The sequence below is a fragment of the Streptomyces sp. NPDC059957 genome, from assembly GCF_042730015.1.
In the GTDB taxonomy this organism is placed as follows: domain Bacteria; phylum Actinomycetota; class Actinomycetes; order Streptomycetales; family Streptomycetaceae; genus Streptomyces.
Genome location: NZ_JBHWMB010000054.1, coordinates 1 through 56670, shown reverse-complemented (window position 1 = coordinate 56670; position 56670 = coordinate 1). Strand labels below are relative to the sequence as shown.

The window sequence follows — 56670 nt, the reverse complement described above, 5'->3', positions numbered from 1 at the left end:
TCGGGCGTGTCGTTTTACTTTTTCGCTAACCCGCCTGGCCCCCTCGCGATGTCTGATGATGCTCTTCTTCCTTCTCCTCCCCCCCCCCCCCGGAACGGTGGAAGGGCGGGTAGGGGACAGAGCCCCCCCGCTCCCGGCACCAGCCGGGACCGGCCGGGACCGGCCGGACCTCCGCCCGGTCCGGGCCGGCCCGGATACCCGGGTGGGGGTGGGGCACCCCGACGGAGGTACCGCCCCCGGCCCCGGCCGATCGGTCGGCCCGACAGGGCCCCGCGGGCTGCGAGAATGGCAGCGTGATCGACCCCCGGAGGCTGCGCATCCTGCGGGCCGTCGCGGACCACCGTACGGTGACCGCCGCGGCCGCAGCGCTGTACCTCACCCCCTCCGCCGTGTCCCAGCAGCTCGCGGCGCTGGAGCAGGAGACGGGGCACTCCCTGCTGACCCGCAGCGGCCGGGGCGTACGCCTCACCGCGGCCGGCGAGATCCTCCTCGGGCACGCCCACGAGGTCCTGGCGCAGCTCGAGCGGGCCGAGGCCGAACTCGCCGCCTACGCGGGCGGTTCGGCGGGCGCCGTCACGGTGGCGGCCTTCGCCACCGGCATCGCCGAGGTGCTGGCCCCGGCCATCGCCCGGCTCGCCGTCGACCACCCTGGGATCCGGCTGCGCGTACGCGACGCGGAGGGCGACCAGAGCCTGCCGCTGCTGCTCGATGGCGAGGCGGACCTGGCCCTGGCCGTGGAGTACCGGGGCGCCCCCGGCGCCGACGACGGCCGGCTGTCGGTGCTCCCGCTGTACGCGGAACCCTTCGACGCGGTGCTGCCCGCCGGCCACCCCCTCGGCGATCTGCCCGAGGTGCCGCTGGACGGCCTCTCGGACGCCGACTGGGTGGGCCAGTACCCCGGCAACCCCTGCCACGACGTCATGCAGCTCGCCTGCGAACTCGCCGGCTTCCAGCCCCGGCTGGTGCACTCCTCCGACGACTTCCGCGCCGTGGTCGCGCTGGTCGGCGCGGGCGCCGGGGTGGCCCTGGTGCCCCGTTCGGCGCTGCGCGGCATGGAGCTCAAGGAGGTCCAGGTCCGCCCGGTGTCCGGCCCGGCGGCCACCCGGAGGGTCTTCGCGGCCACCCGGCGCGGCGCCGAGACGCATCCGCTGATCGCCCCGGTCCTGGCCGCCCTCGCCCGGGAGGCGGGCCGGCTCCCGGCGCACTGAACCTAAGCCGGGAACACCGCGCCCGGCGCGGCGTGATCGACCGGTCCGGGGTAGCGGGCGGCCGCGCGGGACACGGCCTCGGCGGGCTCCATGTCCCGGCCGACGTGCGTGAGGACCAGCCGCCCGGCGCGGGCCGCGCGGGCGGTGTCGCCGGCCTCCTCGGGGGTGTGGTGCACCGGCTCGGCGCCGGCCGCGTGCGCCGTGCTGTCGGCCTCGCACAGCAGAAGCGAGCAGTCCTCGGCGAACCGGGTCAGGGCCGAACAGGGCGCCGTATCCCCGGAGTACACGAGGGACCGGCCTCCCGACACGGCGCGCAGCGCGAAGGCGGGCATGCCGTGGGACACCGCCCGGCTGGTGAGGTCGAGCGCCCCGGCCCGCGCGCGGTGGCCGTCGTACAGCTCGTGGACCTCGAAGGCGGCCTCGACCGGGCTGCGGTCCGGTCCGTTGGTGAGGAACCCCGCCAGCCGGTCGGCGATGCCGGGAGGCCCGTAGAGGGGGAGCGGCGCGGGCCGCCGTACGTCGGCGTACAGCAGGCCGTAGTACGCGGTCAGCAGGTCGGCCGTGTGGTCGGCGTGCAGGTGCGAGATCCATATCGCGTCGAGCTCGCCGAGTCCCACGTGGCGTTGCAGCGGTCCCAGGGTTCCGCTGCCCGCGTCGACCCAGACCCGGGCGCCGCCGCCTTCGAGCAGGTAGCCGGAGCAGGGGTTGTCGGCGCGGGGGTAGGGCGTCGCGCTGCCCAGGACGGTGAGCCGGAGAAGATCGTCTGCCATCCGGGGAGTCTAGTGCTGTGGCCGGAAAGGTTCACCGGGTCGCGGCGCCCGGCACGGCACCTCGCCGCGTTGTCGGACCGCGCCGGTACGTCCAGTACGAGGCGCGGTCCTCCGCCTTGCGATGCACCGCACCGGACGCCGCGACCCGGCAAACCTTTCCGGCCACAGCACTAGGGATCAGGTGCTCTCCACGCTCGCGCGGGGATCGGTGGCGGTGATCCGCTCGACGAAGCGCCGCACCTGCTCCTCGACAGGTTCCCGATCGGAAACGGTCAGCACGTGAAGGCCGTCCGGCCGCGTTCGCCGGACTGGTGGGTCATGAAGGACAGGTACACCGTGGTCTCCTCGTCCCGCTCCATGACCCTGATGCTGTTGGGGTACGGACGGCGGCCCCCCCCGCTCGAGCCAGCCGGAGCGGGCGATCTGGTGGGCGAGCAGGCGGGCGGCGGTGTCCACGGGCTCCTCCCAGCTGTGGTCCGCCACGACCCGGGCCAGTTCGGCGTCGTAGCGGGCGGCGTCGAACCGGAACTCGGGCGGGACCGGGACCCGTGTGTCATCGGTGTTCTCCCACCCCGTCCACTCGACGTAGTCTGTTAACTGTCGCAAATTCTTCCATGTCCTCATCGTGCCAGGCCACCGGCCTCGGCCCGGTGGGCCCGGAGCCGCTCAGGCCCGGATGACCTCTACCCCCGCCGCCTCGAAGGCCTCGGCCACCGACGGGGCGAGGCCGGTGTCGGTCACCAGTACGTCCACCGCGTCGGTCGAGACGATGCGGGCGAAGGCGCGGACGCCCAGCTTGCTGGAGTCGGCCGCGATCACCACGCGGCGGGCGCGTTCGCAGAGCAGCCGGTTCATGGCGGCCTCGTCCTCGTGCCGGGTGGCGGCCCCGTCGGCCGGGTCGAAGGCGTCCACGCCGACGACGGCGGTGTCCACGGAGAGCTGCCCGAGCACCTCCATGGCCAGGGGGCCCGTGAGCTCGTACGACTGGGGCCGGGCCACGCCGCCGGTGAGCACGATCTTGAACTGCGGTCTGATGACCAGCTCGCCCGCGATGTTCAGCGCGTTGGTGACCACGGTGAGGGCGGGGGAGCCGGTGGCGAGGTCGGGGCGGGCGGCCAGCGCCCGCGCGACCTCGGTGGTCGTGGTGCCGCCGGTCAGGCCGATCACCTCGCCCGGGACGATCAGCGCCGCGACGGTTTCGCTGATGCGGCTCTTCTCGGCGGCCCGGCGCGAGGTGCGGTAGCGCAGGGGGAGTTCGTACGAGACCCCGTGCAGGACCGCTCCGCCGCGCGTGCGCACGAGCAGCTGCTGCTCGGCGAGCTGGTCGAGGTCGCGCCGGATGGTGGCGGCGGACACGCCGAGGGCTTCGGCGGCGGGCTCCACTTCCAGCTCGCCCCGCTCCACCAGCAGGTCCAGCAGTGTCTGCCAGCGTTCCTTGCGGGTCATCGGCCGCCCTCTCGGTCTCGTCTTCGGTCTCGCCTGCGATCGCTGCTTCGACCGCTGCTTCGGCCGCGTCTTCGATCGCGCCTTCGGTGATCGCTTAGCCGTTCGCTTCGGCGCCCACTCTTGGCCTACGCGTCGAGGTTAACGCAGGAGATCATCACTGGGATGCTTGAAGTTGCGTGAAAGAGCCCACTATCTTGCAGGAACACGCAATCAGGGATGCACGCACCGCGCTAGGGAGCCGCCATGAGCCATGTCGCGTACGAGTTGGGCACGCAGCCCGCATGCTGGGAGCGGGCCGCCGAACTGGCCCCGGAACACGGGGCGGTGCTGCCGCGGCCGGGGGAGCGTACCGCGATCGTCGGATGCGGGACCTCGTACTACATGGCCCAGGCCGCCGCCGTGTTGCGCGAGGAGGCCGGGCAGGGCGAGACCGACGCCTTCCCCGCCTCGGAGTTCCCCCGCCACCGGCGTTACGACCGGGTCGTCGCGCTGACCCGGTCCGGGACCACCACCGAGGTCCTCGACCTGCTGGCCGGGCTGCGGGACGCGGGCGTGCCCACCACCGCCGTCATCGGGGACCCCGCCACCCCCGTCATGACCCTCGCCGACGAGCTCGTCGTCCTGGACTTCGCCGACGAGCAGTCCGTCGTCCAGACCCGCTTCGCCACCACCGCGCTCACCCTGCTGCGCGCCCACGTCGGCCTGCACAGCCCGTCCGTGGTCGCCGACGGGCGCGCCGCACTCGCCGACCCGCTCCCCGCGGAGCTGGAGACCCGGGGCCAGTTCACCTTCCTCGGGCGCGGCTGGAGCGTCGGACTCGCCAACGAGGCCGCGCTGAAGATGCGCGAAGCCGCCCTGGCCTGGGCCGAGTCCTACCCGGCCATGGAGTACCGGCACGGCCCCATCAGCGTCTCGGCGCCCGGCACCGCCACCTGGTCGCTCGGCGACGCGCCCGAGGGACTCGCCGAACAGGTTCGGGGGACCGGAGCCCAGTGGGTGGCCGGGCACCTCGACCCGCTCGCCGAGCTGGTCCGCGTCCACCGCCTGGCCGTCGCCGTCGCCGCCCACCAGGGGCTGGACCCGGACGCGCCGCGCAATCTGACCCGGTCCGTCATCCTCACCACGGGCGAGGAGGCCGTCCGATGAGCCTGGTCCCCGCCGGCAGGCTCGTCCTGGAGGCCGCCGCCCAGGGCCGCGCCGTCGCCGCCTTCAACATCATCACGCTGGAGCACGCCGAAGCGGTCGTCGCGGGCGCCGAATCGGCCGGACTGCCCGTGGTCCTCCAGCTCAGCGAGAACGCCGTCAAGTTCCGGGGCGGAGCGCTGCTGCCGATCAGCCGCGCGGCCGTGGCCGTCGCCGAGGCGGCCGGGGTCCCGGTCGGGCTGCACCTGGACCACGTCAAGAGCTCCGAACTGCTGCGGCAGGCCGTGGACGCCGGCTTCAGCTCGGTCATGTACGACGCCGCGCACCTCTCCTACGCCGAGAACCTGGAGGCCACCCGCTCCGCCGCCGACTGGGCCCATGTCAACGGGCTCTGGATCGAGGCCGAACTGGGCGAGGTCGGCGGGAAGAACGGGGCCGCGCCGCTGGACCCGCACGCACCCGGCGCCCGTACCGACCCGGACGAGGCGCGGCGGTTCGTCGCCGACTCCGGGGTGGACGCGCTCGCCGTCGCCATCGGCAGCAGCCACGCCATGACCAGCCGGACCGCGGCCCTGGACCACGTGCTGCTCGGCCGCCTCGCCAAGACGGTCGACGTGCCCCTCGTGCTGCACGGATCCTCCGGTCTGCCGGACGCGGAACTCGCCGCGGCCGTCGCCGGCGGCATCCGGAAGGTCAACATCGGCACCGCGCTCAACGTGGCGATGACCGAAGCCATCCGCACCCATCTGACCCCCGCGGATCCCCGTCCGTATCTGACCGCCGCACGGGAGGCGATGACGGCGACGGCCGCCGCTATGATCAGCGCCCTGAACTGACGGGAACGGGTACTGGGGGGATCTTGATGAGCGCACAGCGGGGCCTCAGCAGCAGACGGCGGCTCCTTCTCGGACTGGGGGCCCCGCTGCTGCTCGGCGCGGCGGGGCTCGGCTACGCGATGTGGCCCGAGGAGGAGAAGGCGGAGAAGGTCCGCACAGATCTGGCCCCGCTCAACCGGCGGTTCTGGACCGCACTGGGCGACGTTTCCGACGCGCACTGGATCGGCTACGACATCGACGAGTCCGGCAGCGACCGGTCGGTCCCGGGCCCGGATTCCCGGATGCGGCTGGTCGGGGTCGCCCGCCTCAAGCAGGGCACGGCGAACCGCATCATGAGCGATCCCGCCCACCGCTTCGAGGTCGGGCCGCTGGTCGGGCCGCCGGCCGCGCTGAAGCCGTACATCCCCTCCAGTGCGGGCTGGAAGCAGAGCGTGACGTACGACAAGGTCGCCCTGGAGGAAGGCCTCGACGTGGTCCCGTCGGGCACCTTCCGCTTCGACGGCATCCGCGACCTCGTGTACTTCGACTACGTCTTCCTCTACAGCTGAGCGGCGACCCGCGGGAGTCCTCCCACTCAGTGGGAGGACTCCCGCGGCGGCATTGAAGCTGCGGCCCGGGCGGTGTTTCGTCGGATGCCGGAGCAGAGCAGGCGCCGCCGAGGGAAGGCCACCGCACATGCCACCGCACATGCCAGCGCACATGCCACCGCACATTCCGGCGCACTCGCCGCAGCACATGCCGCCGAGCACGACACCGCACCTGCCGCAGCAGAGGCCGCAGCCGTACCTCCCGCACCGGTTCGGGGTGTTCCTCGCTCCCTACCACCGGCCCGACGGCGACCCCGCGCTCCAGCTGCGCCGGGACCTCGACCTCGCGGCCGACCTCGACCGGCTCGGCTACGAGGAACTGTGGGCCGGCGAACACCACTCCGCCGGGTACGAGATCATCGCCTCGCCCGAGGTCTTCCTCGCCGCGGCCGCCGAACGCACCGGCCGGATCATGCTCGGTACCGGGGTCAACTCCCTCCCCTACCACCAGCCGTTGATCCTCGCCGACCGGATCTGCCAGCTCGACCAGCAGTCCCGGGGCCGCGCCATGCTCGGCGTCGGACCGGGCCAACTGCCCTCCGACGCCTACATGATGGGCGTCGACCCGCTCGACACCCGCGCCATGATGGCCGACTCGCTCGACGCCATCGTGCGGCTCCTGCGCGGAGAGACGGTCACGGCCGCCACCGACTGGTTCGCCCTGGAGGAGGCCCGGCTCCAGCTGGGGCCCTACCGGGGCCGGGAGCTGGACGTGGCCGTCGCCTCCGCGGTGTCGCCGACCGGGGCGGTGCTCGCGGGACGCCACGGGGTCGGAATGCTCTCGCTCGCCGCCGCCGACCCCAACGGGTATGCGGTGCTCGACGCCAACTGGGCCGCCCACGAACGGGCCTGTGGCGAGGCCGGCCGCCCCGCCGACCGCTCCGCCTGGCGGCTGGTCACCCCGGTGCACCTGGCCGAGACCCGCGAACAGGCCCTGCGCGACGCCGAGTACGGCACGCCCCACATCGTGGACTACATCGAGCAGCTGAGCGGGACCCGCCTCGACGGCTGTGCCACCCCGGCCGACGCCGTCGAGCGCTGGACCACCGAAGGCCTGCCCACCTTCGGCCGGGCCGTCATCGGCTCACCGGAGGACGCCGTTCGGCGCATCGAGCAACTCGCCGACAAGACCGGCGGGTTCGGGACCTTCCTCATCCTCCGGCTGGACCTCGCCGAGCCCGCGGCCGCCCTGCGCAGCCTGGAGCTCTTCGCCGAGCGGGTCGTCCCCCGCCTCACCGGCCACACCGAGGCCCGCCGCGCCAGCCTGGAGTGGGCCGGGCGCAACAGCGAGCGGTTCGTCGGGGCCGTGCGCCGGTCCACGATGGAGGCCATCGCCCGCAAGGGGGAAGTCCGTTGAGGGCCGCGGTGCTCGAGGACGGGGTGTTCCGGGTACGGGAGCATCCGGATCCGGTACCCGGCCCCGGGCAGGCGCTGGTGGAGACCGCCGCCTGCGGGATCTGCGGCTCCGACCTGAGCGCGGTGGCGCACACCGAGGAGTTCCTGCGGGCCTCCCGGGACAGCGGCACCACCAGCTTCCTCTTCGACCCGGACCGGCCGCTGGTGATGGGCCACGAGTTCTCCGGCCGGGTCCTGTCCTACGGGCCCGGCGCGACCGGCCCCGAACCGGGCACCGGGGTCGTCGGCCTGCCCTGGGCGGTCGACCCGGGCGGGGTCGTGCGGACCGTGGGTTACAGCAATGCCTTCCCCGGCGGATTCGGCGAACGGATCGTCGTACAGGCCCAGGCGCTGCTGCCCGTCCCGCCGTCCCTGGACCTCGCCCTCGCCGCCCTCACCGAGCCGCTGGCCGTCGGCTTCGGCAACATCGCCCGGAGCGGGGCGGGAAAGGACACCCCGGCCGTGGTCGTCGGCTGCGGCCCGGTCGGCCTCGGCGCCGTCGCCGCGCTGCTGGAGCGGGGCGCCGCACCCGTGGTGGCCTCCGACCCCTCGGCGCTGAGGCGGGCGGCCGCCCTGCGGCTCGGCGCGCACGCGGTGGTGGACCCGGCCGTGCACGACCCCGTACGGCTCTGCGCGGAACTCGCGGGAGCCCGCCCGCGCCCCACCGTGGTCGTGAACTGCGTCGGCGTACCCGGCATGCTGAACCGGCTCCTGCACACCGTCCCGCGCGGCACCGAGATCCTGCAGATCGGCGGGGTGATGACCGAGGACGTGATCCGCCCGGTGGTCGGCATCTACAAGGACGTCACGATCCGCATGTGCCTGACGTACCCGCCCGAGGAGTTCGGCGCCACCCTCGCCCGCCTTGCCGACGGCCGCATCGACCCCGCGTCCCTGGTCACGGGAGAAGCGGGCTTCGGCGGGCTCGACGCGGCCTTCGCCTCCCTGCGGCGGCCGGAGGAGCACATCAAGGTCCTGATCCGGCCGGGGCGGGACGGGCCGGGAGTGGCGGCCCACTGACTGCCGGCCGTCTGCCCGCCGACTTCCCGCTGACCCTTCCGGATTCTTGGAACAGGTTCTAGTCTGCCCCCGCGGCGGTGGCGGACGGCCGCGCGACCTTGAGCCACGAGAGACCCGGAGGGGCCGTGCACCTCGAATACACGCCTGAGCAGCAGCAGTTGCGCACCGAGCTGCGCGCCTACTTCGCCGAACTGATCCCGGACGACGTCTACGCCCGGTACGAGGACCCGGCCGAGCAGAAGCGCTTCTACCGGGAGACCATCCGCCGGCTCGGCGCCGACGGCTGGCTCGGCGTCGGCTGGCCCAAGGAGTACGGCGGGCGCGGGATGTCGCCCATGGACCAGTTCATCTTCTTCGACGAGGCCGCGCAGGCCGTCGTACCGCTGCCGCTGATGGCCCTCAACACGGTCGGGCCGACCATCATGCAGTTCGGCACCGACGAGCAGAGGGCGTACTTCCTGCCCAAGATCCTCGCGGGCGAGATCGACTTCGCCATCGGCTACAGCGAGCCCGACGCCGGCACCGACCTCGCCGCCCTCAAGTGCAAGGCCGTCCGCGAGGGCGACGAGGAGACCGGCACCTACGTGGTCGACGGGCAGAAGATCTGGACCACCAACGGCGACACCGCCGACTGGGTCTGGCTCGCCGTCCGCACCGACCCGGATGCCCCCGCGCACAAGGGCATCACCATGCTCCTGGTGCCGACCTCCGACCCCGGATACTCCTGCACCCTCATCAACACCCTGGCCTCGCACGACACCACGGCCAGCTACTACGAGAACATCCGCGTCCCCGCGAGCCGCCGCGTCGGCCAGGAGAACAAGGGCTGGCGCCTGATCACCAACCAGCTCAACCACGAGCGCGTCACCCTCGCCGCCCACGGCACCATGGCCATCCGCGCCCTGCACGACGTCCAGCGCTGGGCCGCCGAGACCAAGCTCGCCGATGGCCGCCGCGTCATCGACCTCTCCTGGGTCCGCGGCCGCCTCGCCCGCACCCACGCCCGCCTCGACGCGATGAAGCTGCTGAACTGGCAGATGGTCAACGCCGTCCAGGACGGCAACCTCACCCCGCAGGACGCCTCCGCCGTCAAGGTCTACGGCTCCGAGGCGCGCAGGGACGCGTACGCCTGGCTGATGGAGGTGGTCGGCGCGGCCGGCTCCCTGAAGGACGGCTCCGCGGGCGCGGTCCTGCACGGCGAACTGGAACGCGGCTACCGCAGCGCCGTCATCTTCACCTTCGGAGGCGGCAACAACGAGATCCAGCGGGAGATCATCTCGTGGATCGGCCTCGGCATGCCGAGGGTGCGCCGCTGACCGGAACGGGAGGCGGCCTTCGCCCTGTTCGACAGGGCCGGGGAGGCCGACCCGTGTCATCTTGATCGTCCGCGTCTTCGGGCCGGTGTGAGGTCGTTTCCGACCTTCGCACCGGCCCTTCCTCGTCTCCGCTTCCTGCGGCGGGAAAATTTCAGGGCGGCCGCGTGATCCTCTGCGATGCCCCGCTCCGGCGCTTGGACCAGAGTGAATCCCGTGCCGCACAGAGGGTGTGGCGCAGGAGGTGAACATGTCTTTGAGGAACGATCTCTACGGAGATATCACGGCATTCCTTCTGGCTCAATGCGATGCCGACCCGGACGCGCTCTCCGCCGAATCCGATCTGTACCAGGACATCGGCATCGACTCGCTCGACCTCGTCGCCATGGCGCAGAACCTTCAGAACGCCTACGGGATCCCGATGGACGACGAGCGCATCGGTTCGCTCCGCACCGTCGGCGACGTCCTGGACTTCGCAGTCTCCAAGATCGAAACCAAAGCAGCCGTTTAGACCACGGGGGGACCCAGCAATGCCTGCCTACATCACCGCCATGGGACGCTTCCTGCCAGGCGAACCGGTGCCCAATGAGGAGATCGAGGACTACATAGGCAGCGTGGGCCAGGCGAGTTCGGGGTTGCGCGAGCAGATCCTCGAGAACTGCGGGATCAAGTCACGGCACTACGCCATCGACAAGCAGCAGAAGACCCTGTTCTCCAGCACCAACATGGCGGTCGCGGCCATCCGCCAGGCGGTGGACCGCTCGGACATCACCCTCGACGACATCGACCTCATCGCAGCGGCCACCGCCGTCCCGGATCTCATCGCGCCCGGCATCGCCAGCGGCATCCACGGCGAACTGGGCAGCCCGCCCTGCGAGATCGTCACCACTCACGGCATCTGCAGTTCCGGGATGATGGCGCTCAAGAACGCCTACCTCCAGGTGGCGGCCGGGGAGAAGAAGAACGCGATCGCCTCCGCGTCCGAACTGGCCTCGCGCTTCATCAAGAGCGGACGGTTCGCCGACGTCCTGCCGGTCTCGGGCGACGGTGCCATCGCCATGGAGATGGCCTTCCTGCGCTACATGCTCTCGGACGGCGCCGGCGCCGCGCTGGTACAGGACCGCCCCGCCGCCGACGGGGTGAGCCTGCGGATCGACTGGATCTCGCTCACCTCCTACGCCAACACCGAGCAGACCTGCATGTACATGGGCTCGGCCGACAGCTCGGCGGAGCAGACCTGGTGGGACTACCCCTCCGCGGCCGAGGCCGCCGCCGCCGGCACGCTGGCGCTGCGCCAGAACCTGGGGCTGCTGCCGCAGCTCGTACGGGTCGGGGTCAAGGAGTACCAGCGGCTGCTCGACGAGGGCCGCTTCGACCCGGACGAGCTCACCTGGTTCCCCGCGCACTACTCCAGCGAGCGCATGAAGTCCATGGTGCTCAAGGAGATCGAGCGGAAGAAGGTCAGGGGCCCCTCCATCGAGAAGTGGTACAGCAACCTGCCCCGGGTCGGGAACATGGGCTCCGCCAGCATCTACGTGATCCTGGAGGAGATGCTGAGCGAGGGCCTGGTGTCCCCCGGCGACAAGCTCCTGGTGATGGTCCCCGAGTCCGGCCGGTTCGCGGTGTCCTTCGCGCACCTGACCGCCGTCTCCGCCGGGGAGGCCTGAGACCGTGAGTGCGCAGCCCCGAGTGACGGTCTACTGGTACTCGCAGACCGGTCAGCTCCTGGAATCCGTCTCCGCCGTCACCGACCCCCTGGAAAAGGCGGGTTGGGACGTACGCAAGGTCGAGGTCACCCCGCGGGAGCCCTTTCCCTTCCCCTGGCCCGTGCGCCGCTTCTTCGGTGTCTTCGCCGCCTCCGTGGACCCCGACGGGGCGCCCGGGATCACCGTCCGGCCGCCGGTGGCCGCGGACGACGACGCGGACCTGGTCGTCTTCGCCTTCCCCGTCTGGTACTTGGCCCCGGCGCTGCCCATGCGGGCGCTGATCGGCACCGAGCCGAAGGCGTTCGACGGGCGCGCCGTCATCGGCCTCGTCGCCTGCCGGAACATGTGGTACTCGGCCGCCATCGAGGTCCAGCGGCTGCTCCAGGCCGCGGGTGGACGCTACTTGGGCACCATCGCCGCGGTGGACACCGCCTCCGCCGGGATCACCTTCGTCACCACGATGCGCTGGCTGCTCGCCGGCAAGCGGGAGGCGTCCTGGGGGTTCCCGCGCGCCGGTGTCGGCACGGACGAGCTGGACCGGCTCGCGCTCCTCGGCGAGCGCATCGCCGAACTCGCCCCGACACAAGCCGAACTCGTTCCGGCGCAAACCGAACTCGTCTCGACCCAGGCCGAACTCGCTCCGACACAAGCCGAACTCACCCCGACACAAGCCGAACTTGCCACGGAACAAGGCGAACCCCCGTCCCGCACCGCTTCCGAGGAAGCCTTGGCCGACCGGGTCCGTGACGTTCTCGCCGCCCATGGCGCGGCCCCCGTGAACGCGCCGCTGGCCGCGGCCGACCTCCTCGCCGGGAGGGTCTTCCGCGTCTGGGGCCGGGCCATCCGTGCCGCCGGCCGGCGCGGCGAGGTCCAGCGCACCGCACTCACCGGGGTGTTCGTGCTCTGGCTGACCGGCGCCATCCTGGCCGGTCTGCCCGCGGTCGTCATCGCCCGCGTCCTGTTCAAAGCCGGCTTCGACGCCGCGGTGGCCCGGCGCCTGGCGCCGGTCATCGCCAGTCTTTCGGAGGTTCGACGATGACCGCACCCGTACCGGACGCGCCGCAGGCCGCCGAGCAGCTGGAGGCCGACGTCGTGGTGGTCGGTGGCGGGCCCACCGGCCTCGCCGCGGCCCACTTCCTCGCCGGACTCGGCGTGCGCACGATCGTTCTGGAGCAGCGCACCTCACCGTCCGGCCACCCCCGCGCCACGGTGATCAACACGCGCACCATGGAGCTGCTCAGACACCTGGGCATCGATGCCGAGGTGCGCCGGGCCGGCGTGCCCCTGGAGAACACGGCGCGCATCACGTGGTGCACCGAGCTCGCCGGCACCGAGCTCGCCGGCCTCGACATCATCGCTTCGGCGGGCGCCCTGATGCAGCGAGCCGCCATCAGCCCGGTCCTTCCCGTCATCTGCTCGCAGAACCGGGTGGAAGCGCTGCTCGTCGAGCGGCTTCCCGAGAACGCGCGCATGGTCCGCGGTGTCAGGGCCGAGGAGCTGATCCGGACTCCGTCCGGTGTCAGGGTGAGGGCCGAGGGCGAGCGCCCCGTCGTCGTCGACGCCCGCTACGCCATCCTGGCAGAGGGCCTGCACGGCCCGCTGCGCGAGACGGTGGGCCTGCGGCAGACCGCGGCCACGCCGCTCGGCAGGCTCCTCGACATCCATTTCAGCGCCGATCTCTCGCCCTGGACGGCCGGCCGGGAGAGCGCCCTGTACTGGGTGCTCAACAACACCGTGCGGGGTGTGCTCATCACCGTCGATCCCAAGCGCGGCGAATGGCTCCTGGAGATCCCCGCCCTCACCCCCGACGAGGAACACACCTACTTCGAGCAGGAAGTCGATCACCACAAGCTGATCGAGGCCGCCATCGGCGAGTCGGGAGACGCGATCAAGGGGCTGCGCATCCACTCCGTGCGGAACTGGGTGATGGGCTCCACCGGGCTCGAATCCTGGCGCAGCGCCGACGGCCGGGTACTCGCCGCGGGGGACGCCGCCCACACCTTCCCGCCCACCGGGGGCTTCGGCATGAACACCGGCATCCAGGACGCCCACAACCTCGCCTGGAAGCTGGCCGCGGTACTGCGCGGCGGCGCCCCCGACACGCTGCTCGACTCGTACGAGCGCGAGCGGCGCCCGGTCGCGGAGTTCAACGCCCGGCACAGCGAGCGCAACGCCCTCCAGAAGCGGGCGCTGCTCCAATCCGACGCAGATCCGGCGGAGTTCGCCCGGAACATCGAAGAGCACCGGCCGCACTTCGACTTCGAGGGGCAGGTGCTGGGCTTCAACTACGCACCAGGCCCCGGCGAGCCGGTGGTCCAGGACGTGGTGTCCTACCTGCCGACCGCCCGGGCCGGCCACCGAGCCCCGCACGCCTGGCTCGACCGGGCCGGGGACCGGATCTCCACGACCGACCTGTCCCGCACCGGCTTCGCCCTGCTCACCGGGGCCGAGGGAGCCGAATGGCGGCAAGTGGCGCAGGAGACCCCGACCGTCGTGGGCCTGCCCCTCACAGCAGCCGTGATCACCGCGGACGGGCCCCAGCTGCGCGATGCCAAGGGAGCCTTCGCCGACAGCTATGCCCTACAGGGGCCGGAAGCGGTTCTCGTACGACCCGACGGCCACGTCGTCGCCCGGCTGCCCGGCCTCGCACCGCGGCAGGAACTCCGGCAGGCCGTCGACCGAATAGTCAACAGCGGGCCGGTGCCCGCACGAGCGGGAGAGCCCTCATGACCGTCGGACCCACCATCTCCTCGGAGCGACTCGCGGGTCTGCGCTCCGGCACGCTCGAAGAAGTCCGCGCCGCCCTCGCCGGGCTGCCGCGCGGGGACCTGGCGGCCTGGCTGGCCACCTCCGAAGGCGAGGACGTGCTGCGCACGGTCTTCGAGCAGATGCCCGGGCGCTACACCGGAGGCCCCATGGACGGTCCGCAGACCGCCCGTTGGGTGGTCGAAAGGCCGCCGGGCACCACCGTCGCCTACGACCTCGTACTGACCGAGGACACCTGCGAGGTCCGCGAGACGGGGATCTCGGGCGCCCCCGCGGTCACCCTCGTGCTCGACGCGGTCGGCTTCGTGGAGATGGCCTCCGCCGCGGCCCGGGGCATGGATCTGCTGCTGGGCGGCCGCCTGGACATCCAGGGCGACGTACACCTCGCGATGCGGATGGAGTCGCTCTTCGGGCTGGCCGAGCCGGGTGAGTCCGGATGAGCACCACCCCCGTGCGCCACCGGGTGGTGGTGACGGGCATCGGCATGGTCAACCCGCTCGGCATCGGCACCGAGACGGTCTGGGCGCGGCTGCTCGCCGGAACCTCCGGCGTGGGGCCGATCCGGAGCTTCGACGCCGACCGGCTGCCGGTGCGCATCGCCGCCGAGGTGACGGACTTCGACCCGACCGACTGGCTGACCCGCAAGGAGGCCAGACGCCTCGACCGGTTCTGCCACTTCGCGATCGCCGCGGCCGAACTCGCCGTGGAACGCGCGGGGCTCGACGGCATCGACCGGGACGGGGCAGCCACCGTGATCGGCAGCGCCATCGGCGGCGCCGGCACCATGATGGCGGGGGTGCTGAAGGACGTGGCGGCGCCCCAGGCGGTCTCCCCGTTCTTCGTGCCCAGCTCCATCATCAACATGGGGGCGGGCACGGTCTCCCAGCGCTTCGGCTTCCGCGGCCCCAGCGCCGCACCGGTCACCGCCTGCGCCTCCTCGGCCGACGCGATCGGGCAGGCCTACCGCATGGTCCGCGACGGCTATGCCGGGGCCGCACTGGCGGGCGGCTCCGAAGCCTGCATCATCTCGCCGCTGATCGCGGGCTTCGCCAACATGCGCGCACTGTCGCGCCGCAACGACGAACCCAGCCGGGCCTCCCGCCCGTTCACCGCGGACCGGGACGGTTTCGTCATGGGGGAGGGCGCCACCATGCTGCTCCTGGAGACCGCGGAGTCGGCCGAGGCGCGGGGCGCGCACGTCTACGCCGAGATCTGCGGCTACGGCCAGACCAGCGATTCCCACCACGTCACCGCCCCCGATCCCACCGGGCAGGGCGCCGCCCGCGCGATGCTCGCCGCGCTGCGCGAGGCCGGCCTCAAGCCCGATGAGATCGACCATGTCAACGCCCACGGCACCTCGACCCTGTTCTCCGACTCCGCCGAGACGAAGGCGATCAGATCCGCCTTCGGCACGCACAGCGGGAACCTGGCCGTCAGCGCCACCAAGTCGATGACCGGGCATCTGCTGGGCGCGGCCGGCGCGACCGAGACGGCGTTCTGCGCCCTGGCCATAGACCGGGGGGTGATCCCGCCCACCATCAACCAGGACGCGGCGGACCCCGAGTGCGACCTCGACTACGTGCCGAACACGGCCCGTCCGTACGAGGTCCAGGCGGCCCTCTCCAATTCCTTCGCCTTCGGCGGGCAGAACGTCGCGCTCGCCCTCCAACGCTTCGTCAGGGAGTGAGCCGGGCGCCCCGCACCGCATCGCCAACCGTCACCAGGACGCCGCGGCAGGCATGTCCGGCCCTCGACCAACCACCAAGGCACCCAGACCCGTCGGACCGCCGGCCGAGGCCGCGGCGCCACTCGTGACCACACCTCAGGAAGGCACGTCGATGACACTGGTCTCCACCGCCCCATTGGCCATTGCCGCCCCCGGTCCCACCGGCCGCCTGCGCGCCCTGCTCGCGATGTCCGGCAATCCGATGGACTACTTCACCGGGCTGCGCGACCAGTACGGCCCCGTCGTGCGCGTCCCGCTCGGCTTCCGCGATCTGTACCTGATCAGCGATCCGGAGGCGGTCCACGAGGTCCTGGTCACGTCGCACCGCGAGTTCACGAAGGCCACCATGAGCGTCGGAGGCGGCAAGTGGGAAGCCCCGCTCTCGGTGATCTTCGGCAACAGCCTGACCAACAGCGACGGCGCGTACCACCGCAAGCAGCGCAGACTGATACAGCCGATGTTCCATCACGAGCGCATCGCCGGCTACGGCCGTGCCTTCGCCGAGCTCTCCGACGACATCCAGTCCGGCTGGCGGGACGGCGACCGGCTCGACATGTCGGTCGAGATGACCGAGCTGACCCTCGCCGTCGTGGCCCGCACGATCTTCGACGTCTCGCTCGACAGTGATGTGGCCCGCACCGTCCGCACCGCCATCCCGCGCGACGAGGGTCCGCTGCGCTGGGATTCCCTGCCCTTCGCCCGCTATCTGGCGAAGCTGCCGCTCCCCGGCAACAAGCGCTTCTTCGAGGGCCGGGACAAGCTCGATGCCATCGTCTACCGGCTCATGGCCGAGCGCAGGCAGGGCGACGGCGAGGGCGCCGACCTGCTCTCCATGCTGCTCGCGGCGCGCGACGCCGACACCGGGGAGCCGATGACGGACCAGGAGGTGCGGGACGAGGCGATCACCATGCTCATGGTCGGCCACGAGACCACGGCCAACGCCCTCACCTGGTCCTACCATCTGCTCGGCAGCCACCCCGAGGTACGGGACCGGATGCACCAGGAGATCGACGAGGTGCTCGGAGACCGGCTGCCCACGGTCAAGGACCTGCCCCGCCTCCCATGGACCGACGCGGTCCTCTCCGAGGCGATGCGCCTCTATCCGCCGATCATGGGCATGGGCCGCCGCCCCCTGGTCGACTTCGAGCTCTGTGGCCACCGCATCCCCAAGGACAGCTTCGTCGGGATCGTTCCGTGGGTGAACCACCGCGACCCCAAGTGGTGGCCGCAGCCGGAGCGCTTCGCCCCGCAGCGCTGGCTCAAGAACCCCGACCCCGTCGATGCGGCGGACGAGCTCACCGGTCACGCCGTACAGCCCGGACGCCCGCGTCTCGCCTATCTGCCCTTCGGCGGCGGTCCGCGCCAGTGCATCGGCAACACCTTCTCCTGGATGGAGAGCGTCATGGCGCTGGCCACCGTGGGGCGGAACTGGGAGTTCGAGCCCGTTCCCGGGTACGCGGTCGACCCGCTGGCAAGGATCACCGTCCGCCCGAAGCACGGTGTGCCGATGACCGCCAGGCGCCGCCGAGCGTGACGCGCCTTGACCACCCGTCGGCATCACCGACACACATACGAAGGGAACAGCCCCACATGTCCGACAACACCCGGATCGCACTCGACAAAGAAGAGCTGCGCTTCCTCATCGCCGACATCCTCGCGCTCGACGTGGAAGAGGTCACGGACGACGCCGATTTCGTGCAGGACCTGGAGGTCGACTCCCTGATGGCGCTGTCCATCGTCTTCCGGCTGGAGAGGCAGTACGGGGTCAAGCTGGAGGAGCGCGACCTCAAGCAGGTCTCCTCGCTCGTCCAGGTCCTTCAGCTGATCACGGACAAGCGCTCCGTGCCGGCCGCGTCCTGACCTGCCCGCGGCGCGTTGCGGCCGGCCGTGCGCCTGCGAGAGCGGAGGCGCAGCGCACGGCCGGCCGCACCCCCACAGACCTCGCTCGACACGGCCCTCCAGGAGAAGGACATGCCAGACACCCAGCGACCGGTGGCGCTCGTCTCGGGCGGCTCCCGCGGCATCGGCCGCGCCGTCGTGTCCCGGCTGGCCCACGACGGATTCGACGTCGCGTTCTGCTACCGCACGGACGCGGACGCGGCCGCCGAGGTCGTCGGATCGGCTGCCGGCACCGGGGCCCGCGTCGTCTCCCACCGCGTGGACGTCGCATCCGCGGAGCAGGTCCGGGCCTTCACCGACGCCGCGGAGCGCGAGCTCGGCCCGATCGACGCCCTGGTGACCTGTGCGGGAGTGGTGCGCGACAACCCCCTGGTCAGGATGACCGGCGAGGACTGGCGCGATGTCATGTCGACCAACCTCGACGGCACCTACAACATGTGCCGCTCGGCGATCTTCTCGTTCATGAAGCGCCGCGCCGGCTGTGTGGTGACGCTGTCGTCCATAGCCGGGATCCACGGCAACGCGACGCAGAGCAACTACGCGGCCTCCAAGGCCGGGATCATCGGCTTCACCAAGTCCCTGGCCAAGGAGTGCGGAAAGTACGGCGTACGCGCCAATGTCGTGGCGCCCGGCCTCATCGAGACCGACATGACCGCCGGCCTGACCGAGGCGGTCAGGAAGGACATCCTCGACGGCGTTCCGCTCGGCCGCTTCGGCACCCCCGACGAGGTCGCCGACCTGGTCTCCTTCCTCGTCTCCGACCGCGCCCGCTACATCTCCGGCCAGGTCCTGGGCGTGGACGGCGGCCTGGTGATCTGAGCACGCCCGCGACGCCGTCCAGGAACGGCCCGACCACTCGTCGACCACGCAGGAAGGACACCCGGACCGATGAGGCTCGGACTCAATCTCCGCTACCTCGGCAGCCTGGGCGCCGGAGCCCGGCCGCGGGAATCCGCCCAGTACGTGCGCGAGGCCGAGCGCCTGGGCTTCTCGGTGGCCTGGACCGCCGAAGCGTTCAGCTCGGACACGGTCTCGCTGCTCGGCTGGCTCGCCGCGCAGACCTCGCGCATCGACCTGGGCACGGCGGCGATGCAGATCCCCGCCCGCACCCCCGCGATGACGGCGATGACCGCCGCCACCCTCGACCTGCTCTCCGAAGGCCGTTTCCGCCTCGGACTCGGAGTGTCCGGACCACAGGTCGCCGAGGGCTGGCACGGCGCCCGGTTCGAGAAGCCGCTGGCACGCACCCGCGAGTACGTCGACATCGTCAGGATGGTCCTGCAGCGCAAGACCGTCGCCTACGACGGGGAGCACTACCGCCTGCCGCTCCCGGACGGACCCGGCAAGGCCGTCCAGCTGGGCATGCGCCCCCGCCGCGGGCACGTACCGATCTACCTCGCGGCCGTCGGCCCGGCCAACACGCGTCTGGCGGGCGAGATCGCGGACGGCTGGCTCTCCGTCTTCTTCCAGCCCGAGTTCGGGCAGGAATCCCTGGCGGAACTGCGCACCGGACGGGAGCGCAAGGGAGCGGACCTGCGGGGATTCGACGTGGTGGCGGCGGTGCCGGTCGTGACCGGCGGCGATCTCGCCGACTGCGCCGACCGGGTGCGCGCGTTCACCACCCACTACGTGGGCGGGATGGGCTCACGCCGGCACAACTTCTACAACCGGCTCATGGCCCGCACCGGCTTCCCCGACGAGGCGGAAAAGGTGCAAAAACTCTACCTGGACGGCGAGTTGCGTGCGGCCACCGAGGTCATGCCGCAGGAATTCCTCGACCGCACCGCCCTGCTGGGTCACCCCGACCGCATCGCGGACCGGCTGCAGGCGTACGCCGAAGCCGGAGTCACCACCCTCTCGGCCATGATCTTCCCGGAACACGTCGAAGAGGGCATCGCGACCCTGCGCACCCTGGCGCAGGCCCTGGACAGGGCCGGAGTGGGAGACTGAGCAATCCCCGGGGCTCCCGTACTCGTAACTCGTACCCGTCAGACCTGGCCCGCTCCGCCGTCCACGAACAGCTCGATGCCGGTGATGAAGCTGCTCTCCCGCGAGGCCAGGAACAGGGCCGCCGCGGCCACCTCCTCGGGGCGTCCGGCCCGGCCGAGCGGGACCCCGGCGGTCGCCCGTTCGCGTACGTGCGCCGGGGCGCCGGCCAGGGCCGGGGTGTCGATCGGGCCCGGGCTGAGTGTGTTGACCCGGATGGAACGCCCCGCGAGCTCCAGTGCCAGGCTGCGCGCGAGGGACCGTACGGCCGCCTTCGTGGCGGCGTAGACCCCGTACCGCGTGGACGCCGAGGAGCCGGCGGCCGAGCCCAGCAGGATGACCGAGGCCCCGTCGCGCAGCAGCGGCAGGGCCCGCTGGACGGTGAAGAAGGCGCCCCGGAAGTTGAGGTCCGAGGTGGCGTCGAACTGCTCCTCGGTGAACTCGGCGAAGCCGCCGGCCGGGCCGCCGCCCGCGTTCACGACCAGCACGTCGATCGCGTCGCAGCCCGCGGCCGCGACCGCCGCGTAGAGCCGGTCCAGGTCCGCGACGCGCGACGCGTCGCCCGGGACGGCCACCGCGTCCGGGCCCAGGGTGCGGACCGCCGCGGCCAGTTCCTCCGGCCGCCTGCCGGTGACGAAGACCCGGGCGCCCTCCTCCACGAACCGCCGGGCCGTCGCCAGGCCGATGCCGGACGAGCCGCCCGTGACGACGGCGACCTGCCCTTCGAGCCGTCCCGTACGCATGACCGTCCTCCGCGTCGCGAGGGGAGGCGGGTGCGGTCCGCCGGCGGGAAAGCCTAGTGGCGCACACGGGCGTGCGTACGGCCGTTCGGTGGAACGGGGCTCCCAGAGCGGGTCACGGGAGCCCCACGGGAGCCCCGGGGTCCGCAAGGCCGCACGCCCCGCGCGGTGTACCGGGGCGGGCGACGGGGGAGGAGCCGGACATGGACGAGAACGCGGGCCCCGATCCGGGGCTCTACGGCCCCGCCTCCGTGACCTGGCAGTGCCACGGCGACCCGGTCATGTGGATCGCCGGGGTCCGTGCGCTCTACCTCCAGGCCCTGCACCCGCGCGCGGTCCGCGGGGTCATGGAGAACAGCTCGGCCTTCAGCGGGGAGAACGGCGGGGGCGACGCCTGGGGACGCCTGCTGCGCACGGCCGACTTCGTCGGCACCGTCACCTACGGCACCACCGAGGCCGCCGAGCGGGCCGGCGCCCGCGTCCGCAAGATCCACACCATGCTGTCGGCGACGGATCCGGCCACCGGCGCGCGATTCCGGGTGGACGAGCCCGAGCTGCTGCTCTGGATCCACTGCGCGCAGATCGACAGCTTCCTGCACGTCCTGCGCCGCTCCGGGGTCCCGCTCACCCCCGCGCAGGCGGACCGCTACGTGGCGGAGAACCGTGTCAACGCCCGGCTCGTCGGCCTCGACCCGTCCGGGGTACCGGGGGACACCGCGGCCCTGGCCGCCTACTTCGAGCGGATCCGCCCCGAGCTCGCCGCCGGACCCGACGCCCGCGCCGTCGACGCCTTCCTGTGCGCCCCGCCCATCCACCCCCTCCTCGTCCCTGGCCGAAACCTGGTGTGGCGCCCGCTCGCCGGCCTCGCCTACGGATCCCTCCCCGGCTGGGCGCACCAGCTGTACGGCCGTCCCGCACCGGCCCCGCGCAGCGTCACCCGTCGCCTGCGTCTCACCGGTAGCCTGCTGCGCAGCATTCCCGCAGGTCTGCGCTGGAAGCTGCCTCCAGGTCACATCTTGAAAGCGATGCGCCGCATGGGCCCCGGGAGCCGCCCCGCGCCGTACACACTGCGTACATCAGCGGCCATACTGGACCGGCCGGGGAGGGCGTAGGACGCAGGGCGACACACGGGGGCGACTTCAAAACATGGCGGAGTCCAGACTGATCCACGGCCGGTACCGGTCGCTCGACCTGATCGGCCGCGGCGGCATGGGCGAGGTGTGGCGGGCCCGCGACGAGTCGCTGGGCCGGCAGGTCGCCGTCAAATGCCTCAAGCCCATCGGACCCGAGCAGGACACCCACTTCACCCAGGTGCTGCGCGAGCGCTTCCGCCGCGAGGCGCGCGTCGCCGCCTCCCTCCAGCACCGAGGCGTCACCGTCGTCCACGACTTCGGCGACGACAGCGCGGCCGGCGGTCCCCTCTACCTCGTCATGGAACTCCTCGAAGGCCGCAACCTCAGCCAGCTCCTGGAGGACAACGACGCGCGCCCGCTCCCCGTGGACGTGGTCGTCGACATCGCCGAGCAGATGGCCGCGGCCCTCGGCTACACCCACGAGCAGGGCGTCGTCCACCGCGACCTGAAGCCCGCCAACATCATGAGGCTCACCGACGGCACGGTGAAGATCTGCGACTTCGGCATCGCCCGGCTGGCCGCCGACATCGGATTCACCGCGAAACTGACCGGCGGCGGCATGGCCATGGGCACCCCGCACTACATGTCGCCCGAGCAGATCGCGGGCGGCGAGGTGGACCACCGCAGCGACCTCTACTCCCTCGGCTGCGTCCTGTACGAGATCGCCACCGGAGCCCCGCCCTTCGACCTCGGCGACTCCTGGTCCGTGCTGGTCGGCCACCGCGACACCGCGCCCGTGCCGCCGCGCGAGCACCGCCCCGAACTGCCGGCCTCCTTCGAGCGGCTGGTGCTCGACCTGCTCGCCAAATGCCCCGAGGACCGGCCGGGCGACGCCCGCCACCTGCACCGGCAGCTCGTCGAAGCCCGGCTCGGCCCCGGCGCGGCGACCGGAGCGCACCCGCCGCTGCCCGCGTGGGCCGACGGGATGACCGCCGGACGCAAGGCCGGCCTCGAGGCCCGCCCCGCGAGCGGGGAGTGGGCCGTCCTCACCGGCTCCTGGACCGCCGCCCGCCCGAGCGGGCAGCACCCGGCGGCCGCCGGAGCCGCCCCTGCCGGCTCCGGCCCCGTCCCCCCGCTCGCGCAGACCCTCGTACGCCCGCTTCCGGCCGAGGACCCCCGGCTCACCGCCGCCTACGGATCCCCGCACGGCTCCGGCACCGCCGCCTCCGGCCAGGCCGCGCTCGACGCCGGCCACACGCGGGCCTTCGCCCTCAGCCGGGCCGGCCGTACCGAGGAGGCCCTCGCCGGGTACGCGGCCGTCGCCGAAGGACGCGCCCGGGTGCTCGGAGCCGACCACCCGGACACCCTCGCCGCGCGGCAGGAGGCGGCGTACGAGACGGGCCTGCTCGGCCGCCACCAGGAGGCGTACGAGGGCTACCGCGCGGTGCTCGCCGCCCGGGAGCGCACCGTGGGCCGGATCCACCCCGACACCCTGCGCTGCCGCCACAACCTGGCCTGCGCGCTGGGCGCCCTCGGCCGCTTCTCCGAGGCCCACACCGCCGCCGCCGAGGTGGCCGCCGACCGGGCGGCCGTCCTGGGGGCGGAGCACGCGGACACCCTGCTGACCCGGTACGAGGTGGCGTACGCGCTCGGCCGCCTGCAACGCTGGGAGGAGGCCCTCGAGGCCTTCCGGCACATCGCCGCCGTACGGGAGCGGGTGCTCGGCCGCGACCACCCCGACACGCTCGCCGCGCGCTACGAGGCCGGGATCGCCCTCGGCCGGACCGGACGCTCGGCCCAGGCCCTGGAGCTGTTCCGGGACCTGGTCCGCGACCGCACCCGCGCCTACGGGGCCGCCGACCCGGAGACGCTGCGGGCCCGGCACGTCCTCGGGGTGAACCTCGGGCGCCTGGAGCGCTGGGAGGAAGCGGTGGCCGAAGCCCGGGAGGTGGGCGAGGCACGGGCCCGCACGCTCGGCGCCGAACACCCCGACACCCTGGTCAGCCGGCGCGAACTCGCCGTGGGACTGGGCCGGCTGGGGCGCTGGGACCAGGCGCTGCCGGTCTACCGGGAACTGTCCGGCATCCGCGAGCGATCGCTGGGCGACGGCCATCCGGACACGGTCGCGGCCCACGCCGACGAAGCGCACTGTCTGGAGCGGCTGGGGCAGGTGTGTTACCAAGAGCCATGACGACCTCGCGGGGCTTCGGGCACGACGTGTACGACGCGGTGATCGTGGGCGGGGGCCACAACGGCCTCGTCGCCGCCGCCTACCTGGCCAGGGCGGGCCGTTCGGTCCTCGTCCTGGAGCGGCTCGGCCGCACCGGCGGGGCCGCCGTGTCCACCCGGCCCTTCCCGGGCGTCGACGCCCGGCTGTCCCGCTACTCCTACCTGGTCTCGCTGCTCCCCGCGAAGATCGTGCGCGAGCTCGGCCTGGACTTCGAGGTGCGCAGGCGCACGGTCTCCTCGTACACCCCCGTCGAGCGCGCCGGACGCCCCGGCGGACTGCTGGTCGGCGGCGGCGAGGCGCGCACCCGGGAGTCCTTCGCGCGGCTGACCGGCTCGGAGCGGGAGTACGAGAACTGGCGCGCCTTCTACGGAACCACCGGGCGGGCCGCCGAGCGCCTCTTCCCGACGCTGACCGAGCCGCTGCCCACGCGCGGCGAGCTGCGCGCGCGGCTCGACGACGAGGCGGCCTGGCGCATGCTGTTCGAGGAGCCGATCGGACGGGCCGTCGAGCGGGAGTTCGCCGACGACCTGGTGCGCGGCGTCGTCCTCACCGACGCGCTGATCGGCACCTTCGCCGATGCCCACGACCCGGGCCTGGCCCAGAACCGCTGCTTCCTCTACCACGTCATCGGCGGCGGCACCGGCGACTGGGACGTCCCCGTCGGCGGCATGGGCGCGCTCACCGACGCCCTCGCCGCGTCCGCGCTGGCCGCCGGGGCGGAGATCGTCACCGGGCACGAGGCGCTGCGCATCGACACCGACGGCACGACCGCCCCGGCCGAGGTGACCTTCCGTACGGCGACGGGCGAGGGGCGGGTCGCCGGCCGGGTGGTGCTCGTCAACGCCTCGCCGCAGGCGCTCGCCGAACTCCTCGGGGAGGAACCGGCGCAGCCGGCCCCCGAGGGGGCTCAGCTCAAGGTCAACATGCTGCTGCGCCGGCTACCCCGGCTGCGGGACACCTCCGTGGACCCGCGCGAGGCCTTCGGCGGCACCTTCCACATCGCGGAGGGCTACGAACAGCTCGCCCGGGCCCACGCGGAGGCCGCCGCCGGTGAACTGCCCTCCGTACCGCCCTCGGAGATCTACTGCCACTCGCTGACGGACCCGACGATCCTGGGACCCGAGCTGGCGGAGCAGGGCTACCAGACCCTGACCCTCTTCGGGCTGCACACCCCGGCAAGGCTGTTCGGTCACGACAACCAGGGGGCGCGGGAGGTGCTGCTCGCCGCCACCCTCGCCCAGCTCGACGCCCACCTGGCCGAACCGATCACCGACTGCCTGGCCTTCGACACCGACGGCCGCCCGTGCATCGAGGCCAAGACCCCGCTCGACCTGGAGCGGGATCTGCGCCTGCCCGGCGGGCACATCTTCCACCGGGACCTGTCCTGGCCCTACGCAGAGGAGGGCGGCGGCCGTTGGGGCGTGGAGACCGCCCACCGCAACGTACTGCTGTGCGGCGCGGGGGCGGTCCGCGGCGGCGGCGTCAGCGGGGTCCCCGGCCACAACGCGGCGATGGCGGTCCTGGGGCACTGACGCGCCCGGGCGCCCTGTCAGCCGACGGGGTCGATCACGACGATCGGGATTTCCCGGCTGGTCTTGGTCTGGTACTCGTCGTACGAGGGCCAGTGCTTCACCATCAGCGGCCAGAACCCGGCACGCTCCTCGGAGGTCGCGGTCCGCGCGATGCCCTGGACCACCTTCGGGCCGACCTGCACCCGGACCTCGGGGTGCTCGCTGAGGTTCCGGTACCAGAGCGGGTCCTCGGGGTCGCCGCCCTTGGAGGCGACGATGAGGTAACGGCCGTCGTCCTCGCCGTAGATGAGCGGGGTCCGCACGGGCTTCCCGGACTTGCGGCCGATGGTGGTGAGCAGCAGGGTCTGGGTGTTGTTCCAGTACTGCCCCTCGGTCCCGCCGGACCCCACGTACAGCTTGACGTGATCCAGGGTCCAGCCCGGCTTGGGGTCGATCGGGTTGTCCCAGTCGATGTCGGTCATATGGGTTCGCCTGCCTTCGTGTTGAACGGTCAACGAACCACAACAACGAGTGCCGGCGCCACAGGGCACGGCCCGTTCCGGCCTAGTTCGGAAGCGCGAATCCGTCGAAAAGGTCGTCCATGGCGCGCCGCGCGGCGCGGGCCGGGGTGGCGCGGACGGCGAGGTCGCGGGCGGCCACCGCAAGGGGGTGCGTGAGGGCGGCGACCCGGCCCGCGCGCCGGGAGCGGATGCGCAGGGCGTCGGTGCGGGTGCAGCGGGCCGCGCTGTAGGCGGCCAGGGCGGCCGGTACGTCGGCCCCGTCCAGCAGGTGTGCGAGGACGGCGGCGTCCTCGACGGCCTGGCACCCGCCCTGGCCGAGGTTGGGGGTCATGGCGTGCGCCGCGTCACCGAGCCACGCCAGCCGGCCGCGGTGGAAGCGGGGGAGCGGGGCGGCGAGGTCGTACAGGTCGTGCTGGAGCACGGCCGCCGGGTCGATCCGCTCCAGCAGGGCGGGGATCGGGTCGTGCCAGGTGCCGTAGCGGCCCAGGAGTTCGGTGCGTACGTCGGCGGGCCGGTGGCCCTCGGGCACGACCGCGGTGGCGTAGACGTACACGCGGCCGTCGGCGAGCGGGACGACGCCGAAGCGCTCCCCGCGGCCCCAGGTTTCGGCGGCGGCGGGCACGGGCGGTCCGCCGGCGGGAAGGACGGTCCGCCAGGCGGTCTCCCCGCTGTAGTGCAGGCCGGGGTGGGCCGGGAAGTGCCGGCGGCGGATCGGGCTGTGGATGCCGTCGGCGGCGATGACCACGTCGGCGGTGAGAGCTCCGGCCGAGGTGTGGACGACGGGCCGGCCGTCCGCACCGTCGACGGCGGTCACCGCCGTGCCGTACACGAGGGCGGCTGCGGGGAGCTCGGCGGCCAGGGCGGCGGTGAGGGCCGCGCGGTGCACGGCGAGCGGGGGCCGGCCGTACCTGGCGGTCAGCGCGGCACCGTCGGCGCGGCTCAGCCGGCGGCCGCCGGGGCGGCGCAGGTCCATCGCGGCGGGGGTGGCGCGACCCGCCGCGCGGGCGGCGTCGAAGCCGATGGCGTCGAAGGCGCGCAGGGCGTTGGGGGCGAGGACGATTCCCGCGCCGATCGCGGACGGCCCGGGCGTGCGTTCGCAGACGGTGACGTCCCAACCGCGCCGGTGCAGGGCCACCGCCGCGGCGAGCCCGCCGATCCCCGCGCCCGCCACCACCGCTTGACGTCGAGTCATGGCCGCACCTTCCCCGCTCCCCACGTCCTCTACGGATGTAGAGGACGTGGCCGTCACTCTACACTTGTAGAGTGACGGTATGCACACCCCCGAGCGCGGAAGCGACCGCCGAACACTGATCGCCGACAGCGCGATCGACCTCGTGGCCGCCGCCGGGCTGCGAGGCCTGACCCACCGGGCCGTCGACGGAGCGGCCGGGCTTCCGGCGGGCAGCACCTCGTACTACTTCCGTACGAGGACGGCGCTGATCGGCGCCTGCTACGCGCGGCTGGCCGAGCTGGACCTCGGCGACTTCGACGGGGGCGCCACTGCTTCGCAGTCGCCTGCGCCTCCGCCTTCACCGATGGACCGGGACTCCGTCGTCGCCGTGCTCGCCGCGCTGCTGTACCGATGGCTGACCACGGGGCGCTCGCGCCAGCTGGCGCGCTTCGAGCTGAGCCTGGAGGCCGCCCGGAACCCGGAGCTCGCGACGGAACTCCACCGGGCCGGCCAGGGCTCGCGGGACCGGGCCGCCGGGATCCTCGCGGCGCTCGGCGCCGCACGGCCGGCCGAGTCCGCCGAACTCCTGGTCGCCTGGGCCGACGGACTCCTCTACGACCGCCTCGCGGGCGCGCTCGCCCGCTCCCGCCCGGCACCCGACCTGGCCGAACTCACCGCCGTGACCCGCAGGATGATCGATGCGGCCCTCGCCTAGGCCGTGACCGGGTGTGCTCGCGGCAGGGACTTCGGGTCAGGCTCGGGCCCGGGCGGGCACCTCGCGGACGAGGAGAAGTGCCACGGCGCCCAGGAGGGTGCCGGTGATGCGGCGTTGCACGGCGGCCCAGCTCGGGCGCCGGCCGAGGAAGGTGGCGATGGCCCCGGCGGCGACGACGATCAGGGCGTTGACGGTCAGGCTCACCGCGATCTGAACCGACCCGAGGGCCAGGCCCTGTGCGGCCGGATTCCCGCGCTGCGGGTCGATGAACTGCGGGATCAAGGTCAGGTACATGATCGCGGCCTTGGGGTTGAGCAGGTTCGTCACCAGCCCCATGCGGAAGAGCCGTGCCGGGCTGTCGCGGGGTATTTCGCGGACCTCGAACATGCCCCGCCCGCCGGGGCGCAGGGCCTGCCAGGCGAGATGGGCCAGGTAGAGGACGCCCGCGGCTTTGAAGCCGATGAACAGCCAGGGCACGGCGACGAACACGACCGCGAGGCCGAGGTTGCCCATCAGCATGTAGACGACGAAGCCGACGCCGGTGCCGGCCAGGGAGACGAGACCCGCTGCGCGGCCCTGGCCGATGCTGCGCGAAACGAGGTAGATCATGTTGGGCCCGGGGGTCAGCACCATGACCAGCGCGGTGAGTGCCATGCCGAGGACGGACGCACCGGACACGGGTGAGGACAACGAGGTGAGGGACATGCCCCCACCTTGATGTAATGGGCTTATGCATCTCAACCCTTACGGTGAGTACGCCGTGCTCCTCGCCCGTTCCCTGGCCGACGACTGGCCCGACACCCGGGCGGGGATCGTCGAGCGGACCCGCGAGTTCGGCATGACGATGCCCTTCCCCGAGCGGCCCGACGACCACGTCCGCTGCCGGGCGGTGCTCGACGACTGGATCCGGGTCGTCGACGCCCGCGACCCGGGTGAGCGGGCGGCGATCCTCAACGGGCAGATGGCCGCCGCGACGGCCTATCCGCGCATGACCGACCACAACGGCGAGGGCTGGCACCTGCACTACCGCGACGTCGACGACGACCTGGCGCGGGTCCTGCACGCCGTGTTCAGCGTCGGCACCGCACTGCACCTGACGACCCGTGGCATGAGCCGCCTCGGCCGGTGCGCGGCTCACCCCTGCGCGAAGGTCGTCGTCGACACCTCGCGGAACGGCACCCAGCGGTACTGCTCACCGCGCTGCGGCGGCCGGGACGCCGTCCGCCGGCACCGGGCCCGTCGGCGCGAGCGGTGACGAGCCCGCACGGCGACCTATCGCCGTGCGGGCCTCAGTCCGCCGAGCGGGACCAGCCCGTCGCCTCGATGCGGGAGGCGTCCGCGGGGCGGTCTTCGGCGAAGAGGAGCTGGGCGGGTTCCGAGACGCGCAGGATGTCCACGTAGGCTCCGCGGCCCACGTAGCGCCCCTGGGCGGCGTGGCGGAAGCGGATGCGGACCTCGCGGCCGGCCCAGGTCGTGAGCGGGGCTTCGAGCCGGTGCCAGATGCGGCCCGACCAGCCGGAGACGGAGCCCTGCGCCCAGTGTTCGGCGGCTCCGCCGGTGGTGCGGACGGTGGTGAAGGGGAGCGGCTCCCAGGTCTGCCCGTCGGCGGAGGCCTCCACGTGCAGCGCTCCCGCGCCGGGCACGGTGTCCCACCACACCGCGCAGCGCAGCCGGGCCGAGCCGGTGGCCGGGGTGAGGGGCGGGAGGGTCAGGGTGCCCGAGCCGCCGGTCTCCATCCCGGAGTACCAGGCCGGGCCGCCGTGCTTCGTGCGGACGGGGACGGCGCGGGCGAAGCGGTTGCCGACCGCGACGCGGGGGGCGCTGCCGGCGCGCCAGGTGCGCACGGGGTGGACGGAGTTGCCCAGGAGGATCAGGAAGGAGTCCGTGGAGGGGTCCAGGACCAGGGAGGTGCCGGTGAAACCGGTGTGGCCGGCGGAGTGCGGGGTGGCCATGGCGCCCATGTACCAGTGCTGGTAGAGCTCGAAGCCCAGGCCGTGATCGTCGCCGGGGAAGGCTGTGTTGTAGTCGGTGAAGAGCAGCTCGACGGAAGCGGGGCGCAGGATGCGCTTGCCGGCGTAGACCCCGCCGTCGAGGAGGGTGCGGGCGAGGATCGCCAGGTCCCAGGCGGTGCCGAAGACCCCGGCGTGGCCGGCGACGCCGCCCAGCGCGTGCGCGTTCTCGTCGTGGACCTCGCCCCAGACGAGCCCGCGGTCCAGCCCGGACCAGGGCGGGCGCTGCACCTCGGTGGCGGCCGTGACCCGGCGCCAGGAGAGCGGCGGGTTGTAGCGCGTGCGGTGCATCCCGAGCGGAGCGGTGATCTCGTCTTGGAGCAGGAGGTCCAATGTGTGACCGGTGATCCGTTCCAGGAGCAGTTGGAGGGCGATGAGGTTGAGGTCGGAGTAGCGGTAGACCGTCCCCGGGGTCTCCTGCGGCCTCACGGACCACAGCAGCCTCAACTGACCCGCCCGGGTGGGCTCCTGGTAGAAGGGGGCCCAGGACCGCAGCCCCGAGGTGTGTGTGAGGAGCTGCCGTACGGTGATCGACTCCTTGCCCCCGCCCGTGAACTCGGGCAGGTACCGGTGCACCGGTGCCTCCAGCTCCAGGCGCCCGCGCTCCATCTGCTGCACGGCCAGCAGCGAGGTGAACAGCTTCGAGAGGGAGGCCAGGTCGAAGACCGTGTCCTCGGCCATGGCGATCCGCTGGGCGGCCGGGAACTCCCGGACCCGGTCGGTGCGGCCGTCGTAGTCGGCGTACCGGACGGCGTCGCCCATCGCCCGGTGCAGCGCCACGGTGCGGCCCCGCCCCGCGAGGACCACGGCCCCGGCGTAGTAAGGGTGTTCGGGGGAGGGGGCGAGGAAGCGCCGCGCCTCGTCCGCCACCCCTTCGAGATGCTTCTCCAAGAGCCCCGCCTGGCGGGCGGACCCGTACCGCAGCCGTAGTCCCTGGAGCGCGCGCCGCTCGGCCGGCCCCCCGGCAGCCCCCGCGGACCCGGGCAGCGCGGCCTGGAGTACGAGCACACCGCCCAGCGCCAGCAGCCGCGCCCCGAGCCGCCGCCGACTGAGCCCGCGCATGCTTCCGGCGGTGCCGTCCGCCGCGGTGCCGTCCGGCCCGGGCGCGGTGCCGTCCGCAGTGGGCGCGGTGCCGTCCGGCCCGGGTGCGGTGCCGCCCGCCGCGGACCAGCCGCCGTCCGCCGCGGGCGCGCTGCCGCCGTGGTCGGGTGCCTTCGGGCCGGTCGTGCCGGAGCCCTGCGTCCCACCGTCGTTCCCGGCTGCCCCTGGTGCCTTCATGACCGGTCCTCCCGTCCGCCGCCGTGTCCTGCGCCGTGTCCTCCTGAGTATCTGCCCGCTCACGGCGCGGGCCCCGCGGTGACCGGCCGGCAAAGAATCTGACGCTGCATCAGAAAACCTCTTCCCTCGACGGCCGGGCTGCGGCATCCTGCCGCCCATGGAGACGGAGCTGAGCAGGAAACTGGGAATAGAGCACGCCATCTTCGGCTTCACGCCCTTCCCGGCGGTGGCCGCTGCCATCACCCGCGCGGGCGGGTTCGGGGTGCTCGGGGCGGTCCGCTACACCGCCCCCGACGACCTGAAGCGCGACCTCGACTGGATGCAGGAGCACACCGACGGCAAGCCCTACGGGCTCGACGTGGTCATGCCCGCGAAGAAGGCCGTCGACGGCGTCAGCGAGGCCGACATCGAGGCGATGATCCCGGCCGCGCACCGGGAGTACGTCCGGGACACCCTCGCCAAACACCACGTGCCCGAGCTCGCCGAGGGCGAGGCCTCCGGCTGGCGCATCACCGGCTGGATGGAACAGGTCGCCCGCAACCAGCTCGACGTGGCCTTCGACTACCCCATCAAACTCCTGGCGAACGCGCTGGGTTCCCCGCCCGCCGACGTCATCGCGCGCGCTCACGAGCACGGCGTCCTCGTCGCCGCCCTCGCCGGCAGCGCCAAGCACGCCCGCCGGCACGCCGAGGCCGGCATCGACATCGTCGTCGCCCAGGGCTACGAGGCCGGCGGACACACCGGCGACATCGCCACCATGGTCCTGGTGCCCGAGGTGGTCGAGGCCGTCGCCCCGCTCCCGGTCCTCGCCGCCGGCGGCATCGGCAGCGGCGAACAGATCGCCGCCGGACTGGCCCTCGGCGCCCAGGGCGCCTGGCTCGGCTCACTCTGGCTGACCACCACCGAGGCGGACATGCACTCCCGCGCCCTCACCGAGAAGCTGCTCGCCGCCGGCTCCGGGGACACCGTCCGCTCCCGCGCCCTCACCGGCAAGCCCGCCCGCCAGCTGCGCACCGAGTGGACCGACGCCTGGGACGACCCGGAGGGCCCCGGCGCCCTGCCGATGCCCCTGCAGGGACTCCTCGTCGCGGAGGCCGTGTCCCGCATCCAGAAGTACGAGATCCAGCCGCTGCTCGGCACCCCCGTCGGGCAGATCGTCGGCCGGATGAACAGCGAACGCAGCGTCCAGGCCGTCTTCGACGACCTCACCAGCGGCTTCGAGCGCGCCATCGACCGCATCACCCGCATAGCCGGCCGGGCCTGAAGATCCGAGGAGTGGACAAGATGACCGACACGCCCCCCAACGGCTTCTGGGCCCAGGCCGCCGCCGACCCCGAGCGCACCGTCCTCGTCACCCCGGAGGGCGAGACCTGGTCCGCCGCCCGGCTGCACGCCGACGTCAACCGCCTCGTGCACGGCCTGCGGGCCGCCGGGCTGGAGCGGGGCGACGTCTTCGCCGTCGTCCTCCCCAACAGCGTCGAGTTCCTCACCGCCTACCTGGCCGCCTCCCAGGCCGGGTTCTACCTCGTCCCGGTCAACCACCACCTCGTCGGCCCCGAGATCGCCTGGATCGTCTCCGACTCCGGAGCCAAGGTCCTGATCGCCCACGAGCGGTTCGCCGACGCGGCCACCGCCGCCGCCGACGAGGCGGGCCTGCCCGCGAGCCACCGGTACGCGGTCGGAGCGGTCGCGGGCTTCCGCTCGTACGGCGAACTGCTCGACGGGCAGCCGGACACGGCCCCCGCCGACCGCACGCTCGGCTGGGTCATGAACTACACCTCCGGCACCACCGGCCGGCCGCGCGGCATCCGCCGTCCGCTGCCCGGCAAGCTCCCGGAGGAGACGTACCTCGGCGGCTTCCTCGGCATCTTCGGCATCCGCGCCTTCGACGACAACGTCCACCTCGTGTGCTCGCCGCTCTACCACACGGCCGTCCTGCAGTTCGCCGCCGCGGCCCTGCACATCGGACACCCGCTGGTCCTGATGGACAAGTGGACCGCCGAGGAGATGCTGCGCCTGATCGACGCGCACGCCTGCACGCACACCCACATGGTGCCGACCCAGTTCCACCGGCTCCTCGCGCTCCCGCAGGAGACCAAGGACGCGTACGACGTCTCCTCCATGCGGCACGCCATCCACGGCGCCGCGCCCTGCCCCGACCACGTCAAGCGGGCGATGATCGACTGGTGGGGCGGGTGCGTGGAGGAGTACTACGCGGCGAGCGAGGGCGGCGGCGCCTTCGCCACGGCCGAGGACTGGCTGAAGAAGCCGGGAACCGTCGGCAAGGCCTGGCCGATCAGCGAGCTCGCCATCTTCGACGACGACGGCGAGCGGCTGCCCGCCGGCGAACTCGGCACCGTCTACATCAAGATGAACACCGGCGGCTTCAGCTACCACAAGGACGAGGGCAAGACGAAGAAGAACCGCATCGGCGACTTCTTCACCGTCGGAGACCTCGGCCTGATGGACGAGGAGGGCTACCTCTTCCTCCGCGACCGGAAGATCGACATGATCATCTCGGGCGGGGTGAACATCTACCCGGCCGAGATCGAATCGGCACTGCTCACCCATCCGGCGGTCGCGGACGCCGCCGCCTTCGGCATCCCGCACCCCTCCTGGGGCGAGGAGGTCAAGGCGGTCATCGAACCGGCCGAGGGCTTCGCGGCGAGCGACGCCCTCGCGGCGGAGATCCTGAACCACTGCGAGCGCCAACTGGCCGGGTACAAGCGGCCCAAGACCGTGGACTTCATCGAGACGATGCCGCGCGACCCCAACGGCAAGCTGTACAAGCGCCGCCTGCGCGAGCCGTACTGGGAGGGCCACGAGCGCGCGATGTGACGTGATGTGACGTGATGTGACGTACGGAGGCCTCCCCGGCCATGGGTCGGGGAGGCCTCGGAGTTCAGCCGCTCAGGCCTTGCGCGCCGTGCAATGTCCGGCATGATGCGGGGACATGAGACAGCGGGCGGCGGACATGGCGGGCGGACGCCACGAGGCCCGGCACGGGATCGTGCCGGGCCTCGGGCCGCGAACAGCCGGTGACGTGGGGTACCGACCCTCACTTACCGCGCGGACGCGCCCGCCACGACCACGACGGCGGCCACGGGCACTGCGACGACGGCCACTTCGGCGATGTGCATGGGATTCCCTCTCATCGGTGCGGCCTTCGTGTCCGGCCGCGGCACGAGACAGTGCAGCGCCCGTACGCGGCACGGCCGAAGCGGTTCCGGAGCGGCCGGATCGAGCGGGCGAAGGCCCAGGTCGCGGCGGTATCCGGAACCCGCTTCACCGGACCCGCCGGACCCGCCGGACCCGGGGCAAGCGAGCGGGGACGGGTGTGAGGCCGGGCAGGGAGCTAGGAGCCGCACGGCAGGCCCTGCGCGACGAACTGCGCGCGCTGGAGGGCCGGGCGCTCAGGGGGCGGCAGCGGTTGGAGGCGATCGCCGAGGCGAACGACAGACGCGCGATCGTCGGTCTTGCGGAGCTCGTGCCCACCACGGTCGGTGGCTGGTTCGAAACGGGAACACCGGCACGGGACTTCCCCTCCTTGTGGGCGCTGGTAGAGGTACTCCTCGAATGGTCCGAAGAGCCACACGGGCACGGCCCGCGGCGCCCGCCGGACGCGGCAGGCAGACGCCTGGCGCTGGGAGCGAAGTGGAAGACGCTGTGGCAGCAGGCCAAGGAGGCCGTCAAGCCCGCCACCGCACCGCCGGGCCGCGCACCGCTGCTCAGGGCCTATCTGACGGCTGCTCGACAGGCCGCACGGGAGCATCCCTACCCGGGGGGGGCGTGGGCGAGGAGGAGCGCCTGCCCCCGCTCGCGCGTGTCCACGTACATCAGCTGGTGCGTCGCCAGGCCCCGGACGGCCCGGCCGATCCGCGTGCGGGCGGGCCCGGCGGTGCCGCGCCGAGCGGGAGCGCCACCGGCCCCGCCGTGCCCGCCGACGAGGTCCTCGGGACGGACCGGGGTGTCTGCCTGCTCCTCGCCGGACCGGGAGGAGGCAAGTCCACGCTGCTGCGCACCCTGGTGGCCGACGCGGCCGACGCGGCCGACGCGGCCGACCGCCGGCAGGACACGACGACCGGGAACACCGTCCCGGTCATCGTGGACGCGCGCTCCCTGACCGGTGAGGACCCGCTGCCCGGCGCACTGGCCCGGGCGACCACCTGCCGACTGAAGGGCTTCGGGCTTCTCGACGAGCTGACGGCGGAGTTCTTCCGCCACCAGCCGCGCTCCGGGGCGGCCTGGCTCGTGCTCGTCGACGGTCTCGACGAGATCGCCGACGCGGACGCGCGCGGCGCCGTCCTGCGGATGGTGGCCGGTGCCGCAGCGGCCGAGCCGGAGCTGTACCGGTTCGTGGTCGCGACCCGTCCCCTGCCCGCCGGGGAACTCGGCGCACCAGGCCCGGAGACGCGATGCTTCGAGCTGCTGTCCTTCTCCGAGGGCGACCTGCGCTCCTACGCCGTGCAATGGTTCCGCGGCCTGGAGGACCCCGAACGCCAGGCCACGACGTTCCTGGCCAGGCTGAAGCGCTCCCGCCTGGACGTCCTGGCCCGTACGCCGCTCATGGCCTCCATGCTGTGCCGGCTCCACGCGGCCGATCCCGCCCGGTCCCTGCCCGCCGGCCGGACCGGCGTCTACCGGGCGTTCGTGGAACTGCTCCACGAGCAGAACGCCCATAAGCACGTCGCGGCCACCCACGCCGCCGCGATCCACCGCCTGAAGGACCGCCATCAGGTCCCGAAGGACCGCAGAGCCACCGAAGAGGCCGCGCAACGCGTGGTCGACCACCTGCCGCAGCTGATCGACCACCTGGCCTACGAGAGGATCAACGGGAACACCGCGCACGCCGTAGCGGTGCTGGCCTCACACCCGTGGGCCGGGCGCCCCCCGAAAGTGGCAGCGGAACACTGGAGTCGCCTTCTCGCAGACCTCCTGCGGCCCACCGGCGTACTGGCCCAGGAGGCGGACGACTTCGAATTCCTCCACCGGACCCTCCTCGAGTACCACGCCGCCCGGCACGCAGCCCGTGACGACCTTCAGGTCCGCACCCGACTGCTCCACGACCTGTTCGGCAACCACTCGACTCCGCGCGGTGGTCGCCGGGAGCCGCTGGACCTGGACCCGTCCTACCTCGGCTTCCTCCTCGACGGACTCCTCGCCCACGGGGACGCCCTCGCGGCCGAGACCGTCCAGTGCGTGGAAGACCTCACCTCGAACGGCGGAGAGAACGCCTGCGCGTTCCTCATCAGACAGGTGCACCTGGCGACCTGCCTTCCCCCGGACCGAACGGCCGCGCAGCTCACCCGTTTCGTCCGTGACCCCTCCATCGACGGCAGGGCCATCGTGCCGGCGGCCAGGGCGGTGGCCGAGGTGGAAGGGCACCGGGCCGCGGGGGCCGCCCTGCTCACCCACCTCTGCGAGGACGTCACCATGCCCCCGTCCGTCCGCCTCTGGGCGGCCGAAGCCCTGGTCGGGTGGACGGGCAGCAGGACGTCGCTGCCGCCCTGCTGGTCCGCCTCGCCGAGGACCCCGGTCTCCCACACATCCGCCTGTGGGCTGCCATTGACCTCAGCAGGGTGCGGGGCCATGAGGACAGTGCCGCCGCCCTGCTCGTCTCCATCGCCGAGGACGCCGGCAGCTACTCCCGTACGGCGGCGGCCGAGACCCTGGCCGGGCTGGAGGGGTACCGGGCGGCAGGCATCGCCCTGCTCGCCGAGCTGGCCGGGAACCCCGGCGGGCGCACCATCCCGCGGATCGGGGCAGCCGGCGCGCTGGCAAGGCTGGGAGGGCCGGGAGAGCACCGGACCGCGGGCATCACCCTGCTCGCCCGCTTCGCCGACGACGCCGAACTCGACGGAGTGGACCGGGTATGGGCAGCCGCGGAACTGGCCGGCGTGGAAGGGCACCGGGCCACCGCCCTCACCTTGCTCACGCATTTCGCCGAGGAGTTCAAGGGCATCGCCAGGCGGAACGCGGTCGACGCCCTGGACGACATCCGAGGCGGCACCCCCGCAGCGGGGTACGCAGAGGGCACCTGAGGGATCCGCGACGAGGACGGCCACGCCCGGGCTTCGTGAGGAGTGCCACGTCAGAGCCCTGGAAGCGCACTTTCCGCTGCATTCGGGGAACACTTCTGGCAAGTTGGCTGATATGAGTACGGCACTGCACAGATCCCCCCTGACCGACTGGACCGTCGTGGTCCCCGTGGTGGCGCTCGTCGCGCTCGTCTTCAGCTGGGGACGCGACCTGCCCTCGCTCGCCGTGGCGCTGGTGGCGCTCTGCCTGGCCGGCGCGGTGCTGGCGGCGGTGCACCACGCCGAGGTCGTCGCGCACCGGGTGGGTGAACCCTTCGGCTCACTGGTCCTCGCCGTCGCGGTCACCGTCATCGAAGTGGCCCTCATCGTCACCCTGCTGGCCGACGGCGGGGACAAGACCTCCTCCCTCGCCCGGGACACCGTCTTCGCCGCCGTCATGATCACGTGCAACGGCATCGTCGGCCTGTCCCTGCTCGTCGGGGCCCTGCGCAACCGCGTCGCCGTCTTCAACGCCGAGGGCTCGGGCGCGGCCCTGGCCACCGTCGCCACGCTCGCCGTACTCAGCCTCGTGCTGCCCACCTTCACCACCACCAAGCCGGGCCCCGAGTTCTCCACGGCCCAGCTCGCCTTCGCCGCCACCGCCTCGCTCGCCCTCTACGGGCTGTTCGTCGCCGTCCAGACGGTCCGCCACCGCGACTACTTCCTGCCCGTCGACACCAAGCGGATCCGCAAGGAGGCCGCGCAGGCCGCTGCCGCCGCGGCCGCCGGCGAAGAGGACGAGCACGCCGAGCCGCCCACCGCCCGGGCCGCCCTGATCAGCCTCGGACTGCTGCTCGTCGCACTCGTCGCCGTCGTCGGAAACGCCAAGGCCGTCTCCCCGACCATCGAACGCGGAGTCGCGGACCTCGGTCTGCCCTACGCCGTGGTCGGTGTGATCATCGCCCTGCTCGTGCTGGCCCCCGAGACCCTGGCCGCCGTCCGAGCGGCCCGCCGCGACCGGGTGCAGACCAGCCTCAACCTCGCCTACGGCTCCGCCATCGCGAGCATCGGCCTGACCATCCCGGCGATCGCCCTCGCCACGATCTGGCTCTCCGGGCCGCTGGTGCTCGGGCTCGAACCCGTCCACATGGTGCTGCTGGCGCTGACCGTCGTCGTCAGCGCCCTCACCATCGTCCCGGGCCGCGCCACCCTGCTCCAGGGCGGCGTGCACCTCGTGCTGCTGGCCGCGTACCTCTTCCTCGCCGTCAGCCCCTGAGCGGGCCGCGACCCGTACGACACGCCGCCAGGGCCTGTCGTACGGGGCGCGCAGGTGTCAGCGCCGCTCGCGCGGCCAGACCACCTTCAGCCGGGGCGAGGTGAGGATGTCCCGCTCGCAGAACCGTGCCTTCACCCAGCGCTCCTGGGAGAAGAGCCGGGTCTGGTCGGCCGCGTGCGGGGAATTCGGGTTCGAGGACTGGCTGTACGTCAGCAGCGTGCGCGCGACCGGACAGCGGCTGCCGTCCCAGCCGACGGCCTGGATGTGGCTGGAGCCGTGCAGGACCTCCGGGTAGCCGCCGCCCGCCGCGTTCCACGGAGCCTCGATCTTGTTCCAGACGCCCAGGGCCTCCGTTCCGCCGCCCACCGGCAGCTTCTGCCCGCCGCGCACCACGAACTGGTGCTCCCCGAGCGGCGCGTCCGGTGCGATGCTCGCCTTTCTCAGCTCCGACACCGTGTCGGCGAGGGCCCGCCCGATCCCGGGCGCCGCCTGGTTGAGCGTGCGGGGCGTCCCTACCGGATCGGCCGCGTCGAAGGGCACCAGCCACAGCTCCCTGGCCGCCGTGCTCGCGGTCAGCTTCCGCCAGAACCGGTCGAAGAGCAGCGCGCCCCGGCTCGAGGCGTCGGCCGTGCGGTCCCAGGCCGCCAGCACCCCACAGGCTGACGACACGTCCACGGCCGCGCCGTCGCTGCCCGTGGCCGTCCCGCCCGGCAGGGCCGCGCAGGCCTTCGCCGCGTCGGCCGCCGCCAGATCACCGGCCGGGACCCGGTTCGCGAACTGCTGCTCCTGCAGGTCCGCCACCGTCAGCCCGCCCTTCGCCGCCATCGCGGAGACGTCCTCCAGGGCGCCCCGGGTGCGCAGCGAGCGCGGGGTCCCGGCATTGCCCCAGATCCGCTCGTAGCCGGTGATCGGCTGGTCCGCGTTGGCCAGCCATGCGCTGTCGTTGGAGTTCTCGGCGTACGGGGCGCCCTGCAGCGTCGGCGCCCGGCCCGGGCCGAAGACCCCCGGCTGGACCGCGTCCGGGTCGGAGCCGGGCGCGCAGTCACCGCGCGAACCGTCCAGCACCGCCAGCCCCGAGGAGGGGTACGTGGCCCTGCCCAGCGGGGTCGAGCAGCGCGCGGCGAGCTCGTCCGTGATCCGGGGGAGCACCTGGGACTGGGTGAAGAGGGTGCCGCCCGCCGAGTCGGCTGCCACCGTGTTGACCCAGGGCAGCCCCTGGGTGCGCCGCAGGGCGTCCTGGACGCCGGCGACCGAGCGGGCCCGGCCCATGGCCAGGGCCGTGGCGGAGCCGCGCATGTTCGCGGCGTTGGGGTCGGCCAGCGCGTAGGCGGTGGTCGTGGTCCAGGGCAGCGGCAGGCCGGCGCCGAGTCCGGACAGCACCGGGCCGTAGCGGGTCCACCACTGGGTCCGGGTGACCGGGGCGCCGCCCGGGACCGGGACGCTGACGGTGCGTGCGGTCATCTTCTCCGGTGTGCCGTCCACCAGATAGGCCGTCGGGTCGGCCGGGTCGAGGGCCAGCTGGTGGAGGTTGACGGGAGTGCCGGTGGCCACCGTGTGACTCCAGGCCACCTTGTCGTTGAAGCCGATGTTCACCACGGTGGTGCCGAGCAGCGAGCCGCCGGAGACGTTCAGCTCGCCGGGGATGGTCTGCTGCGACTGCCAGAACCGGCGGCCGCCCTGCCACGGATAGTGCGGGTTGCCGAGGAGCAGGCCGGAGCCGCTCGCGGTGGTGGAGCCGGCGAAGGCCACCGCGTTGGACCCCATGTCGTAGCGGGTGGTGTCGAAGAACTCCCGGGCCGCCTCCGCGGCGGCAGCCGGATCGACGCCCGCCGCACCCGGGGCGGCCGTGGCGCCCGGGGCCACCGCCGCCGGGCCCGGGGGCCGTGCCGAGGTGATGCCGTCGACGGCGCGGCCCTGGCCGCCGAGGACCGAGACGGCGAAGCCGCGGGCGGCGACGTCGGTGGCGGTGACCGGGCGCACCCAACCGGCGCCCTTGCAGGCCGGGTCGGTGATCTGGTTCTGGGCCAGCCAGGCGTTGTAGCCGGCGGCCCAGCCCCGCATCAGCTCCTTGACCTCCTTGCCCGGCCCGGCCGGCGCGGGCACGGCCAGCAGCTTCTCCACGGTGCCGGAGTCGCGGACGCCCTTGAAGAACAGGTCGCTGGAGAGATTCCCGGCGGCGGAGGAGAGCGAACCGTCGGGCGCGGCGTCCGGGCCGAACCACCGCGACCGCTCCCCGGAGACGGTCAGGAACCCGTCGGCGAGCACGCACACTTGGTCGGCGGCCTGCGCCCACCCGGTGCCGAAGCCGAGGTGGGCGTAGTCACGGGCCAGGATGTGCGGGATCCCGTTCTCGGTGTACCGGATGACGGCGGACAGGCCGCCGCCGGACGGGCCGGAGCCCTGGTCCCGGGCGGCGGCCTCGGGTATCGCCGAGGCGGCGACCAGCAGTGCCGTGCCGGTGAGGGCGACACGACGGAGGAGCGGGCGGGCGCGACGGCGTCCGTGGAGTAGGCGCAACGTACCTCCCAAGTAGCCTGCGGACGGGCGCGATCGCCCGAGCGGGTGGGTGGTGCTGGTGTGCCCCCACACTCATGCAGGCCACCTGACGTCATGTCAACATGCCGTTTGGTATCTCCTGGTGTTCCGGCCGGGCATCCGCGCCGCCCGGGTCATTGACCCCGGCCGTACGCGCAGACGAAGATCCCGCCATGACCCCGGTGCGGAAGAACACGGTCGACGGACTGCTCCACGACAGCGCGCGACGCGTCCCCGACCGGATCGCGGTCCGCTACCGCGAGCGGACCTGGACCTACGCGGAACTCGACGCGGCCGTCTCCACGGGCGCGGCCGTGCTGCGCGGGAGCTACGGGCTGGCCGAGGGGGACCGGGTCGCGACCTTCGGGCACAACTCGGACGCCTACCTCCTCGCCTTCCTCGCCTGCGCCCGCGCCGGGCTCACGCACGTACCCGTCAACCAGAACCTCACCGGGGAGGACCTCGCGTACATCCTGGAGAACTCCGGGAGCGCGCTCGTCCTCGCGGACCCGGAACTGGCCGGGCGGGTCCCCGCGGGGTTCGCCGTACGCCCGCTGCGCGACGCGCCCGGCTCCTTCCTCGCCCTCCTCGCCGAACCGCCGGAGCCCGCCGGGCCCGGGGCCTTCGCCCGCTCCGGGGACCCGTCCCGGCTGGCGCAGCTGCTGTACACCTCCGGGACCACCGCCCTGCCGAAGGGGGCGATGATGACGCACGAGGCGCTCTGCCACGAGTACGAGAGCGCGATCGCGGCCCTGGACCTGGCGGAGCGCGATCTGCCGGTGCACTCCCTGCCGCTGTACCACTCGGCGCAGATGCACGTGTTCCTGCTGCCGTACCTGGCGGTGGGTGCGCGGAACACGATCGTGGACGCGCCGGTCGCGGAGGAGATCTTCGACCTGGTGGAGGCGGGGGAGGCGGACAGCCTGTTCGCGCCGCCGACGGTGTGGATCGGGCTGGCCAACCATCCGGACTTCGCGGACTTCGCCATCCGCGACCTGTCCGCCCTGCGCAAGGCGTACTACGGGGCCTCGATCATGCCGGTGCCGGTCCTGGAACGGCTGCGCGCACGGTTGCCCGGACTCGGCTTCTACAACTGCTTCGGGCAGAGCGAGATCGGCCCGCTGGCCACGGTGCTGCGGCCGGAGGAGCACGAGGGCCGGATGGACTCGTGCGGGCGGCCGGTCCACCACGTTCAGGCGCGGGTCGTCGACGAGGACGGGGCCGAGGTGCCGGACGGCACGGCGGGCGAGGTGGTCTACCGCTCCCCGCAGCTCTGCCAGGGCTACTGGAACGACGCGGAGGCGACGAAGAAGGCCTTCCGGGACGGCTGGTTCCGCTCCGGCGACCTGGCGGTCCGGGACCCGGAGGGGTACTTCACGGTCGTGGACCGGGTGAAGGACGTCATCAACTCGGGCGGGGTCCTGGTCGCCTCACGGCAGGTCGAGGACGTGCTCTACACCCACCCGGGCGTGGCCGAGGCGGCGGTGGTCGGCCTCCCGGACGAACGGTGGATCGAGGCCGTCACGGCGGTGGTGGTCCCGCGCGACGGGGTGACGGAGGCGGAACTCCTGGCCTATGCACGCGAGAAGCTGGCCCACTTCAAGGCCCCGAAGCGGATCGTCTTCGTGGACGCCCTGCCCCGCAACGCGAGCGGCAAGATCCTCAAGCGCACCCTGCGCGACCGCTTCTCGCCCCGGGCCTGAACGGGAAGCGGCCCGGACCCCGGCGGCGTCAGCGGAGCTCGTCCGACAGCAGTCCCATGGTGAACATGTCGAACCAGCGGCCGTCGCGGCGGAAGACCTGGCGGAGGCGGCCTTCCTCGACGAAGCCGACCTTCTCGTAGGCCTTGCGCGCGGCGTGGTTCTCGGTGACCACGGTCAGCGTCACCTTGTGCAGGCGCATGTCCTCGAACCCGTAGCGGCAGATCGTGCGCACCGCGTCGGTGGCGTAGCCGCGGCCCCAGTACTCCTTCTCGCCCAGGTAGATGTCGAGTTCCGCGATGCCCTTCTCGGGGGCCGTGCCGTGCAGGGCGACCAGCCCGATGAGCTTGCCGTCGGCGAGCGCCTCGACGCCGAGGAGCAGGTCGTCGTAGGAGTTGCGGGGGCGGTCGGCCAGCCACGTGCGGACGCGCTCCACCGTCTGGGGGTGTTGGTCGTCCATCCAGCGCATGACCTCGGGGTCGTGGTTCCAGCGCCACAGGGCCTCGGCGTCCCCGGTGCCCATGGCCCGCAGTTTCACCAATTCTCCGAGCGCCATGCCCACCACACCTCTGGTCCATATCGTGATCGTTTTGCGAACCACGAAGTGGTACCACGGCCTGGACCGCACACTCAATCGATTTCCGAGAGCTCCGTGTCCCGGAGGCGGCGCAGGACGAGGTGCTCGTGGAAGAGCCGGCCGACCAGAGCGCCGCCGTAGACCACGAAGCCGACGCCGACCAGCCAGGACTGGACGACCAGGAGGGTGCCGAAGGGGCCGTAGGTCACGGCGTTGGAGGCGATCAGCGGGGAGAACACCAGCTGGGAGAAGACCCGCAGGCCGAGGAGGCCCAGGCTGGTGCACGCGGCGCCCGGAAGCAGGGCGCGCCAGCGGACCCGCGCGCCGAGGAGGATCCACTGGGAGCTCCAGAAGAACAGACAGGTGCCGATGAGATCGCCCGTGGTGCCCAAGATCGTGCCGGGCACATCGTTTGAGGGGGCGGGGATGAGGACCAGCAGCCCGAGGTAGCAGACCAGCAGGGCGAGCCAGACGACGTGCCGCCACATGGTGTGCCAGCGGGCCGTCGGAAGGTCCCAGACCTTCTCGTACCCGGTCTGCACGGCGGAGCCGAAGGTCAGGCCGAAGACCGCGAGGGCGGCGAGACCGAAGGCGGTGGTCCGCTCCAGCGCGAGGTCAGCGGCGCCGAACAGCATCTCCACCCGCTCCCGGGAGGACTCCGTCACCCCGAGGGCCTGCCCGAGCCAGCGGCCGAAGCCCGAGCCGCTGCCCGGCGCGGCGGCCGCGACGACGACGAGCAGCGGCACCAGGGTGAGGAAGCCGAGGGCGGCGAAGCCCATGGCCCGGTGCATCAGCTCCATCTCCCGCCCACGGCTCCATGCCAGCCCGGCATGGGAAGCCTGGAGCCGGTCGTGGAGCCGCCGGAAGGTCGAGGTCACGCCTCTGTCCCTACCCGGATGGGCCCTCGGCTTCCCGGGAGGCCCCCCGAGTGGGCCCGAAGGGGTGGATCCGGAGGCGGTCCGGCCTCCCGGCGGAGGCCGCCTCTCGTCCCGTGTGAGGCCGGCAGCGCCGGGGCGGGGGCTTGGGCCAGGGCACAGGCACGGCTTCAGCCTCAGGCCTCCCGGAGGTCCACCAGCCGCTTGATCTTGCCGACCGACCGCTCCAGGGTCTCCGGATCAACCACCTCCACCGCGACCGAGACTCCGACCCCCTCCTTGACGGCCCGCACCACCGAGGCCGCCGCGGCCTCCCGCTGGCCGGCGTCGCTCTCTCGGCGCGCCTCTACCCGTACGGTCAGGGCGTCCAGCCGCCCCTGCCGGGTCAGGCGGAGCTGGAAGTGCGGAGCCAGGGCCGGGGTCCGCAGGAGGACCTCCTCGATCTGGGTGGGGTAGAGGTTCACCCCGCGCAGGATGATCATGTCGTCGCTGCGGCCGGTGATCTTCTCCATCCGGCGGAAGGCCGGCCGGACGGTGCCGGGAAGCAGGCGTGTCAGGTCCCGGGTGCGGTAGCGGACGATGGGCATCGCCTCTTTGGTGAGCGAGGTGAAGACCAGCTCCCCGGGCTCGCCCTCGGGCAGTACGGCGCCCGTCAGCGGGTCGACCACCTCCGGATAGAAGTGGTCCTCCCATATGTGAAGACCGTCCTTGGTCTCGGCGAATTCCGAGGCGACACCCGGGCCCATCACCTCCGAGAGCCCGTATATGTCCACCGCGTCGATGTTCAGCCGTTCCTCGATCTCGCGGCGCATCTCCTCGGTCCACGGCTCGGCACCGAAGATCCCCGTGCGGAGGGAGGTGGCGCGGGGGTCGATGCCCTGGCGCTCCATCTCGTCCAGCAGGGTCAACATGTAGGAGGGGGTCACCATGATGACCTCCGGCCGGAAGTCCTCGATCAGCCGGACCTGCCGGTCCGTCATCCCGCCCGAGGCGGGGACGACCGTACAGCCCAGGCGCTCCGCGCCGTAGTGCGCGCCCAGCCCTCCGGTGAACAGGCCGTACCCGTAGGCGACGTGGACGATCTGGCCGGGCCTCCCGCCGGCCGCGCGGATCGAGCGGGCGACGACATCAGCCCAGGTGGACAGGTCTCCGTCCGTGTACCCGACGACGGTCGGGCGGCCCGTCGTCCCGCTGGAGGCGTGGATGCGGCGGACCTCGGAGCGCGGTACGGCGAACATTCCGAAGGGGTACTGGTCGCGCAGATCGGATTTGGTGGTGAAGGGGAACAGGGCCAGATCGGAGAGGGAACGGCAGTCGTCGGGATGCAGGCCGGCCTTGTCGAAGGCCTGCCGGTAGAAGGGCACCCGGTCGTACGCCCGGCGCAAGCTCGCCCGCAGGCGGGTGAGCTGGAGCGCCGCCAGCTCGTCCCGGCCCATCCGCTCGCCCTCGTCCGCACCGCCGTCGTGGCCCTGTGTGTACGTACCCATGCCGCCCACCCCTTGTCCGAGTCAACCGACCGATCATTCGGTAGATTGCCGGACCTCGGCGGCCAAATCAATTACTCGAACGGGTGATCGTCTGCTGGGATTCCGTCCATGTCGACCTCCACGCCATCCACCTGCACCTTTACCTTCACCACCCAGGACGGAACCGAACTCGCGTACCACGTCCAGGGCGAAGGGGAGCCGCTCATCTGCCTCCCGGCGGCGCCATGCGGGCCTCCGCCTACCTGGGCGACCTCGGCGGACTGTCCGCCGGCCGCCGGCTGATCCTGCTGGGCCGTGGACCTCGCGGAGTCCCCGGAAGCCCGCGCGGGGCGTCGTCGACGGACAGCGGGGCGGCGGGCACTTCCCGTGGCTGGACGATTCACCGTGGTTCGCGGCCCGCGTCGAGCAGTTTTTGAGCAGCGGGGCCGGAACAGCAGTTCCTGAGCAGCGGAGCCTGAGCAGCAGGGCCTGAACAGCGAGGCCTGAACGCCGGGGCCTGAGCGGTCGTGCGCAGCTCCGGTTCAGCTTGCGGTGTCCGCGTCCGCCTCCGTGGCCACCGACTTCGCCCACCGGTAGTCCGCCTTGCCGCTCGGGGAGCGCTGGATGGCGGGGGCGATGACGAGCTGGCGCGGGATCTTGTAGCCCGCCAGCTTGGTGCGGCAGTGTGCCTGTATCTCGTCCAGCGTCGGCTCGGCCGCGCCCGACCGGACCTCGACCACCGCGGCCACGTGGCTGCCCCACTTCGGGTCCGGGACCCCGGCGACCAGGGCGTCGTAGACGTCCGGGTGGGACTTCAGCGCCTGCTCGACCTCCTCCGGGTACACCTTCTCGCCGCCCGTGTTGATGCACTGGGAGCCGCGGCCGAGGACGGTGACGATGCCCTGCTCGTCCACGGTGGCCATGTCGCCGAGCAGCACCCACCGCTCGGACCCCTTCTGGAAGAAGGTCTCGGCGGTCTTGACGGGGTCGTTGTAGTAGCCGAGCGGTACGTACCCGCGCTGCGCGAGCCGTCCCGGCTCGCCGACCGGCACCGGCTCGTGGGTCACCGGGTCGACCACCTGCGTCCGCTCGTTGACCTCCAGGCGGAAGCCCTTCTCCGGGCTGGAGTCGTTCGTCGCGCGGCCGTTGGAGCCGGACTCGGACGAGCCGAAGTTGTTCAGGAGCATCACGTTCGGCACGAGCGCCTGGAACTCGGCGCGCACCGTCTCCGACATGATCGCGCCGGAGGAGGAGACGCTGAAGAGGGAGGACAGGTCGGTGCCCTTCAGGGGCCCGTTGAGGGCGTCGATGAGCGGCCGCAGCATGGCGTCGCCCACCAGCGAGACGCTGGAGACCTTCTCCTTCTCGATCGTCCGCAGTACCTCCTCGGGCGCGTACTTGCGGTGGATGACCACCCGCTGCCCGTAGTTGAAGGCGATGAAGGACGTCAGCGTGGACGTGCCGTGCATCAGCGGCGGCGCGGGGAAGAAGGTCAGCCCGGCGCCCTTCGACGCGACCCGCTCGGCCAGTTCCTCGGGCCGCTTCACCGGTTCGCCGGTCGGCTCGCCCCCGAAGAGGCCGGCGAAGAAGAGGTCCTCCGCGCGCCACATGACGCCCTTGGGCATACCGGTCGTGCCGCCGGTGTAGATGATGAACAGGTCGTCGGGGGAGCGGGGCGGGAACCCGCGCTCCGGCGAGCCGGCCGCCTCCGCGTCGGCGTACGCGACCGGCGCGATCGCGGGCTCCGGGGCGCCCTCGGGGGTCGGCCCGACGCGGATCAGGTGACGGAGCTTCGTCGTCTGCGGGAGGGCCGCCGCGACCCGTTCGGTGAACTCGCCCTCGAAGACGAGCGCGGCGAGATCGGCGTCGTTGTAGAGGTAGACGAGCTCTTCCTCCACGTACCGGTAGTTCACGTTCACCGGTACCAGGCGGGCCTTCAGGCAGGCGAGGACGGTCTGGAGGTACTCGATGCCGTTGTAGAGGTGCAGGCCCAGGTGCTCACCGGCCTTCAGGCCGCTGTCCAGCAGATGGTGCGCGATGCGGTTCGCCGCCGCGTCCAGCTCCGCGTACGTGAGGCGGCGCTCGGCGCCGGTCCCGGGGTGGTCCACGTACACGAGGGCCTCGCGGTCCGGGACCACGTCCACGACCGACTCGAACAGGTCGGCAATGTTGTACTCCACCGGTCCTCCTGACCCAGAAAATCCCATGGCTGGTCTGCTCGGCGGTCATTAGAGCGTCGCCAACCCCAACAGGGAAGGGGACCGTCCAAGAAATCTGACTGGGTGTCAGAAAACTATTGAACTGCACCGGCCCCTCCTGCAACCTGTTCTAGGTCTTGAGACGGGAGGACGGCAATGGGTGGGACAGAACACCTGACCGTGGAACGCCACGGAGCCACGCTGGTGCTCACCATGAACAGGCCCGAGGCGAAGAACGCGCTCTCGCTGCCGCTACTGGTGGGGCTGTACGACGGCTGGCTGGAGGCCGACGCGGACGACACGATCCGCTCGGTGGTGCTGACCGGGGCCGGCGGGGACTTCTGCGCCGGCATGGACCTGAAGGCGCTGGCCGGCAAGGGCATGGCGGGCGACCAGTACCGGGACAGGCTGAAGGCCGACCCCGACCTGCACTGGAAGGCCATGCTGCGCCACCACCGGCCGCGCAAGCCCATCATCGCGGCGGTCGAGGGCTACTGCGTGGCCGGCGGTACGGAGATCCTCCAGGGGACCGACATCCGGGTCGCGGGGGAGGGCGCCACCTTCGGCCTGTTCGAGGTCAAGCGGGGGCTCTTCCCGATCGGCGGCTCCACGGTACGGCTGCCGCGGCAGATCCCGCGGACGCACGCGCTGGAGATGCTGCTGACCGGGCGCCCGTACGCGGCCGAGGAGGCGGCGCGGATCGGGCTCGTCGGTCGGGTGGTGCCCGACGGGACGGCGCTGGCCGCGGCGCTGGAGATCGCGGAGCGGATCAACGCGTGCGGGCCGCTGGCGGTGGAGGCGGTGAAGGCCTCCGTCTACGAGACGGCCGAGATGACGGAGACGGAGGGGCTCGCCTCCGAACTCCTGCGGGGGTGGCCGATCTTCGACACGGCCGACGCCAAGGAAGGGGCGCGGGCCTTCGCGGAGAAGCGGCCGGCGGTGTATCGGCGGGAGTAGTTCCGCGCGCCCGCGCCGGGCCCACCCGTTCCGGTGGGGCCGGTCCGTGGTCCGGGTGCGGCGCCGTTGCCGGGGGCCGGCCCCCGGACCCCTGCTCCTCAAACGCCGGAGGGGCCGGCTTTCGGGGCTCCGCCCCGGACCCTGCTCCTCAAACGCCGGAGGGGCTGGGTGTTCGCCCGGCGGTACCGGATTTGCCCATCGGGGCCGGACCCACCCCGGTGCCGGACCCACTCCCGGTGCCGGCCCCAACCGTTCCTGGAACCCCACACATCGGAGACCCATCCATGACAGCCGCGTCGCCACCCGAGATCCTCCGCGCCCCCCTCGTCGTCGAGTTCCCCTTCACCCGCTCCCTCGGCCCCGTGCAGAGCGCCTTCCTCACCGGGCTGCGCGAAGGGGTTGTCCTCGGGGTCCGGGCCGCTGACGGCAAGGTGATGGTGCCGCCCGTCGAGTACGACCCCGTCACCGCCGAGGAGATCCGCGACCTGGTCGAGGTATCCGCCACCGGGACCGTCACCACCTGGGCCTGGAACGGTTCGCCGCGCCCCAACCAGCCCCTCGACACGCCCTTCGCCTGGGTGCTCGTCCGCCTCGACGGAGCCGACACCGCCCTCCTGCACGCCCTCGACGCCCCCGGGCCCGAGGCGGTCGCCACCGGCATGCGGGTCCGCGTGCGGTGGGCGGCGGAGAGGACCGGAGCGATCACCGACATCGCCTGCTTCGAGCCCGCCGGGGACGGGACGCCGGAAGGCGCGCACGCGGCTCCGCACAGCGGGGAGTTCACCGACGCCGTCACCGGGATCGTCGCCGCGGCCCGCCTGGACTACTCGTACAGCCCCGGCCGCGCGCAGACCGCGTACATCGCCGGGCTCTCCGAGCAGAAGACCATCGGCGAGCGCTGCCCTTCCTGCCACAAGGTGTACGTGCCCCCGCGCGGCGCCTGCCCCACCTGCGGGGTCGCGACGACCGACCGGGTCGAGGTCGGTCCGGCCGGGACCGTCACCACCTACTGCATCGTCAACATCAAGGCCAAGAACCTTGATATCGAAGTGCCTTACGTCTACGCCCACATCGCCCTGGACGGCGCCGGCCTCGCCCTCCACGGCCGGATCGGTGGCATCCCGTACGACCAGGTGCGGATGGGCCTGCGCGTCGAACCCGTCTGGACCGAGGGCGGGCGCTACCCCGACCACTACCGCCCCACCGGAGAGCCGGACGCGGACTACGACGTGTACAAGGAGCTCATCTGATGGCCCGATACGCCCGTGAGGTCGCGGTGGTCGCCTTCGCGCAGAGCGACCACCTGCGCCGGACCGACGAGGTCAGCGAAGTCGAGATGGTCATGCCCGTCCTGCACCAAGTGCTGGCCGCCACCGGGCTGAAGGCGGGCGAGATCGGCTTCACCTGCTCCGGTTCCAGCGACTACCTCGCCGGCCGGGCCTTCTCCTTCACCATGACCCTCGACGGGGTCGGCGCCTGGCCGCCCATCTCCGAATCGCACGTGGAGATGGACGGCGCCTGGGCCCTCTACGAGGCCTGGGTCAAGATCCAGACCGGCGAGGCCGACACCGCGCTCGTCTACTCGTACGGGAAGTCCTCGCCGGGGTCGGTGCGCGACGTGCTGACCCGCCAGCTCGACCCGTACTACGTGGCTCCGCTCTGGCCCGACTCGGTGGCCCTGGCCGCCCTCCAGGCCCAGGCGCTCATCGACGCGGGAGAGACCGACGAAGCCGGGCTCGCCGCGATCGGCGCCCGCAGCCGGGCCTCCGCGGGATCCAACCCGCACGCCCAGCTCAGCGGAGCCGTCGCGCAGGGCGAGTACCAGGTCGCCCCGCTGCGCACCGGCGACTGCCCGCCCATCGGCGACGGCGTGGCCGCCGTCATCCTGGCCGCCGGGGACGTGGCACGCCGGCTGTGCGAGCGGCCCGCCTGGATCACCGGCATCGACCACCGCATCGAGGCCCACAGCCTCGGGCTGCGCGACCTCACCGACTCCCCGTCGACGCGGATCGCCGCCGAGCACGCGGGCGTGTTCGAGGCCCCGGTGGACACCGCGGAACTGCACGCGCCGTTCTCCTCCCAGGAGGTCGTGCTCCGCAAGGCCCTCGGACTCGGCGGGGACGTCTCCGTCAACCCCTCCGGCGGAGCGCTCGCCGCCAACCCGATCATGGCCGCCGGCCTGATCCGGATCGGCGAGGCCGCCGCCCGCATCCATCGCGGCGAGTCCGACCGGGCCGTCGCGCACGCCACCTCCGGCCCCTGCCTCCAGCAGAACCTGGTCGCCGTCCTGGAAGGGGACCGAGCATGAGCACGACGGGCAAGGAGCCGGTGGCCATCGTCGGCATCGGCCAGACCAAGCACGTGGCCGCCCGCCACGACGTCTCCATCGCGGGACTGGTACGCGAAGCCGCCGCACGGGCGCTCGCGGACGCCGAGCTGACCTGGGCGGACATCGACGCGGTCGTCATCGGCAAGGCCCCCGACTTCTTCGAGGGCGTCATGATGCCGGAGCTGTACCTGGCGGACGCCCTCGGCGCCGTCGGCAAGCCCATGCTCCGCGTGCACACGGCCGGTTCGGTGGGCGGCTCCACGGCGCTGGTCGCCTCCAACCTGGTCGCCGCCCGGGTCCACCGCACGGTGCTGACCCTCGCCTTCGAGAAGCAGTCCGAGTCCAACGCCATGTGGGGGCTCTCGCTGCCCGTCCCCTTCCAGCAGCCGCTGCTGGCGGGGGCCGGCGGGTTCTTCGCCCCGCACGTGCGCGCGTACATGCGGCGCACCGGCGCCCCCGACACGGTGGGCTCGCTCGTCGCGTACAAGGACCGCCGCAACGCGCTGAAGAACCCGTACGCGCACCTGCACGAGCACGACATCACCCTGGAGAAGGTCCAGGCGTCCCCGATGCTGTGGGACCCGATCCGGTACTCCGAGACCTGCCCCTCCTCCGACGGCGCGTGCGCGATGATCCTCACCGACCGTGCGGGCGCGGCCCGTTCGCCGAAGCCGCCGGCCTGGGTGCACGGTGGGGCGATGCGCAGCGAGCCGACCCTCTTCGCGGGGAAGGACTTCGTGTCCCCGCAGGCGGGCAAGGACTGCGCGGCCGACGTCTACCGGCAGGCGGGCATCACCGATCCGCGCCGGGAGATCGACGCCGTGGAGATGTACGTGCCGTTCTCCTGGTACGAGCCGATGTGGCTGGAGAACCTCGGCTTCGCCGACGAGGGCGAGGGCTGGAAGCTCACCGAGGCCGGAGTGACGGAGCTCGACGGGGACCTGCCCGTCAACCCGTCGGGCGGCGTGCTGTCCACCAATCCCATCGGCGCCTCCGGGATGATCCGCTTCGCGGAAGCGGCCCTCCAGGTGCGCGGTCAGGCGGGGGAGCACCAAGTCCCGGACGCCCGGCGGGCGATGGGCCACGCCTACGGCGGCGGGGCGCAGTTCTTCGCGATGTGGCTGGTGGGAGCGGAGCAGCCGGGCTCCTGAGCGGAAGCCGGATTCCGGGCGGGGTGCCGCACCGGCCACGAGTGACTCACCGTGGCCTGTGCGGCACGGCGTGTGATGGCTAACCTGGCCCCCGGACGACGAACCGGTAGTACCGGGAGGAGCACGCACGTGGCAGAGAGCATGACTTCGCAGGCACCGGCCGGCTGGGGAAAGCCGGACCTCGATCTGACCGAGGCGGACTGGCAGTCGAGCAGCCGGGGGGCCGGTGACGTCCAGATCGCCTTCGTGGAGGGGTTCATCGCGATGCGCAACGGCGACCGCCCCGAAAGCCCCTCGCTCATCTTCGCGCCGGACGAGTGGCGCAAGTTCGTCCTGAACGCGCGGGGCGGCGAGTTCGACCTCACGTAGCCGGCGACGACGGACGACGGTACGGGTACGCGGTGCACCACCGGGGCGCGGAGCCGCCGCCCCGGTGGGAGCCCGGATGTGGTGCTCCCCGCCCCGGTGGGGAGCCCGGATGCGGTGCTCCGCCGCTCCCCGGGGCCCGTAAATCCCTTGCCGGACACGGAGGATCCCGGCACCATGGCCGCCATGACGATCACCCGCCGAAAGGGCGATGCCGCGTAGACGGCCCGGCGCCCTGCGCGCCGAACGAGGAACGTACGAGGACCGCCGGCCGCCCGCCTGGGCATGGGAACTCCCGCCCGTGGACCGGCTGTCGCCCGCCGCGGCCGCCGCCGCGCACTGGGCCCGGCCCGGACGGGGCTACGAGATCGTGGACCTGCTGAGCCGGTACCGCACCTTCCTGAGCGGTCCCGGCAGCCCCCTGCTCCTGGTCCCTTCCGAGTGCCCGGCCTGCCCCGGCTGCGCACGCGACGACGTCGCCGTCGTCCGGGACGACCTGGGCGACCTGTACCGGGCCCTGCCGCCCGCCGCCCGCGCCGCACTGGGCCGTGTGCTCAGGGGCCTGGACGAGGAGTTCCGCCGTCGGACGCTCCCGCACCCGGACCCGTCCGCCGGGGGATGGGTGGACTGGAGCGGCCGTCCGCGGGCCTGGTGGCACCGGCGGCTCTACGAAGGCGACTGACCGGGAGCCCGGGGGCGCCGTACGGGTGACCCAGCGGTGTCGTACCGGCCATAACGGGATGACCGGTACGGTAGGGGCATGAGTGGAGAAAGCGACCTGCGGAAGCTGCTGAGCGGAATGCGGCCCGAACTGAACGACGGGCTGTACGTGTTCTGCACCATCCCCGGCGACACCGACCCGGAGGCCCTGGCCGGGCTCACCCCCGTCGCCTCCGTCCTGGAACCCGAGGGGCTCACCCTCGTGCTGAGCCAGGAGGACGCGGACGGGGCCGGACTCCCGTACACGTACACCGCGGGCTGGATCACCCTGCGCGTCCACTCCTCCCTGGACGCCGTCGGCCTCACCGCCGCCTTTGCCACCGAACTCGGCGCACACGGCCTGAGCTGCAACGTCATCGCCGGTTACCACCACGACCACCTCTTCGTGGACTCCGCCCGGGCCGATGAGGCCGTGGCCGTCCTGGAAGCGCTCGCGGAACGCTCCGCACAGGAGTGACCCGCCGGAATCGGCACAGGGCGGCTCCCCCCGGAAGAAGATCAGCTCTATTTGCCCCACAGGCAATCCCGGGCGCGTGCGCGGGCGTACGCTGAACCCCCGAACAGGCCTGGGGGGTACCAGCCATGACGGAACGCCGGACCCGCAGACGGCGCACGATGTTCGAACGCGACACGGAGCTCACCGCCGTCGACGAAGCCCTGGAGCAGCTCACGGATCCGGGCCCCGACGCCGGCGGAGCCCTGCTGGCCTTCTCCGGACCCGCCGGCCTCGGCAAGACCACGCTCCTCGGCGAAGTCCGCCGCCGCGCCCACACCAAGGCCTGCACCGTCCTCGCCGCCCGCGGCGGCGAACAGGAGCAGAGCCAGCCCTTCCACGTCGCCCGCCAGCTCATCCAGCCCCAACTGGCCGGCAGCTCCGACGCGGAACTGCGCGAGGCCCTCGGCAGCTGGTACTCCATCGTCGGCCCCGCCCTCGGCCTCTGCGCGGCCGAACAGGGCGCCCCGCCCGACCCCCAGGGCCTGCGCGACGGACTCGACTGGGTCCTCACCCACCTCGTCGTGCAGCGCGCCCCCGTCGCCCTCGTCCTGGACGACGCCCACTGGGCCGACCCCGAATCCCTCTCCTGGCTCGCCGCCTTCGCCCCGCGGGCCGAACACCTCCCCCTCCTCCTCGTCGTCGCCTACCGCCCCGACGAACTGCCCGCGCACGCCGAGGCCTTCCGTACGCTGCCCGGCCGCGCGGGACACCGCCCGCTGAGCCTCGCACCGCTCACCGCCGAGGCCGTCTCCGGGCTGGTACGGCGAAGCCGTCGGCGAACACGCCGACGAGGCGTTCTGCCGGGAGGCCTGGGCCGTCACCACCGGCAACCCCTTCGAAGCCGTCGAGCTCACCGTGAAGGTCCGGGACAAGGGCCTCGCCCCCGTCGAAGCCAGCGCCCCGCTGCTGCGCGACCTCGCCGCCGCCCAGCGCGGCAGCGGCCTCGTCGCCCGCCTCCACAGCCTCGGCCCCTCCACCGTCCGCTTCGCCTGGGCCTGCGCCGTCCTCGGCACCGACATCCCCCGGGAACTCGCCGCCCGCGTCGCCGGCCTCGGCACCGAGGAAGCCGTCGACGCCACCCGGCGGCTGCGCGACGCCCGCATCCTGTCGGCCGCAGCCGAGGAGGCGGGCGACAGGGAAGCGGGCGCCGGGGAAACGGGCGAGGCCGGGCTGGAGTTCGTACACCCCCTCATCGCCACCGCCATATACCGCGCGATCCCCGACGCCCTGCGCGTCGCCCTGCACGGAAAGGCCGCCGCAGCCGTGGTCGACGCGGGACTCGGGCCCTCCGCCGCGGCCCGGCACCTGCTCGAGACCCACCCCGAGAACGACCCCTGGGTGGTGCGCACCCTGCGCGAGGCAGCCGGCGAGAACCTCCGGGCCGGCGCCCCCGAAGCCGCCCGCCGCCAGCTCGCACGAGCCCTGCGCGAACCCCCGGACTTCGACGAGCGGGCGGCCGTCCTGTACGAACTGGGCTGCGCCTCCCTGCTCACCGAGCCCGCCAACACCGTCAACCACCTGCGCGCCGCCCTCGCGGAGCCCTTCGAGGACCCGGCGCTGCGCCAGGGCATCGTCATCCGGCTCGCCCAGGTCCTCTCGCACAGCGACCGGCTCGCCGACGCCTCGCAATGCCTCGCGCGGGAGATCCCCCACACCCAGGACCTGCGCGGCCGCCTGCGGCTGCAGTCCGAACAGTTCATGTGGGACGCCTTCAACGCCGCCGAACCGGACTCCCCGGCGCGCTCCCGGCGGCTCGCGAAGCTCGCGGACCGGCTGAGCGGGCGGGACCTCACCGAGCGGTACGTCATCGGGCTGCGGGCCTGGGACGCCTGCCTGCGCGGGGAGCCGGTCGACGTGGTCCTCCACCATGCCGGGCGGGTCCTGGAAACCGAGTTCAGCTGGGCGTACGCCGACCGGGGCTTCGAGGTCCCGGTGCTCGTCGCGATGGTGCACATGTACGCCGACCGGCCGGAGCGGGCCGAGGAGCTGTTCGACGCCGGCACCGCCGAGTTCGAGCGCCAGGGCTGGCGCGGCGCGCACCTGTCCTTCGCCTACAGCCTGCGCGCCTACATCCGCTACCGCCGGGGGCGGCTGGCCGAGGCGGAGGAGCTGGCGCGGGCCGGGCTCCGCCTCGCCGAGCGCGTCGGGCGGCGTACGCCCGTGCACTGGTACGCCATCGCGATCCTCATCACCACGCTGCTGGCGCGGGGGCGGGTGGACGAGGCCTGGGAACTGGTCCGCGAGCACGAGTACGGGGAGCCCTTCCCCGCGGCCGTCGTCTTCCCCGACTCCCAGACCGTCTACGCGGAACTGCTGCTGGCCCGCGGCCGGGCGAAGGCCGCCGCGGCGGAGCTGGAGGCGGTGGACCGGCGGCTGACCCCCCGGGGCATCCAGAACCCGTCCTGGTGCCCCTGGCGGCTCCACCTGGCCCGCGCGGTGGCCGCGGAGGATCCGGCGCGTGCGCGGGAGCTGGCCGAGGAGGCCGTACGCAGGGCCCGCGCCTTCGGGGCCGCGTCCGGCATCGGCCAGGCCCTGCGGGTGGCCGCGGAGGTGGCTTCGCCGCAGGACCGCCCGGCCCTCCTGGAGGAGGCGGTGGAGGTCCTGTCGGCTTCGCCGGCCGCCTACGAGCTGGCGCTCGCGCTGGCCGCGCTGGGGGAGGAGCGGGGGGACACCGAGATCCTGCTGCGTGCGGTGGTGGCGGCCCGGGCCTGCGGGGCGGACGGCCTGGTGGCCACCACCGCCGAGACACTGCTTGCCCTTGGCGGCCCCCTGCCCGGCGACCCCGTGCCCGGAGCCGCCCCGGCCACGGCCCACTGACCGGCCGCGGGCGGCTCGCAGGCCTGCGGGCTGGTGGGCGGGTGCGGCCGGGTTGGCCCTACGGGGCAAGGTCCCCTACCCGCCCTTCCACCGTTCCCCGGGGCTCCGCCCCGGACCCCGCTCCTCGCTCCTCCAACGACA

At 72.8% G+C, this 56670-nt stretch carries 48 protein-coding genes and 3 pseudogenes; 36 read left to right on the top strand and 15 right to left on the bottom strand.

Going from position 1 to position 56670, the window contains the following annotated elements; all coding sequences use genetic code 11:
* The first annotated feature begins 293 nt into the window (after positions 1–293).
* A complete protein-coding gene (locus tag ACFWBW_RS29740) occupies positions 294–1208 on the top strand; it encodes a LysR substrate-binding domain-containing protein (protein WP_385378773.1) in 915 nt (304 codons plus the stop codon).
* A gap of 2 nt (positions 1209–1210) precedes the next feature.
* On the opposite strand, the gene ACFWBW_RS29735 is transcribed toward ACFWBW_RS29740, so the two are convergent.
* The 3 genes from ACFWBW_RS29735 to ACFWBW_RS29725 form a co-directional block, all read right to left on the bottom strand.
* On the bottom strand, positions 1211–1978 hold the full coding sequence (locus ACFWBW_RS29735; protein WP_385378770.1) for an MBL fold metallo-hydrolase: 768 nt from the start codon (positions 1976–1978) through the stop codon (positions 1211–1213).
* 177 nt (positions 1979–2155) lie between these two features.
* Positions 2156–2602 (bottom strand): hypothetical protein, encoded by a 447-nt coding sequence (locus tag ACFWBW_RS29730; RefSeq protein WP_385378767.1) that lies wholly within the window; start codon positions 2600–2602, stop codon positions 2156–2158.
* Between the two features lie 42 nt (positions 2603–2644).
* Positions 2645–3424 carry a DeoR/GlpR family DNA-binding transcription regulator gene (locus tag ACFWBW_RS29725; RefSeq protein WP_385378764.1) on the bottom strand — a complete coding sequence of 260 codons (780 nt, stop codon included), beginning with the start codon at positions 3422–3424 and terminating at the stop codon, positions 2645–2647.
* A gap of 243 nt (positions 3425–3667) precedes the next feature.
* Here ACFWBW_RS29725 and ACFWBW_RS29720 point away from each other — a divergent pair, with 243 nt between their 5' ends.
* The 16 genes from ACFWBW_RS29720 to ACFWBW_RS29645 all read left to right on the top strand — a co-directional run bounded on the left by ACFWBW_RS29720 (position 3668) and on the right by ACFWBW_RS29645 (position 19765).
* Positions 3668–4570, top strand: coding sequence for an SIS domain-containing protein (locus ACFWBW_RS29720; RefSeq protein ID WP_385378762.1), 903 nt, complete (start codon positions 3668–3670; stop codon positions 4568–4570).
* Entirely contained in the window at positions 4567–5403 is an 837-nt protein-coding gene (locus ACFWBW_RS29715; protein ID WP_266911395.1) for a class II fructose-bisphosphate aldolase, read from the top strand. Before ACFWBW_RS29720 ends, ACFWBW_RS29715 begins: the two co-directional genes overlap by 4 nt.
* Before the next feature lie 26 nt (positions 5404–5429).
* Positions 5430–5951: a hypothetical protein gene (locus ACFWBW_RS29710; RefSeq protein WP_385378758.1), complete on the top strand. Its 522-nt coding sequence runs from the start codon at positions 5430–5432 to the stop codon at positions 5949–5951.
* A gap of 151 nt (positions 5952–6102) precedes the next feature.
* A complete protein-coding gene (locus ACFWBW_RS29705) occupies positions 6103–7347 on the top strand; it encodes an LLM class flavin-dependent oxidoreductase (protein WP_385378755.1) in 1245 nt (414 codons plus the stop codon).
* The gene (locus tag ACFWBW_RS29700) at positions 7344–8405 is read left to right on the top strand and encodes a zinc-binding dehydrogenase (RefSeq protein ID WP_385378752.1); all 1062 of its coding nucleotides are present in this window, start codon (positions 7344–7346) and stop codon (positions 8403–8405) included. Before ACFWBW_RS29705 ends, ACFWBW_RS29700 begins: the two co-directional genes overlap by 4 nt.
* 125 nt (positions 8406–8530) lie before the next feature.
* Complete coding sequence (locus ACFWBW_RS29695) at positions 8531–9721, top strand: acyl-CoA dehydrogenase family protein (protein ID WP_385378749.1); 1191 nt, start codon at positions 8531–8533, stop codon at positions 9719–9721.
* A 247-nt stretch (positions 9722–9968) separates the two neighbouring features.
* Entirely contained in the window at positions 9969–10229 is a 261-nt protein-coding gene (locus ACFWBW_RS29690; protein WP_385378746.1) for an acyl carrier protein, read from the top strand.
* 19 nt (positions 10230–10248) lie between these two features.
* The gene (locus ACFWBW_RS29685) at positions 10249–11385 is read left to right on the top strand and encodes a 3-oxoacyl-[acyl-carrier-protein] synthase III C-terminal domain-containing protein (RefSeq protein WP_385378744.1); all 1137 of its coding nucleotides are present in this window, start codon (positions 10249–10251) and stop codon (positions 11383–11385) included.
* Between the two features lie 4 nt (positions 11386–11389).
* Entirely contained in the window at positions 11390–12463 is a 1074-nt protein-coding gene (locus ACFWBW_RS29680) for a hypothetical protein (RefSeq protein ID WP_385378742.1), read from the top strand.
* On the top strand, positions 12460–14154 hold the full coding sequence (locus ACFWBW_RS29675) for an FAD-dependent monooxygenase (protein WP_385378739.1): 1695 nt from the start codon (positions 12460–12462) through the stop codon (positions 14152–14154). The genes ACFWBW_RS29680 and ACFWBW_RS29675 overlap by 4 nt, the downstream gene beginning before the upstream one ends.
* Positions 14151–14630: an SCP2 sterol-binding domain-containing protein gene (locus ACFWBW_RS29670; protein WP_385378737.1), complete on the top strand. Its 480-nt coding sequence runs from the start codon at positions 14151–14153 to the stop codon at positions 14628–14630. The genes ACFWBW_RS29675 and ACFWBW_RS29670 overlap by 4 nt, the downstream gene beginning before the upstream one ends.
* A complete protein-coding gene (fabF, locus tag ACFWBW_RS29665) occupies positions 14627–15877 on the top strand; it encodes a beta-ketoacyl-ACP synthase II (RefSeq protein WP_385378734.1) in 1251 nt (416 codons plus the stop codon). The genes ACFWBW_RS29670 and fabF overlap by 4 nt, the downstream gene beginning before the upstream one ends.
* A gap of 151 nt (positions 15878–16028) precedes the next feature.
* A complete protein-coding gene (locus tag ACFWBW_RS29660) occupies positions 16029–17450 on the top strand; it encodes a cytochrome P450 (RefSeq protein ID WP_385378731.1) in 1422 nt (473 codons plus the stop codon).
* A 56-nt stretch (positions 17451–17506) separates the two neighbouring features.
* Entirely contained in the window at positions 17507–17776 is a 270-nt protein-coding gene (locus tag ACFWBW_RS29655) for an acyl carrier protein (protein WP_385378728.1), read from the top strand.
* Positions 17777–17887: 111 nt separating this feature from the next.
* A complete protein-coding gene (fabG, locus tag ACFWBW_RS29650; RefSeq protein ID WP_385378725.1) occupies positions 17888–18634 on the top strand; it encodes a 3-oxoacyl-ACP reductase FabG in 747 nt (248 codons plus the stop codon).
* A 69-nt stretch (positions 18635–18703) separates the two neighbouring features.
* Positions 18704–19765, top strand: a complete 1062-nt coding sequence (locus ACFWBW_RS29645) for an LLM class F420-dependent oxidoreductase (RefSeq protein ID WP_385378722.1) — start codon at positions 18704–18706, stop codon at positions 19763–19765.
* Positions 19766–19803: 38 nt separating this feature from the next.
* On the opposite strand, the gene ACFWBW_RS29640 is transcribed toward ACFWBW_RS29645, so the two are convergent.
* A complete protein-coding gene (locus ACFWBW_RS29640; RefSeq protein WP_385378718.1) occupies positions 19804–20544 on the bottom strand; it encodes an SDR family NAD(P)-dependent oxidoreductase in 741 nt (246 codons plus the stop codon).
* Positions 20545–20744: 200 nt separating this feature from the next.
* Between ACFWBW_RS29640 and ACFWBW_RS29635 the strand changes: the two are divergent.
* The 3 genes and pseudogenes from ACFWBW_RS29635 to ACFWBW_RS29625 all read left to right on the top strand — a co-directional run.
* A pseudogene (locus ACFWBW_RS29635) lies at positions 20745–21650 on the top strand (oxygenase MpaB family protein); the annotation flags it as partial.
* Between the two features lie 37 nt (positions 21651–21687).
* Entirely contained in the window at positions 21688–23805 is a 2118-nt protein-coding gene (locus ACFWBW_RS29630) for a tetratricopeptide repeat protein (protein WP_385378714.1), read from the top strand.
* Entirely contained in the window at positions 23802–25376 is a 1575-nt protein-coding gene (locus ACFWBW_RS29625) for a phytoene desaturase family protein (RefSeq protein ID WP_385378711.1), read from the top strand. The genes ACFWBW_RS29630 and ACFWBW_RS29625 overlap by 4 nt, the downstream gene beginning before the upstream one ends.
* A 17-nt stretch (positions 25377–25393) precedes the next feature.
* Here ACFWBW_RS29625 and ACFWBW_RS29620 read toward each other — a convergent pair whose 3' ends face one another.
* Complete coding sequence (locus ACFWBW_RS29620; RefSeq protein ID WP_385378708.1) at positions 25394–25837, bottom strand: nitroreductase family deazaflavin-dependent oxidoreductase; 444 nt, start codon at positions 25835–25837, stop codon at positions 25394–25396.
* An 82-nt stretch (positions 25838–25919) separates the two neighbouring features.
* On the bottom strand, positions 25920–27068 hold the full coding sequence (locus tag ACFWBW_RS29615) for an FAD-dependent monooxygenase (protein ID WP_385378705.1): 1149 nt from the start codon (positions 27066–27068) through the stop codon (positions 25920–25922).
* A 79-nt stretch (positions 27069–27147) separates the two neighbouring features.
* Between ACFWBW_RS29615 and ACFWBW_RS29610 the strand changes: the two genes are divergently transcribed.
* Entirely contained in the window at positions 27148–27762 is a 615-nt protein-coding gene (locus tag ACFWBW_RS29610; RefSeq protein ID WP_385378702.1) for a TetR/AcrR family transcriptional regulator, read from the top strand.
* A 36-nt stretch (positions 27763–27798) separates the two neighbouring features.
* On the opposite strand, the gene ACFWBW_RS29605 is transcribed toward ACFWBW_RS29610, so the two are convergent.
* Positions 27799–28467, bottom strand: a complete 669-nt coding sequence (locus ACFWBW_RS29605) for a LysE family translocator (RefSeq protein WP_385378699.1) — start codon at positions 28465–28467, stop codon at positions 27799–27801.
* Between the two features lie 25 nt (positions 28468–28492).
* Between ACFWBW_RS29605 and ACFWBW_RS29600 the strand changes: the two genes are divergently transcribed.
* Positions 28493–29017, top strand: a complete 525-nt coding sequence (locus ACFWBW_RS29600; RefSeq protein ID WP_385378696.1) for a CGNR zinc finger domain-containing protein — start codon at positions 28493–28495, stop codon at positions 29015–29017.
* 34 nt (positions 29018–29051) lie between these two features.
* Here the strand turns inward: ACFWBW_RS29600 and ACFWBW_RS29595 are convergent, their stop codons facing one another.
* Positions 29052–30833 (bottom strand): serine hydrolase, encoded by a 1782-nt coding sequence (locus tag ACFWBW_RS29595; protein ID WP_385378792.1) that lies wholly within the window; start codon positions 30831–30833, stop codon positions 29052–29054.
* 373 nt (positions 30834–31206) lie between these two features.
* Between ACFWBW_RS29595 and ACFWBW_RS29590 the strand changes: the two genes are divergently transcribed.
* Both ACFWBW_RS29590 and ACFWBW_RS29585 read left to right on the top strand, forming a co-directional pair.
* Positions 31207–32313, top strand: coding sequence for a nitronate monooxygenase (locus ACFWBW_RS29590; protein WP_266911426.1), 1107 nt, complete (start codon positions 31207–31209; stop codon positions 32311–32313).
* 20 nt (positions 32314–32333) lie between these two features.
* Entirely contained in the window at positions 32334–33887 is a 1554-nt protein-coding gene (locus ACFWBW_RS29585) for an acyl-CoA synthetase (protein ID WP_385378692.1), read from the top strand.
* Positions 33888–34823: 936 nt separating this feature from the next.
* On the opposite strand, the gene ACFWBW_RS29580 is transcribed toward ACFWBW_RS29585, so the two are convergent.
* Together ACFWBW_RS29580 and ACFWBW_RS29575 are read right to left on the bottom strand one after the other, a co-directional pair.
* Positions 34824–35861: a hypothetical protein gene (locus ACFWBW_RS29580; RefSeq protein ID WP_385378688.1), complete on the bottom strand. Its 1038-nt coding sequence runs from the start codon at positions 35859–35861 to the stop codon at positions 34824–34826.
* Positions 35862–35915: 54 nt separating this feature from the next.
* Positions 35916–36311, bottom strand: a complete 396-nt coding sequence (locus ACFWBW_RS29575; RefSeq protein ID WP_385378685.1) for a hypothetical protein — start codon at positions 36309–36311, stop codon at positions 35916–35918.
* A 215-nt stretch (positions 36312–36526) separates the two neighbouring features.
* Here ACFWBW_RS29575 and ACFWBW_RS29570 point away from each other — a divergent pair, with 215 nt between their 5' ends.
* Positions 36527–37090 (top strand): hypothetical protein, encoded by a 564-nt coding sequence (locus tag ACFWBW_RS29570; protein ID WP_385378682.1) that lies wholly within the window; start codon positions 36527–36529, stop codon positions 37088–37090.
* Between the two features lie 112 nt (positions 37091–37202).
* Positions 37203–38342: a calcium:proton antiporter gene (locus tag ACFWBW_RS29565; protein ID WP_385378679.1), complete on the top strand. Its 1140-nt coding sequence runs from the start codon at positions 37203–37205 to the stop codon at positions 38340–38342.
* Positions 38343–38399: 57 nt separating this feature from the next.
* Here the strand turns inward: ACFWBW_RS29565 and ACFWBW_RS29560 are convergent, their stop codons facing one another.
* A complete protein-coding gene (locus tag ACFWBW_RS29560; protein ID WP_385378676.1) occupies positions 38400–40859 on the bottom strand; it encodes a penicillin acylase family protein in 2460 nt (819 codons plus the stop codon).
* 191 nt (positions 40860–41050) lie between these two features.
* Here ACFWBW_RS29560 and ACFWBW_RS29555 point away from each other — a divergent pair, with 191 nt between their 5' ends.
* On the top strand, positions 41051–42580 hold the full coding sequence (locus tag ACFWBW_RS29555) for a fatty acyl-CoA synthetase (protein ID WP_385378673.1): 1530 nt from the start codon (positions 41051–41053) through the stop codon (positions 42578–42580).
* Between the two features lie 28 nt (positions 42581–42608).
* Here the strand turns inward: ACFWBW_RS29555 and ACFWBW_RS29550 are convergent, their stop codons facing one another.
* The 3 genes from ACFWBW_RS29550 to paaK form a co-directional block, all read right to left on the bottom strand.
* Positions 42609–43133, bottom strand: coding sequence for a GNAT family N-acetyltransferase (locus tag ACFWBW_RS29550; RefSeq protein WP_385378670.1), 525 nt, complete (start codon positions 43131–43133; stop codon positions 42609–42611).
* A gap of 74 nt (positions 43134–43207) precedes the next feature.
* Positions 43208–44032, bottom strand: coding sequence for a YhjD/YihY/BrkB family envelope integrity protein (locus ACFWBW_RS29545; RefSeq protein WP_385378667.1), 825 nt, complete (start codon positions 44030–44032; stop codon positions 43208–43210).
* A gap of 173 nt (positions 44033–44205) precedes the next feature.
* Positions 44206–45516, bottom strand: coding sequence for a phenylacetate--CoA ligase PaaK (gene paaK, locus ACFWBW_RS29540; protein ID WP_385378664.1), 1311 nt, complete (start codon positions 45514–45516; stop codon positions 44206–44208).
* Between the two features lie 108 nt (positions 45517–45624).
* Between paaK and ACFWBW_RS29535 the strand changes: the two are divergent.
* Positions 45625–45839, top strand: a pseudogene (locus tag ACFWBW_RS29535) (alpha/beta fold hydrolase); the annotation flags it as partial.
* Between the two features lie 198 nt (positions 45840–46037).
* Here ACFWBW_RS29535 and ACFWBW_RS29530 read toward each other — a convergent pair.
* Entirely contained in the window at positions 46038–47675 is a 1638-nt protein-coding gene (locus tag ACFWBW_RS29530) for an acyl-CoA synthetase (protein WP_385378658.1), read from the bottom strand.
* A 174-nt stretch (positions 47676–47849) separates the two neighbouring features.
* Between ACFWBW_RS29530 and ACFWBW_RS29525 the strand changes: the two genes are divergently transcribed.
* From ACFWBW_RS29525 to ACFWBW_RS29490, 8 genes and pseudogenes are all read left to right on the top strand, one after another.
* Positions 47850–48650, top strand: a complete 801-nt coding sequence (locus ACFWBW_RS29525) for a crotonase/enoyl-CoA hydratase family protein (RefSeq protein ID WP_243341255.1) — start codon at positions 47850–47852, stop codon at positions 48648–48650.
* A gap of 284 nt (positions 48651–48934) precedes the next feature.
* Entirely contained in the window at positions 48935–49900 is a 966-nt protein-coding gene (locus ACFWBW_RS29520; RefSeq protein WP_385378655.1) for a Zn-ribbon domain-containing OB-fold protein, read from the top strand.
* Positions 49900–50958 (top strand): thiolase domain-containing protein, encoded by a 1059-nt coding sequence (locus tag ACFWBW_RS29515; protein ID WP_385378652.1) that lies wholly within the window; start codon positions 49900–49902, stop codon positions 50956–50958. The genes ACFWBW_RS29520 and ACFWBW_RS29515 overlap by 1 nt, the downstream gene beginning before the upstream one ends.
* Complete coding sequence (locus tag ACFWBW_RS29510; RefSeq protein ID WP_266911458.1) at positions 50955–52130, top strand: thiolase domain-containing protein; 1176 nt, start codon at positions 50955–50957, stop codon at positions 52128–52130. The genes ACFWBW_RS29515 and ACFWBW_RS29510 overlap by 4 nt, the downstream gene beginning before the upstream one ends.
* Before the next feature lie 141 nt (positions 52131–52271).
* A complete protein-coding gene (locus ACFWBW_RS29505) occupies positions 52272–52499 on the top strand; it encodes a DUF397 domain-containing protein (RefSeq protein WP_251054484.1) in 228 nt (75 codons plus the stop codon).
* A 208-nt stretch (positions 52500–52707) separates the two neighbouring features.
* Positions 52708–53178 (top strand): hypothetical protein, encoded by a 471-nt coding sequence (locus ACFWBW_RS29500; RefSeq protein WP_385378649.1) that lies wholly within the window; start codon positions 52708–52710, stop codon positions 53176–53178.
* 78 nt (positions 53179–53256) lie between these two features.
* Positions 53257–53673 (top strand): ACT domain-containing protein, encoded by a 417-nt coding sequence (locus ACFWBW_RS29495; RefSeq protein WP_385378646.1) that lies wholly within the window; start codon positions 53257–53259, stop codon positions 53671–53673.
* A 125-nt stretch (positions 53674–53798) separates the two neighbouring features.
* Positions 53799–56529 (top strand): annotated as a pseudogene (locus ACFWBW_RS29490) (ATP-binding protein).
* Positions 56530–56670 lie beyond the last annotated feature (141 nt).

Coding starts and splice junctions, on each gene's coding strand:
- ACFWBW_RS29735 (WP_385378770.1), bottom strand. CDS start 1,978: ATGGCAGACGATCTTCTCCGGCTCACCGTCCTGGGCAGCGCGACGCCC.
- ACFWBW_RS29730 (WP_385378767.1), bottom strand. CDS start 2,602: ATGAGGACATGGAAGAATTTGCGACAGTTAACAGACTACGTCGAGTGG.
- ACFWBW_RS29725 (WP_385378764.1), bottom strand. CDS start 3,424: ATGACCCGCAAGGAACGCTGGCAGACACTGCTGGACCTGCTGGTGGAG.
- ACFWBW_RS29720 (WP_385378762.1), top strand. CDS start 3,668: ATGAGCCATGTCGCGTACGAGTTGGGCACGCAGCCCGCATGCTGGGAG.
- ACFWBW_RS29715 (WP_266911395.1), top strand. CDS start 4,567: ATGAGCCTGGTCCCCGCCGGCAGGCTCGTCCTGGAGGCCGCCGCCCAG.
- ACFWBW_RS29710 (WP_385378758.1), top strand. CDS start 5,430: ATGAGCGCACAGCGGGGCCTCAGCAGCAGACGGCGGCTCCTTCTCGGA.
- ACFWBW_RS29705 (WP_385378755.1), top strand. CDS start 6,103: ATGCCACCGCACATTCCGGCGCACTCGCCGCAGCACATGCCGCCGAGC.
- ACFWBW_RS29690 (WP_385378746.1), top strand. CDS start 9,969: ATGTCTTTGAGGAACGATCTCTACGGAGATATCACGGCATTCCTTCTG.
- ACFWBW_RS29685 (WP_385378744.1), top strand. CDS start 10,249: ATGCCTGCCTACATCACCGCCATGGGACGCTTCCTGCCAGGCGAACCG.
- ACFWBW_RS29675 (WP_385378739.1), top strand. CDS start 12,460: ATGACCGCACCCGTACCGGACGCGCCGCAGGCCGCCGAGCAGCTGGAG.
- ACFWBW_RS29670 (WP_385378737.1), top strand. CDS start 14,151: ATGACCGTCGGACCCACCATCTCCTCGGAGCGACTCGCGGGTCTGCGC.
- fabF (WP_385378734.1), top strand. CDS start 14,627: ATGAGCACCACCCCCGTGCGCCACCGGGTGGTGGTGACGGGCATCGGC.
- ACFWBW_RS29660 (WP_385378731.1), top strand. CDS start 16,029: ATGACACTGGTCTCCACCGCCCCATTGGCCATTGCCGCCCCCGGTCCC.
- ACFWBW_RS29655 (WP_385378728.1), top strand. CDS start 17,507: ATGTCCGACAACACCCGGATCGCACTCGACAAAGAAGAGCTGCGCTTC.
- fabG (WP_385378725.1), top strand. CDS start 17,888: ATGCCAGACACCCAGCGACCGGTGGCGCTCGTCTCGGGCGGCTCCCGC.
- ACFWBW_RS29645 (WP_385378722.1), top strand. CDS start 18,704: ATGAGGCTCGGACTCAATCTCCGCTACCTCGGCAGCCTGGGCGCCGGA.
- ACFWBW_RS29640 (WP_385378718.1), bottom strand. CDS start 20,544: ATGCGTACGGGACGGCTCGAAGGGCAGGTCGCCGTCGTCACGGGCGGC.
- ACFWBW_RS29630 (WP_385378714.1), top strand. CDS start 21,688: ATGGCGGAGTCCAGACTGATCCACGGCCGGTACCGGTCGCTCGACCTG.
- ACFWBW_RS29625 (WP_385378711.1), top strand. CDS start 23,802: ATGACGACCTCGCGGGGCTTCGGGCACGACGTGTACGACGCGGTGATC.
- ACFWBW_RS29620 (WP_385378708.1), bottom strand. CDS start 25,837: ATGACCGACATCGACTGGGACAACCCGATCGACCCCAAGCCGGGCTGG.
- ACFWBW_RS29615 (WP_385378705.1), bottom strand. CDS start 27,068: ATGACTCGACGTCAAGCGGTGGTGGCGGGCGCGGGGATCGGCGGGCTC.
- ACFWBW_RS29610 (WP_385378702.1), top strand. CDS start 27,148: ATGCACACCCCCGAGCGCGGAAGCGACCGCCGAACACTGATCGCCGAC.
- ACFWBW_RS29605 (WP_385378699.1), bottom strand. CDS start 28,467: ATGTCCCTCACCTCGTTGTCCTCACCCGTGTCCGGTGCGTCCGTCCTC.
- ACFWBW_RS29600 (WP_385378696.1), top strand. CDS start 28,493: ATGCATCTCAACCCTTACGGTGAGTACGCCGTGCTCCTCGCCCGTTCC.
- ACFWBW_RS29595 (WP_385378792.1), bottom strand. CDS start 30,833: ATGCGCGGGCTCAGTCGGCGGCGGCTCGGGGCGCGGCTGCTGGCGCTG.
- ACFWBW_RS29590 (WP_266911426.1), top strand. CDS start 31,207: ATGGAGACGGAGCTGAGCAGGAAACTGGGAATAGAGCACGCCATCTTC.
- ACFWBW_RS29585 (WP_385378692.1), top strand. CDS start 32,334: ATGACCGACACGCCCCCCAACGGCTTCTGGGCCCAGGCCGCCGCCGAC.
- ACFWBW_RS29565 (WP_385378679.1), top strand. CDS start 37,203: ATGAGTACGGCACTGCACAGATCCCCCCTGACCGACTGGACCGTCGTG.
- ACFWBW_RS29555 (WP_385378673.1), top strand. CDS start 41,051: ATGACCCCGGTGCGGAAGAACACGGTCGACGGACTGCTCCACGACAGC.
- ACFWBW_RS29550 (WP_385378670.1), bottom strand. CDS start 43,133: ATGGCGCTCGGAGAATTGGTGAAACTGCGGGCCATGGGCACCGGGGAC.
- paaK (WP_385378664.1), bottom strand. CDS start 45,516: ATGGGTACGTACACACAGGGCCACGACGGCGGTGCGGACGAGGGCGAG.
- ACFWBW_RS29525 (WP_243341255.1), top strand. CDS start 47,850: ATGGGTGGGACAGAACACCTGACCGTGGAACGCCACGGAGCCACGCTG.
- ACFWBW_RS29520 (WP_385378655.1), top strand. CDS start 48,935: ATGACAGCCGCGTCGCCACCCGAGATCCTCCGCGCCCCCCTCGTCGTC.
- ACFWBW_RS29515 (WP_385378652.1), top strand. CDS start 49,900: ATGGCCCGATACGCCCGTGAGGTCGCGGTGGTCGCCTTCGCGCAGAGC.
- ACFWBW_RS29510 (WP_266911458.1), top strand. CDS start 50,955: ATGAGCACGACGGGCAAGGAGCCGGTGGCCATCGTCGGCATCGGCCAG.
- ACFWBW_RS29505 (WP_251054484.1), top strand. CDS start 52,272: ATGACTTCGCAGGCACCGGCCGGCTGGGGAAAGCCGGACCTCGATCTG.
- ACFWBW_RS29500 (WP_385378649.1), top strand. CDS start 52,708: ATGCCGCGTAGACGGCCCGGCGCCCTGCGCGCCGAACGAGGAACGTAC.
- ACFWBW_RS29495 (WP_385378646.1), top strand. CDS start 53,257: ATGAGTGGAGAAAGCGACCTGCGGAAGCTGCTGAGCGGAATGCGGCCC.